49 protein-coding genes and 5 pseudogenes (1 of these 54 running past the window's edge) are annotated in these 57,671 nt (G+C 66.4%); 33 read left to right on the forward strand and 21 right to left on the reverse strand.

The window, feature by feature from the left end; genetic code table 11:
• Positions 1–124: 124 nt before the first annotated feature.
• The 3 genes from ACWEQQ_RS39615 to ACWEQQ_RS39625 all read left to right on the forward strand — a co-directional run bounded on the left by ACWEQQ_RS39615 (position 125) and on the right by ACWEQQ_RS39625 (position 1,752).
• On the forward strand, positions 125–571 hold the full coding sequence (locus ACWEQQ_RS39615) for a HoxN/HupN/NixA family nickel/cobalt transporter (RefSeq protein ID WP_452351787.1): 447 nt from the start codon (positions 125–127) through the stop codon (positions 569–571).
• Positions 568–936 (forward strand): hypothetical protein, encoded by a 369-nt coding sequence (locus ACWEQQ_RS39620; RefSeq protein ID WP_452351788.1) that lies wholly within the window; start codon positions 568–570, stop codon positions 934–936. Before ACWEQQ_RS39615 ends, ACWEQQ_RS39620 begins: the two co-directional genes overlap by 4 nt.
• Positions 937–1,341: 405 nt before the next feature.
• Positions 1,342–1,752 (forward strand): hypothetical protein, encoded by a 411-nt coding sequence (locus ACWEQQ_RS39625; protein ID WP_452351789.1) that lies wholly within the window; start codon positions 1,342–1,344, stop codon positions 1,750–1,752.
• Positions 1,753–2,502: 750 nt separating this feature from the next.
• Here ACWEQQ_RS39625 and ACWEQQ_RS39630 read toward each other — a convergent pair.
• Complete coding sequence (locus tag ACWEQQ_RS39630; RefSeq protein ID WP_452351790.1) at positions 2,503–3,159, reverse strand: TetR/AcrR family transcriptional regulator; 657 nt, start codon at positions 3,157–3,159, stop codon at positions 2,503–2,505.
• A gap of 20 nt (positions 3,160–3,179) precedes the next feature.
• On the reverse strand, positions 3,180–4,643 hold the full coding sequence (locus tag ACWEQQ_RS39635; RefSeq protein WP_452351791.1) for a WS/DGAT/MGAT family O-acyltransferase: 1,464 nt from the start codon (positions 4,641–4,643) through the stop codon (positions 3,180–3,182).
• Between the two features lie 592 nt (positions 4,644–5,235).
• Here ACWEQQ_RS39635 and ACWEQQ_RS39640 point away from each other — a divergent pair.
• Positions 5,236–5,544, forward strand: coding sequence for a hypothetical protein (locus tag ACWEQQ_RS39640; protein ID WP_452342785.1), 309 nt, complete (start codon positions 5,236–5,238; stop codon positions 5,542–5,544).
• A gap of 80 nt (positions 5,545–5,624) precedes the next feature.
• Here the strand turns inward: ACWEQQ_RS39640 and ACWEQQ_RS39645 are convergent.
• From ACWEQQ_RS39645 to ACWEQQ_RS39660, 4 genes and pseudogenes are all read right to left on the reverse strand, one after another.
• Positions 5,625–5,804 (reverse strand): annotated as a pseudogene (locus ACWEQQ_RS39645) (translation elongation factor Ts); the annotation flags it as partial.
• Between the two features lie 19 nt (positions 5,805–5,823).
• The gene (locus ACWEQQ_RS39650; protein WP_452351792.1) at positions 5,824–6,261 is read right to left on the reverse strand and encodes an SRPBCC family protein; all 438 of its coding nucleotides are present in this window, start codon (positions 6,259–6,261) and stop codon (positions 5,824–5,826) included.
• Complete coding sequence (adhE, locus tag ACWEQQ_RS39655) at positions 6,248–8,908, reverse strand: bifunctional acetaldehyde-CoA/alcohol dehydrogenase (RefSeq protein WP_452351793.1); 2,661 nt, start codon at positions 8,906–8,908, stop codon at positions 6,248–6,250. The genes ACWEQQ_RS39650 and adhE overlap by 14 nt, the downstream gene beginning before the upstream one ends.
• A 40-nt stretch (positions 8,909–8,948) precedes the next feature.
• Positions 8,949–9,215 (reverse strand): hypothetical protein, encoded by a 267-nt coding sequence (locus tag ACWEQQ_RS39660; protein ID WP_452351794.1) that lies wholly within the window; start codon positions 9,213–9,215, stop codon positions 8,949–8,951.
• A 521-nt stretch (positions 9,216–9,736) separates the two neighbouring features.
• Between ACWEQQ_RS39660 and ACWEQQ_RS39665 the strand changes: the two genes are divergently transcribed.
• The 3 genes from ACWEQQ_RS39665 (at position 9,737) to ACWEQQ_RS39675 (ending at position 11,573) form a co-directional block, all read left to right on the forward strand.
• Positions 9,737–10,159, forward strand: coding sequence for a nitroreductase family deazaflavin-dependent oxidoreductase (locus tag ACWEQQ_RS39665; protein ID WP_452351862.1), 423 nt, complete (start codon positions 9,737–9,739; stop codon positions 10,157–10,159).
• A 19-nt stretch (positions 10,160–10,178) separates the two neighbouring features.
• Complete coding sequence (locus ACWEQQ_RS39670; RefSeq protein WP_452351795.1) at positions 10,179–11,021, forward strand: neutral/alkaline non-lysosomal ceramidase N-terminal domain-containing protein; 843 nt, start codon at positions 10,179–10,181, stop codon at positions 11,019–11,021.
• A 69-nt stretch (positions 11,022–11,090) separates the two neighbouring features.
• Positions 11,091–11,573, forward strand: a complete 483-nt coding sequence (locus ACWEQQ_RS39675; RefSeq protein ID WP_452351863.1) for a neutral/alkaline non-lysosomal ceramidase C-terminal domain-containing protein — start codon at positions 11,091–11,093, stop codon at positions 11,571–11,573.
• A gap of 75 nt (positions 11,574–11,648) precedes the next feature.
• On the opposite strand, the gene ACWEQQ_RS39680 is transcribed toward ACWEQQ_RS39675, so the two are convergent.
• A complete protein-coding gene (locus ACWEQQ_RS39680) occupies positions 11,649–11,924 on the reverse strand; it encodes a trypco2 family protein (protein ID WP_452342790.1) in 276 nt (91 codons plus the stop codon).
• Between the two features lie 483 nt (positions 11,925–12,407).
• On the opposite strand from ACWEQQ_RS39680, the gene ACWEQQ_RS39685 reads away from it, so the two are divergent.
• From ACWEQQ_RS39685 to ACWEQQ_RS39695, 3 genes are read left to right on the forward strand one after another with little or no spacing between them, the layout of a single operon-like run.
• Complete coding sequence (locus ACWEQQ_RS39685; protein ID WP_452351796.1) at positions 12,408–14,048, forward strand: GMC family oxidoreductase; 1,641 nt, start codon at positions 12,408–12,410, stop codon at positions 14,046–14,048.
• Between the two features lie 10 nt (positions 14,049–14,058).
• Complete coding sequence (locus ACWEQQ_RS39690; protein WP_452351797.1) at positions 14,059–14,451, forward strand: hypothetical protein; 393 nt, start codon at positions 14,059–14,061, stop codon at positions 14,449–14,451.
• A gap of 58 nt (positions 14,452–14,509) precedes the next feature.
• Complete coding sequence (locus ACWEQQ_RS39695) at positions 14,510–15,940, forward strand: purine-cytosine permease family protein (RefSeq protein WP_452351798.1); 1,431 nt, start codon at positions 14,510–14,512, stop codon at positions 15,938–15,940.
• Between the two features lie 197 nt (positions 15,941–16,137).
• Here the strand turns inward: ACWEQQ_RS39695 and ACWEQQ_RS39700 are convergent, their stop codons facing one another.
• From ACWEQQ_RS39700 to ACWEQQ_RS39710, 3 genes are all read right to left on the reverse strand, one after another.
• On the reverse strand, positions 16,138–19,383 hold the full coding sequence (locus ACWEQQ_RS39700; RefSeq protein WP_452351799.1) for a protein kinase domain-containing protein: 3,246 nt from the start codon (positions 19,381–19,383) through the stop codon (positions 16,138–16,140).
• 451 nt (positions 19,384–19,834) lie between these two features.
• Positions 19,835–20,620: an SDR family oxidoreductase gene (locus tag ACWEQQ_RS39705; RefSeq protein WP_452351800.1), complete on the reverse strand. Its 786-nt coding sequence runs from the start codon at positions 20,618–20,620 to the stop codon at positions 19,835–19,837.
• 28 nt (positions 20,621–20,648) lie between these two features.
• Complete coding sequence (locus ACWEQQ_RS39710; protein WP_452351801.1) at positions 20,649–21,449, reverse strand: alpha/beta hydrolase; 801 nt, start codon at positions 21,447–21,449, stop codon at positions 20,649–20,651.
• A 206-nt stretch (positions 21,450–21,655) separates the two neighbouring features.
• Between ACWEQQ_RS39710 and ACWEQQ_RS39715 the strand changes: the two genes are divergently transcribed.
• The 5 genes and pseudogenes from ACWEQQ_RS39715 to ACWEQQ_RS39735 all read left to right on the forward strand — a co-directional run bounded on the left by ACWEQQ_RS39715 (position 21,656) and on the right by ACWEQQ_RS39735 (position 28,781).
• Positions 21,656–22,645, forward strand: coding sequence for a LysR family transcriptional regulator (locus ACWEQQ_RS39715; RefSeq protein WP_452351802.1), 990 nt, complete (start codon positions 21,656–21,658; stop codon positions 22,643–22,645).
• A 1,754-nt stretch (positions 22,646–24,399) separates the two neighbouring features.
• The gene (locus ACWEQQ_RS39720) at positions 24,400–26,418 is read left to right on the forward strand and encodes a phosphocholine-specific phospholipase C (RefSeq protein ID WP_452351803.1); all 2,019 of its coding nucleotides are present in this window, start codon (positions 24,400–24,402) and stop codon (positions 26,416–26,418) included.
• A gap of 63 nt (positions 26,419–26,481) precedes the next feature.
• Positions 26,482–26,859 (forward strand): annotated as a pseudogene (locus tag ACWEQQ_RS39725) (MMPL family transporter); the annotation flags it as partial.
• Positions 26,777–27,340, forward strand: a complete 564-nt coding sequence (locus ACWEQQ_RS39730; RefSeq protein ID WP_452351804.1) for a lipocalin family protein — start codon at positions 26,777–26,779, stop codon at positions 27,338–27,340. The pseudogene ACWEQQ_RS39725 and the gene ACWEQQ_RS39730, both read left to right, overlap by 83 nt.
• 115 nt (positions 27,341–27,455) lie before the next feature.
• On the forward strand, positions 27,456–28,781 hold the full coding sequence (locus ACWEQQ_RS39735) for a cryptochrome/photolyase family protein (protein WP_452351805.1): 1,326 nt from the start codon (positions 27,456–27,458) through the stop codon (positions 28,779–28,781).
• Between the two features lie 7 nt (positions 28,782–28,788).
• On the opposite strand, the gene ACWEQQ_RS39740 is transcribed toward ACWEQQ_RS39735, so the two are convergent.
• Entirely contained in the window at positions 28,789–29,748 is a 960-nt protein-coding gene (locus ACWEQQ_RS39740) for an SDR family NAD(P)-dependent oxidoreductase (RefSeq protein ID WP_452351864.1), read from the reverse strand.
• A gap of 281 nt (positions 29,749–30,029) precedes the next feature.
• Between ACWEQQ_RS39740 and ACWEQQ_RS39745 the strand changes: the two genes are divergently transcribed.
• Genes ACWEQQ_RS39745 through ACWEQQ_RS39755 form a run of 3 tightly spaced genes read left to right on the forward strand, consistent with a single transcriptional unit; the run spans position 30,030 to position 33,384 of the window.
• Positions 30,030–31,358 carry an NAD(P)/FAD-dependent oxidoreductase gene (locus ACWEQQ_RS39745; RefSeq protein WP_452351865.1) on the forward strand — a complete coding sequence of 443 codons (1,329 nt, stop codon included), beginning with the start codon at positions 30,030–30,032 and terminating at the stop codon, positions 31,356–31,358.
• Positions 31,355–32,080, forward strand: a complete 726-nt coding sequence (locus ACWEQQ_RS39750) for a DUF1365 domain-containing protein (protein ID WP_452351806.1) — start codon at positions 31,355–31,357, stop codon at positions 32,078–32,080. Before ACWEQQ_RS39745 ends, ACWEQQ_RS39750 begins: the two co-directional genes overlap by 4 nt.
• On the forward strand, positions 32,077–33,384 hold the full coding sequence (locus tag ACWEQQ_RS39755) for a class I SAM-dependent methyltransferase (protein WP_452351807.1): 1,308 nt from the start codon (positions 32,077–32,079) through the stop codon (positions 33,382–33,384). The genes ACWEQQ_RS39750 and ACWEQQ_RS39755 overlap by 4 nt, the downstream gene beginning before the upstream one ends.
• A 212-nt stretch (positions 33,385–33,596) precedes the next feature.
• Here the strand turns inward: ACWEQQ_RS39755 and ACWEQQ_RS39760 are convergent, their stop codons facing one another.
• A complete protein-coding gene (locus tag ACWEQQ_RS39760; RefSeq protein ID WP_452351808.1) occupies positions 33,597–34,457 on the reverse strand; it encodes a MerR family transcriptional regulator in 861 nt (286 codons plus the stop codon).
• Here ACWEQQ_RS39760 and ACWEQQ_RS39765 point away from each other — a divergent pair.
• The 7 genes and pseudogenes from ACWEQQ_RS39765 to ACWEQQ_RS39795 all read left to right on the forward strand — a co-directional run.
• On the forward strand, positions 34,456–35,979 hold the full coding sequence (locus tag ACWEQQ_RS39765) for an SDR family oxidoreductase (RefSeq protein WP_452351809.1): 1,524 nt from the start codon (positions 34,456–34,458) through the stop codon (positions 35,977–35,979). The genes ACWEQQ_RS39760 and ACWEQQ_RS39765 overlap by 2 nt on opposite strands.
• A 486-nt stretch (positions 35,980–36,465) precedes the next feature.
• Positions 36,466–38,361, forward strand: a complete 1,896-nt coding sequence (locus ACWEQQ_RS39770; RefSeq protein WP_452351810.1) for a glycoside hydrolase family 9 protein — start codon at positions 36,466–36,468, stop codon at positions 38,359–38,361.
• Positions 38,362–39,421: 1,060 nt separating this feature from the next.
• Entirely contained in the window at positions 39,422–40,945 is a 1,524-nt protein-coding gene (locus ACWEQQ_RS39775; protein WP_452351811.1) for an ABC transporter substrate-binding protein, read from the forward strand.
• Positions 40,946–40,974: 29 nt separating this feature from the next.
• On the forward strand, positions 40,975–41,928 hold the full coding sequence (locus ACWEQQ_RS39780; RefSeq protein WP_452351812.1) for an ABC transporter permease: 954 nt from the start codon (positions 40,975–40,977) through the stop codon (positions 41,926–41,928).
• On the forward strand, positions 41,925–42,737 hold the full coding sequence (locus tag ACWEQQ_RS39785; protein ID WP_452351813.1) for an ABC transporter permease subunit: 813 nt from the start codon (positions 41,925–41,927) through the stop codon (positions 42,735–42,737). The genes ACWEQQ_RS39780 and ACWEQQ_RS39785 overlap by 4 nt, the downstream gene beginning before the upstream one ends.
• Positions 42,734–43,234: pseudogene (locus ACWEQQ_RS39790) on the forward strand (ATP-binding cassette domain-containing protein); the annotation flags it as partial. The gene ACWEQQ_RS39785 and the pseudogene ACWEQQ_RS39790, both read left to right, overlap by 4 nt.
• A gap of 297 nt (positions 43,235–43,531) precedes the next feature.
• A pseudogene (locus tag ACWEQQ_RS39795) lies at positions 43,532–43,979 on the forward strand (ATP-binding cassette domain-containing protein); the annotation flags it as partial.
• A 391-nt stretch (positions 43,980–44,370) separates the two neighbouring features.
• Here the strand turns inward: ACWEQQ_RS39795 and ACWEQQ_RS39800 are convergent.
• The 4 genes and pseudogenes from ACWEQQ_RS39800 to ACWEQQ_RS39815 form a co-directional block, all read right to left on the reverse strand.
• Positions 44,371–44,649 carry a hypothetical protein gene (locus ACWEQQ_RS39800; protein ID WP_452351814.1) on the reverse strand — a complete coding sequence of 93 codons (279 nt, stop codon included), beginning with the start codon at positions 44,647–44,649 and terminating at the stop codon, positions 44,371–44,373.
• Between the two features lie 67 nt (positions 44,650–44,716).
• Positions 44,717–44,881, reverse strand: a pseudogene (locus tag ACWEQQ_RS39805) (undecaprenyl-diphosphate phosphatase); the annotation flags it as partial.
• Positions 44,882–44,888: 7 nt separating this feature from the next.
• Entirely contained in the window at positions 44,889–46,133 is a 1,245-nt protein-coding gene (locus tag ACWEQQ_RS39810; protein WP_452351866.1) for a COG4705 family protein, read from the reverse strand.
• A gap of 75 nt (positions 46,134–46,208) precedes the next feature.
• Entirely contained in the window at positions 46,209–46,826 is a 618-nt protein-coding gene (locus ACWEQQ_RS39815; RefSeq protein ID WP_452351815.1) for a DedA family protein, read from the reverse strand.
• A 120-nt stretch (positions 46,827–46,946) separates the two neighbouring features.
• On the opposite strand from ACWEQQ_RS39815, the gene ACWEQQ_RS39820 reads away from it, so the two are divergent.
• From ACWEQQ_RS39820 to ACWEQQ_RS39845, 6 genes are all read left to right on the forward strand, one after another.
• Entirely contained in the window at positions 46,947–47,414 is a 468-nt protein-coding gene (locus ACWEQQ_RS39820) for a sensor histidine kinase (protein ID WP_452351816.1), read from the forward strand.
• A gap of 245 nt (positions 47,415–47,659) precedes the next feature.
• Positions 47,660–48,022: a hypothetical protein gene (locus tag ACWEQQ_RS39825; RefSeq protein WP_452351817.1), complete on the forward strand. Its 363-nt coding sequence runs from the start codon at positions 47,660–47,662 to the stop codon at positions 48,020–48,022.
• A gap of 53 nt (positions 48,023–48,075) precedes the next feature.
• On the forward strand, positions 48,076–49,095 hold the full coding sequence (locus ACWEQQ_RS39830; RefSeq protein WP_452351818.1) for an extracellular solute-binding protein: 1,020 nt from the start codon (positions 48,076–48,078) through the stop codon (positions 49,093–49,095).
• On the forward strand, positions 49,092–50,666 hold the full coding sequence (locus ACWEQQ_RS39835; RefSeq protein WP_452351819.1) for an ABC transporter permease: 1,575 nt from the start codon (positions 49,092–49,094) through the stop codon (positions 50,664–50,666). The genes ACWEQQ_RS39830 and ACWEQQ_RS39835 overlap by 4 nt, the downstream gene beginning before the upstream one ends.
• Positions 50,663–51,682 (forward strand): ABC transporter ATP-binding protein, encoded by a 1,020-nt coding sequence (locus ACWEQQ_RS39840; protein WP_452351820.1) that lies wholly within the window; start codon positions 50,663–50,665, stop codon positions 51,680–51,682. Before ACWEQQ_RS39835 ends, ACWEQQ_RS39840 begins: the two co-directional genes overlap by 4 nt.
• A gap of 300 nt (positions 51,683–51,982) precedes the next feature.
• A complete protein-coding gene (locus ACWEQQ_RS39845; RefSeq protein WP_452351821.1) occupies positions 51,983–52,111 on the forward strand; it encodes a hypothetical protein in 129 nt (42 codons plus the stop codon).
• A gap of 50 nt (positions 52,112–52,161) precedes the next feature.
• Here ACWEQQ_RS39845 and ACWEQQ_RS39850 read toward each other — a convergent pair whose 3' ends face one another.
• Positions 52,162–53,382: a cytochrome P450 gene (locus tag ACWEQQ_RS39850; RefSeq protein WP_452351822.1), complete on the reverse strand. Its 1,221-nt coding sequence runs from the start codon at positions 53,380–53,382 to the stop codon at positions 52,162–52,164.
• A 312-nt stretch (positions 53,383–53,694) separates the two neighbouring features.
• A complete protein-coding gene (locus ACWEQQ_RS39855; protein ID WP_452351823.1) occupies positions 53,695–54,549 on the reverse strand; it encodes a hypothetical protein in 855 nt (284 codons plus the stop codon).
• Between ACWEQQ_RS39855 and ACWEQQ_RS39860 the strand changes: the two genes are divergently transcribed.
• Positions 54,544–54,753, forward strand: a complete 210-nt coding sequence (locus ACWEQQ_RS39860; protein ID WP_452351824.1) for a hypothetical protein — start codon at positions 54,544–54,546, stop codon at positions 54,751–54,753. The two genes, ACWEQQ_RS39855 and ACWEQQ_RS39860, sit on opposite strands and share 6 nt — an antisense overlap.
• A gap of 431 nt (positions 54,754–55,184) precedes the next feature.
• Here ACWEQQ_RS39860 and ACWEQQ_RS39865 read toward each other — a convergent pair whose 3' ends face one another.
• On the reverse strand, positions 55,185–55,826 hold the full coding sequence (locus ACWEQQ_RS39865; protein ID WP_452351825.1) for a nitroreductase family protein: 642 nt from the start codon (positions 55,824–55,826) through the stop codon (positions 55,185–55,187).
• A 69-nt stretch (positions 55,827–55,895) separates the two neighbouring features.
• On the opposite strand from ACWEQQ_RS39865, the gene ACWEQQ_RS39870 reads away from it, so the two are divergent.
• Entirely contained in the window at positions 55,896–56,309 is a 414-nt protein-coding gene (locus ACWEQQ_RS39870) for a winged helix-turn-helix transcriptional regulator (RefSeq protein ID WP_452351826.1), read from the forward strand.
• A gap of 289 nt (positions 56,310–56,598) precedes the next feature.
• On the opposite strand, the gene ACWEQQ_RS39875 is transcribed toward ACWEQQ_RS39870, so the two are convergent.
• Both ACWEQQ_RS39875 and ACWEQQ_RS39880 read right to left on the reverse strand, forming a co-directional pair.
• Positions 56,599–57,093 carry a hypothetical protein gene (locus tag ACWEQQ_RS39875; protein WP_452351827.1) on the reverse strand — a complete coding sequence of 165 codons (495 nt, stop codon included), beginning with the start codon at positions 57,091–57,093 and terminating at the stop codon, positions 56,599–56,601.
• A gap of 311 nt (positions 57,094–57,404) precedes the next feature.
• Positions 57,405–57,671 carry the 3' portion of a nitroreductase family deazaflavin-dependent oxidoreductase gene (locus ACWEQQ_RS39880; RefSeq protein ID WP_452351828.1) on the reverse strand. 162 nt of this gene lie beyond the right edge of the window, so 267 of the gene's 429 nt are visible here — the last part of the coding sequence; the start codon falls outside the window, past its right edge; it ends in the stop codon at positions 57,405–57,407.

The raw sequence follows: 57,671 nt of genomic DNA on the forward strand, positions 1-57,671 counted from the left end.
CTGGAAGGGGCCGTCGAGGGTGACCCACTCGGTGTCCTGGTTCCACTCGGGCCAGGTGGCCATGTCGGCCCACTTGGTGAAGAAGGCGGCGGGGGCGGCGGTCGAGGTGGCGGAGGCTTCAGCGATGAACGTCATGCAATTAGTATGCGCGCTTAGTACTTTCCCGTCAACCCCCGACCACTGGGCGTTCTCCGAACCGGTGCGCAAGGTGTACTACAACCTCACCATCACCGGCTTGTCGACTGCGGTCGCGTTCCTGATCGGCACCATCGAACTCGTCGGCATCCTGCGATCCGAAATGTTTGTTGTGTTCGGTTGTGTCGTCTTGTTCGGATCAAATTTTCGGATTATCCGTGCTCGGCGGTGCGGGTGCCATCGGGTCGTTCCTGGGTCGATGACGACCTCTGTGTCCATGCAGGGTCCTGTTCGATCGGCGAACCAGCGTGTCGGCGCGTCAGCGGGTGCGGGCGCGCGGGATCTTCTAGCGTCGGGTCAAGAAGGGGATGCGGCAGCGTGGGCAGCGGCCGCCTGGATGGGCTCGGTGTTTCGACAGCGAGGAGTGCAGGCTTGAACACGTTTTGGGATTACGCAGGCGGACCGCTATTAGGGATTGCCATCACGGTGGTCTTTTGGCTGATGGTCTGGATCGCGGTCTCGGTCGCTCGGGTCCGGTCGGGAGGGCGGTCCCGGTTGGGTCACGTCAACGTCTTCGATGCCACGCTAGGGAGATTGCCACAGCGGCGGGGCTGGAGGCGACAAGTACTCGGCCTGATGTTGCTCGTCTATGTCCCCATCGTGGTTTGTGGGGTGGTGTTGAAGGTTCTCGGAGTGATCCCCGAGTGGGGGTTGATCGCGATCGTCGTTGGTGGCGCCGGCGTGGCAGCGACCGTGTCCCGTGTGCGGTTCCTGGCGCGTGCGTCGACGCCCAATGGGTAGCGTCGCGTGGCGTCATCATGTAGGTGTTCGGGGGGCGTGAGATCAATCTGGGGCAGGACGTTGGTCCAACCCATGTACCACGCCCGCCTCCAACGGCCCCCCCACGCATCGGCCCGTGGGGTCCGCACGGGCCGCAGTCCGGCGCAGCGAGCCCTGAACCGAGCGGGTCCCAGCCCGTACCGCCGACCGCCACCGCCGAGTGTCGGCGGCTACCCGCGGGCCCAAGGCCGGAGATCGACTATCGCCGCTCGTACTGGATGGCTACATCGGTGAATGGCGACGCCGTTGATCGGTGAATCCGGGCGTGGCACGGCGACGGCGACGTTCCCCACCATCTGGCGAACACCGAGCTAGATTGCGCTGACGCCACTCGCCCGAGTGCTCTCGACGATTGAGGAGGAACCTATGCGTGTGCTCTGCATTGCCGTGGTGGTGGCCACGGCGGCCCTGATGGCCGGATGCTCGTCGAACAGCAACAGCAATTCCGCTCCGTCGAGCGTCACCCCCACACCGGCGAATCCTGCCGAGGTGAAGGACTGCCACTCGCAACCACAGACCCGCCCGTCGGCCATCATCATCACGTGCGCCGACGGCAACCATTCCGTCTCCGATATCACCTGGAGCAGCTGGACCGACAGCTCCGCCCGCGGCACCGGTACCGAACACCGCAACACTTGCACGCCGAGTTGCGCTGAAGGACAAAAAGAGTCGATGCCAGTGACGGTCGAGCTGACGACCCCGGTCAATGGCATCTTCACCCAGATGACCCTCGACTCCGGCAACGGCAAACCCGAGACCGAACCGCTTCCCCGGTAAAGGCATGTCCTGGACCGCATCGACTTTCGACAACCGTGCCGTCCTCAATGAAACCTGTGATCGCCCCCGGTCGGGTTCGAACCGACACCTGGCGGATTGAGGGTCTGTGAACAAATAATGCCACGTCGAGATAGGTTGCTGCGGTAGCCGGGTGTCCTGTGGTCTGGACGCTGGTTTTGGTGCTGCCGGTGCTGGCCTCGGTTCAGGGGTAGCCGTGGGTCGATCGCCCTCAATATTGCTGTCGGCCGGTCGCTTTAGGATGCCGCCATGCCGACACGTCCACCGCCGGAGGTCGGCTTCCACGCGAAACTCGCGGAAGACTCGAATCCGCTGATCCGCCATCTCACAGCGCGAGGATCGACGTACTGGTTGGTCGTGCGCTGCAACAAAACCGGCGATGATTACGATTTGGCCTGGCTGGGCCGCAGATTGGCGGCCTGCCTCGATGGCCGCCATCCTGACCACCTCGTATGAAGACCGTTGGGCTTCGCCGGATTCATCACGTGTCAGAAGTCTCCGCTGTCAGCGAAAAACGAATACAGCACAACAGAATACAACTGTCGTGCTAGTACTCCAGCATCACTGCGTGATGTAACGGTCTTCGCTGGTAGTAGTGCGCTTGTTTTGATTCGGACATGGTTGTGTCCAGAGTGGTTATGGGGTGCGGCTTTTCGGTTTCTGCGGCGCGTGGGTGCGTGCTCGCGCGGCGAGTTCGTCGTGCCCGCGGCATAGCGTTTTGCAGGTATGGGGTCATGCGGTCGATTGCAGTGGTACGGACGACAATCCGCCCCAGCACAGGGTGATCACCGCGGCGATGGCGTCGGCCTTCGGGACGGCACGGCCGGTGTCGAGCCAGTACTGTGCGGCGAATTGGCTGGCGCCGACCAGCCCGGCGGCGAGCATGCGAGATCGGTTCGGGCTCAATCCGGAATCGTGCGCCACGGCAGTGGAGACGGCTGTTACGCAGTCGTCTGTTGCGCGTCCGATTCGCCATCGTATCGAGGGCTCGCTCGGTACGTTGGAATCGAAGACCAGTCGAAACCCTTGCGTTTCATGGTCGACGAAGTCGAAGTAAGCTTGGATCGCGGCGCGGACCCGGTCCCGATTCGCGGTGGTCGAGTGCAGTGCCCGCTGCACCCCGTCGGTCAATGCGTCGATATGGTGCTCCAACACCGCCAGATAGAGCTCCAGCTTTCCCGAGAATTCCTTGTACAGAATCGGTTTGCTCCAGCCGGCGCGATGCGCGATCTCATCCATCGTGGCCGCGTGAAAGCCGCGTGCGACGAAGACCTCGGTCGCTGCTGTCAAGGTGCGCCGTCGCCGCAGCGCACGTCTGGCACGGACGACGAATTTGCCGGACTGCCGGGATAGTATTGTCGGTTCGTATTCGATGGGTTCGGCGGTCATTTCCTGCTCCGTTTGGTCGGTCAGGCCTGGAGTTCGGTCAGTGTGTCCTCGAGGTTGCGGGCGATTTGCCAGACGTCGGGAACGGTGTCGGGGCAGGCGAGGATTCCGAAGTCGAGGTGTCCGTCGTAGGACATGACGGTGATGTTCAGGCAGCCTGACAGCTCGGTGAGCACTGAGACGGGGTGGCTCGAGAGCACGCGAATTCCCGCGAGGTACAACGGTATCTGTGGCCCGGGCACGTTGGAGACGAGCAGGTTGACCAGGGGCAGAGTGGACGCAGCCGCCCGCATCACGACTCGGGTGGGCATGCCGTGCAGCAGTGGTGTTGCCAGTGTGGTGACTTCGTGCAGCAGGTGCGATGACTGGGTGTGGAATCGTTGTTTGGCGACGAGCAGGTTGTCGCGCAAGAGTTTCACTCGATGGCGAGGGTCGGTCTCGGAGATCGGCAATGTGGTGAGCATGAGTGAGAACTGGTTTCCCGCGGTGCCGAATTGCTCGGGCGTGCGCACCGATACGGGAATGGCGGCCAGCAGCGGTCGGTCGGTGGCGAAGCCCCGGTCGTGCATCCAGCTCCGCAATGCGGTGGTGCACAGGGCCATCACGACATCGTTGACCGTCCCGTCGACGCTGTTCTTGATGGTTTTCACCGCGTCGAGGGGTAGTGATGTGTAGGCGACGCTGCGGGCGCTGGTGAGGGGGCCGTTGAACGGTACGTCGGGGTGTTTGGTGTGTAGATCATCGGCGGAACGCAGCAGCGTCGGCACGGCGCGCAGGGCGGCGCGGAATCGGGTTGCGGGTCGGGTGAGCGCGTTCGGGAGGCTGCGGGCGAGCATTTCGACGGTTGACGGTGTCCGGCCGCGCCGTAGGTCCGGAGTGGACGGCGGTGTGGCGGAGGGTGTTTCGCAGATATCCATTATGGCGGCCATGATCTCGGCGGCGGAGACGCCGTCGATCACGGCGTGGTGCACCTTCGTGTAGACGGCCTGCCGCCCGCCCGAGAGTCCGGACACGAGGTGGCATTCCCACAGCGGACGCGACCTGTCGAGCGGCTGACCGTGGCGGCGCGCGACGTAGTCGGCGAGTTCGCGATCATCCGCGCCGTCGGGCAGTCGGATATCGCGGACGTGGTATTTCAGGTCGATCTCCGCACAGTCCTCCCAGTAGGGCAGGTCCAATCCGAACGGGACCGTGCGCACCCGGCGCCGTAGCGGCGCGACGAGGGGCAGCCGCTCTGCGAAAAGCTGTCGCAGTGCTTCGGAATCGAGCGGTCCGTTCGGCGCTGATGCGGAGTCGAGCAGCGTAATCGCGCCGATATGCAGTGGCGTAGTGGAAGTTTCGGTATCGAGCAGGTGCAGATCGAGCGAATCGAGCTGTCTCACAGGGCCGATGGCGCGTGCGGTCGAGATGGCGGCAGGGGTGTGCTGGTGGCCCACGGAGTCCTCCCGGGTCGTGTCGGTACCGGACGCGGCCGCCGGCAGGTGCATGCCGACAGCTCACAGCGTCGATCCCGGACGTCTGATGACTTCCGTGCATCGCGGCACGGAGCGCGACACCGTGCCGGCGCTGACACGCTCGAACGGTGAAACCCTCGAACTGGAGGGGTGAATGCGAGTGTAGTGTCAGCTGACACGTCACGGTCTTGACCGACCGTTACATCTCGTTAATTGTGTGCGAACAGTAAACACTGATCACACGTCCAAGAATTCTGGTCCGCAAGGTCGTACGCGGACTGCGGCCATCGTTCGGCTACCGGCGAGTAGTCGGAACCAGGGCTCCGTGGAAACGCACTGCGGCTAGCCTGACGGCACTCGAATGTGGATGGCTCCGAGTAGCCTGCGGCCGCGCATATGCCAGACTTTGGCTCCATCTCCGGTGCGTTGTAGTGCTTCCCATGCCTCGGTGATAAGGGCGCGCGCCATGTGGCCGCCCGTAGTTGGATTCGAAGACGACGCCGTCGGCGCCGAGCTGGTGGGCGAGCAGGCATCCTGTCTCGACAGGGCCCCGGGAAGCTCTGCCCGAGGAACAGGGGGCGCTCAATCCCGTTCCAAAAGAATCTGTTTCACGTATCTTCGGCGCGTGAACACCAAGAACCGCACGGTCCGAGCGGGATTCGCCGCTCTCGCCCTCACGGCGGGCCTTGTCGCCGTCGCGGGGCCGGCCGCAGCCGACATACCTCTCACACCCGCCACCGCGGATCCGATCTGGGGCGCGACCACCGGTCCCATTCCGACCGGTAGCGCCGTCGCCGCCGGTCAAGGCAGCTCCCAGGCCGGACTGCCGAACCTCGCCGGTCCGCTGCTCGCCGCGCCCGCCGACCTCCTCAACGTCCTGCTCGGCGGTGCGCGACCCTGCACCCTGTCCGCCACCTGCAACGGGATCGGATAGCACCTGCCCCCGCAACACGAGTAACGCCCTTTGCTCATCGGAATCCGATGAGCAAAGGGCCTTTTCGATGCTTCAGGCGATCATGCCCGGCCGACCTCGAAGCGGGTCACGGTGACACCGGGCGCCTCCAGCTGCTGTTTGACGGTCTTCTTGGGGTCGGTGACCGGCGGCCGCTCCAGTAGGACGACGACCTTGTAGAAGCCATTGAGGCGACCCTCGACGATCTTCGGCAGCGCGCCCTCCGGCTTGCCCTCTTCGCGCCCCGGCCGCCGGAACTGGTCAGGATTCGACCCTCTTCTGCAAACCGGTCAGCGTGCTGTCCACCAATCCTTTGATGACTCTGCTGCGGATGAAGCCGGGCAGCGGCAGGTTGTGACGAATGGTCAGCTGATAGGTGACGGAGGTGGTGTCCGGAGTGATTTCGTCGAGCTGATAACGGCCTTCCTGACCGGTCTGCAACCGCCCCTGCACCATCGACCAACTCATGCCGTCGTCGCGGTGACGGTATCTGAGGGTGTAGCTGTCGGTGCCGACCGGCGCGGATGCCGTGAACCGGGCGGTCACCGGCAATCCGGTCCGCTCATCGACCTCGAGTACCTCTGCTCGGCGGATCTCGGGGATCCATTCCGGCTGGCTGTTCAGGTCGCGGATCGTCGCGAGCACGGTCGCCCGCGGGGCCTGGACCCGCACGGTCCTGGTGGCGCTATCGGTCGGCATGGTCACCGTTTCCGTAGTAACCGAGTCGAAGCAGGGTGGTGATCTCACTGAGCAGCGGCATTCGCGGATTGGTGCGATTGCTCAGGTCCTGGAATGCGATCATCGCCAATTCCGGTAGGGCCGCGAGGAATTCGTCCTCGGGAATACCGATGTCCCGAAGTGTGCGCGGCATTTCGAGCCGGTCGAGCAGGTCTTGCACACCCTGGAAGAGCCGACGGCGGCTTTCTCCGGGTTCGTGCCCGCCGAAGACGATCCGCCCGAGTTCGGCGTACTTCTCGGGGGCGACATAGGCCGAGTAGCCGGGAGCGGGCATGAACTTCGTCGGCAGGTCGGCGTTGTAGCGCAGGGTGTGCGGCAGGAAGACGCCGTTCGCGCGGCCGTGGGCGATGCCGAACCGGGCGCCGACAGCGTGTGCGAGAGCATGATTGGTGCCGACAAAGGCATTGGAGAACGCCAGGCCGGCCAGCGTGGCGGCATTGGCCATATCTGTGCGGGCGAGCAGATCCCGGGGATCGTCGCAGGCTCGGGGAAGCGCCTCGAAGATCAGCCGCGCCGCCTGCACACAGAACGCATCGGTATAGGGCGAGGCGAAGACCGAAGTCAGGGCCTCGAGGGCGTGGGTGAGGGCGTCTATACCGGTGTCGGCGGTCAGAGTCCGCGGCATCGAGACGGTGAGCAGCGGATCCACGATCGCCATATCGGGCACCAGGGAATAGTCGACCAATGTTTCCTTACGGTCTTCCAAGGTCAGCACCGCCGCGGGAGAGACCTCCGAACCGGTGCCCGCGGTGGTCGGCACCGCCACCAGTCGCACCGTATGTGGATCCTGCGGGTAGTCGGCCATGCGCTTGCGCGGATCGAGGAAAGGCAGCGTGAGTTCGGACAGATCCTTCTCAGGGTGCTCGTAGAACAGGCGGATCGCCTTGGCCGCGTCGATCACCGATCCGCCGCCCACGGCGATGAGCACGTCGGGCTGGTATGCCTCGAGCAACTCGACGCCGCGCCGGACGGTGGCCTCGCCCGGCTCCGGCTCGACCTCGCCGAAAATCTTGATGTGCCGCGCGCGCAGTTTGCCGCGGAATTCGTCCACCACGCCGCGCTGTTCGCTCAGCGCGTCGGTGATGATGACGACGCTGTCGCACTCGACATCCAGCAGGTTCTCGAGCGCCCCCGCATTGAAGAACGTGTTCGACGGGACCCGGAACCACTGGGGCGGACTGCGCCGATACGAGACCGTCTTGATGTTGAGCAACTGCGTGTAGTTGACGTTCTCCGTGGTGCTCGAACCGCCCCACGTGCCGCAGCCGAGGGAGAAGGTCGGGGTGAGGTTGTTGTAGATCCCGCCGAGGGCCCCGACCGCCGTGGGCGCGTTGACCAGGATCCGCCCGGTGCGCACGGCCAGGCTGTAGGCGTCGACGACAGCCTTGTCGTTGGCGTAGATCGCGGAGGTGTGCCCGAGGCCCCCGTGCTCGGTGACGAGGACCGCGGCATCGATGGCGTGCTGGACATCGCGGGCGCGCACCAGCCCGAGGACCGGCATCAGCTTCTCGCGCACGAGCGGATGTGTGTCGAGCCGGTCGAGCTCGGCCGGCAGCGGCGCGAGGAGAATCTTGACCGACCGGTCCACGGCGAATCCGGCCCGGTCGGCCAGGTCGGGTGCCTGGCGGCCGAGAGCCTCGAGTTTGGCCGTGTCGCCGCAGCCGAACGCGAATTCCGCGAGGGCATCGGACTGCTCCTCGGTGAGCAGGTGCGCGCCCATCCGCTCGAATTCGGCGACGGTGGCGTCATAGATCGCATCGTCGACGATGCAGGTCTGCTCGGCAGGGCAGATCACCGATGCGTCGAAAGTCTTCGAGATCAAAATATCGACGACAGCGGCCTTGATGTCGGCCGTACGATGCAGGTAGATGGGCGCGTTGCCGGGACCGACACACAGCGCGGGCTTTCCGGCCGCGTTGGCCAGGGCGACGATCTTCCGACCACCGGTCACCCAGATGAAGTCGACCCCCGGATGCCCGAACAGATAGTGGGTCACCTCATGGGCGGCGTCGGGAATCACCTGCAACGCGCCTGCGGGTAAACCCACCGCCTCCCCGGCTCGCCGAAGGATCTCGACCGTGCGTTCACACGACCGCACGGCGACGGGCGACGGCCGGAAGAGGATCGCGTTGCGCGTCTTGGCGGCCACGATCGCCTTGTACAGCACGGTGGACGTCGGATTGGTGACCGGGGTGATCGCCAACACCACTCCGATCGGATCGGCGATGCGAACGATGCTGCGCTCGACGTCGTCCTCGATAACGCCCACGGATTTCTTGTCGCGCAGATAGTCGTAGAGGAACTCGGTGGCAACGTAGTTCTTGACGACCTTGTCCTCGAACACGCCGAAACCGGTCTCCTCGATAGCCACCCGCGCCAGTTCGGCCGCCGCCCTGATCCCGGCGCGGGCCATTGCCTCGACAATCGCATCGACCTGTTGTTGATCGAGTTCGCGAAACGCCTTCGCCGCGGCACTCGCCGTGTCGACCATTGCGTCCACCTGGGCGAACCGGGCCGGGCTGCGATCGGCCGCAGCGGTGTCGGCAGTGGCTGTGTCGCTGCTGCGATCGACGGCCCGCGCTTCGGTACCGGTCTGGATGTCGGTCATGACACCTTCTCGAATCGGAGATTCTCGGTTTCGAAGGCACTTATCGGTGACGGTACTCGCGCCGGCCGGCGGTGACCGAGGTCTTTGTGCCCTGCCATAGGCCCTGTTCGGGAACCAGGGTGGTGATCGGGCTGGCCTCGATGATCGGCGCCATCATCGCGGCATCGCCCGGCCGTGCGGGCCTCGCTGGGCGATGTGCTGTCGCCCACATTGGCAAGTACAGGCCGAAGCCGATCCACGGCATCGCGGCGGTAGCCCAGGATGGCCGCTGGAACTGCTGGCGATCCCTCGGCTGCGGCGTTCCCATGACGGCCAGTGGCCAAGGTGGTGCGCGAGACGCCCAGGACCAGCGTAAGTATCGATCCCAGGGCCGCGACTCAGCAGTTGCGCTGGGCAGCGCATGCAGTGCCGGGGCAGCTCGGCCCGGACGCCGTCTCCGCAGCGTCCGGGCCGTTGCACCACGGGTCTCCAACGCGAGGGCACCGCGAGTGGCGGATGGGAAGTATTCGAACCTGCGATATTCGCTGCAGTCGAGATGTCTTGCACTGCAAGCCATCTTGGTCCTGCCTGCGGGGGAAGCGGTCGTGCCCACCACCCAGGGCGGCGGCAGCCCCACGCCGGCCCGCCCCGTTCCGGGCCCTCGCCCGCCTGGTTCGGCCGCTATCGCACTCGGGTCTTGGCCGTGGCGATGCCCTCGCGCTGGCGCTCGAGGATCAGGGCGTGTTCGAATTCGGCGACCGCGGCCATCATGTTCAAACGTCCAAACTGCCTTGCCCTCGGGGGCGATCGGCTCTGGGCTGCGGACCTGCGCTGCGCGAAACTGACGGTATGGCCGACACACCGGCACCTTGGGCGGCATCGGCGCGTGATGCAGTGCGCGTGTTCAACAAGTACGTGACCAATCCGGTCATGATGCGGCTGGCCGGCCGCAGGCACTGGTATGCGTCGGTGATCCGGCACACCGGCCGACGGACCGGGAAGCCCTATGCCACTCCGGTCGTCGCCGAACCGGTCGCCGAGGGGTTCCTCATCCCGCTTCCCTACGGGACCCATGTGGACTGGCTGCGTAATCTGCAGTACTCCGGCACTGCAACGATCCAGTACCGTGGCCGCGTCTACGCCGTCGGTTCACCCGAGATTGTCGACGCCGCTGCGGCTGCGCAGCAGCTGTCGGCCCGGCGCCGGCGCCAGTTCCGTCGATTCGGCATCGGCCGGTTCGTCTGCGTGCAACGCGCCGACGGCGACTCATAAAGGCCTCCAGCAAGCTCGCGTGGCGCCCCGAGTGGGAGAAGGGCATCTTCGAGCGCATGCGCCGCGGCGACGAGCTCATGATCACCCGGCCGGTGCGTCGATCACCTACCTGGAACCAACGACCGCCGGCGATCGCTGGGAGCACGACGAGATGGGCGTCCGCTACTACGACGGGCAGCCGGGCTTTCTCGCGGCCTTCGCCCAAACCAACGCAGGGGACATGACCCCCCACCTCGGCCTGGGCAAATTCCACCCCAACGGCCCCACCGACGACAATCGCGTCAACTGCGCGATGATCGGCGAACGCCAATTCCTGGCCGGGCGTGCGGCTTTCGACGCCGCGGTGCCCATGGCCACCGGCGGGGTCGACGCCGTCCTGCGCTACATCGACCTCTCCGCCACCGATATCGACGGTGTCTATACCCCCGACGGGCGGCCCGCCCGCACCACACCGGCCATGATGGGCGCCTCGGCCATGGCCACCAGTTCGGAGGACAACTGGCGCAGTCAGCTCTCGTTCCTCTACGAGGGGCAGAAGAACCCGCTCGTGGAGGTGCTCGGCGGCGTCGACGCGCCGATCGAACAGTGGGCGCGGGATGCGCAGGCCCCCAAGCTGATCGGAGTCCCACTCGGCATCCTGGGTCCCCGGCCGTGGAACCCGCAGATCCTTGCCATCCAGATCATGCGCCTGGGCGAGCTGGTCCTGGCCTGCGGCCCAGCGGAATTCACGGTCGTGTCGGGTTTGCGCATCCGGCGTATCGTGGCGCGGGCGCTGGGTGTCCCCGTCGACAACGTGCTGCTGCAGGGCTACGCCAACGGCTACAGCGGATACGTCACCACCCCCGAGGAGTACGTCTCCTAGCAATACGAGGGCGGCGAGACACTCTACGGCCGCTGGACCCTGTCGGCCTACATACAGGAATTCGACGCACTGGCCAAGGCGCTGGCCGCCCGCGTAGCACTGGGCCGCGGCCCCGCCCCACTGGACTGGACCGCCGGAATCCAGCCGTCACTCCTCCCGCCGCTCCCGCCGGACGTCCCGGTGGCGGGCCACCGTTTCGGCGATATCCTCACCGCGCCGCAACCGTCCTATGCCTCCGGGCAGACCGCCGAAGTAGTTTTCGCGGGAGCTCACCCCAACAACGACTTCCACACCGGCGCGACCTATTTCGAGATCCAACAGGCACAGGGCGACTCCTGGTCCCGGGTCTTCGACGACAACGACTGGTGCACGGAACTGCACTGGTCCCGTCCCGACGGCCAACCCGCCGCCTCGATCGTCACCATCCGCTGGACCATCCCCGACACCACCGCACCCGGCCGCTACAGAATCCAATACAACGGCGACAGCCGAGATCTCAGCGGCGCCACCACCCCCTTCACCGCGCTTTCACCCGACTTCGGCATCACCTGAGCCGGTCCGGACCGCGTGGCAATTCATAACCGAATCCCAAACCCAGTCCCGGCGGCGAACCATCCGCCGCCGGCCTCACAGGTAATCCTCCAAATCGCCCTGGATGGCGGGCTTGAACTTCGCGTGGACCTTGTGCGTCTGCGCTGAGGAGATCCCGCCGCCGATAGTGACGACGTAGGCCTTGATGCCCGCCTTGCCTTCGTCTTTCACGGCGATGTTCAGCTCGATGGCGCATTCGTCGAGCGCCAGCTTGAATCCGTCACCCGAGTCCGCTTGGGCCGCGGTCAGCTCGGACTTGAGATAGCGGATCATGTCCGAAAGTTCGATCGCGCCATCGGCTGGAATGGTCATGCCGTGCTGCCTCTCGCTTGACGGTTCTTCTCGAGCCAGTTCCAGGGTCGAACGCAAGAATATTGGACCGTTGCCCCGACGTGCCTCGAGACGCGCCGGATCCCGGTCGGTTGCCCCACTACCCCCTATCCCGTCCAGTAGCAGATCGACGACGCGTCCCGCGCTGACCGAGTGGGCGCTGGCGCACGGAGAAGCACTCGTCGACTTCCAGGAATCGACGGCCACTAACAAGACGCACTAGGTCCCCGACGGCCCACACCTGGAATCGCAACGCGGACCTGGTCGTGGACTTCTTCGGGTCGCGTTATGTGCGCATTTCAGCTTCTTGTGCGTTTACACAACACAGGTTCGCCGGTTTGTTGCGGATCGATGCTGGCGGGCGAGGTGTGACCCACGCATCATTGCTCGTGACTCCCCGATTCGGGGAAGGACCCATGGGCGCGAGCGGCTTCGGCCGGCTCGAGCCTCCCCGGAGCACAGCCGATGACCACAGAGCACGTCGACTACGACACCGCCGGAGGAGTCGACGTCCTCATCGTGGGCGCCGGAGCATCTGGCGGGGTGGCAGCACTCGAGTTGGCCGGTAGCGGCCTCGAGGTCGTGTGTCTGGAGCAAGGAGACTGGAACCTGCCCGACGACTTCACCGGTGACAAACCGTCGTGGGAGCTCACCCGTCTGAAGCAGTGGAACTCCAGCCCGAATGTGCGTCAGAACCCGGCCGACTACCCGGTCGATGCCACCGAGAGCCCGGTCGAACCGCTGATGTTCAATGGGGTCGGCGGCAGCACGATCATGTTCTCCGGGCACTGGGTTCGCGCGATGCCGTCGGACTTCCGGGTCAAGACACTCGACGGTGTGGCCGAGGACTGGCCGTTCACCTATGAGGATCTGCGACCGTTCTACGACGAGGTCACCTACCAGATCGGCGCGTCCGGGCTCGAAGGCGACCCCGCCTATCCGGATCCACACACCTTTCCGCTGCCGCCGCTGCCGATCGGCAAGTACGGTGTCGTCGCGGCCAAAGGGATGGACAAGCTGGGCTGGCACTGGTGGCCGGCACCGAATGCCATCGCGTCGCGCAACTTCAGGAACCGCCCGGCCTGTCTGCGCTACGGCGCGTGTGAATCCGGATGTCCGACCGGAGCCAAGGCCAGCACCGACCTCACACACTGGCGGGACGCGATCGCGCTGGGTGCGGTGCTGATCACCGGTGCCCGGGTCAGCCGGCTCACCGTGAACGACCGCGGCCTTGTCACCGGCGCCGAGTACATCGACCGCGACGGGAACCTGCAGCACCTGGCGGCCCGGGTGACCGTGATGGCCGCGAACGGTGTGGGCACCCCGCGCCTGCTGCTGAACTCGACCTCGTCGCTTTTCCCCAACGGCCTCGCCAACTCCTCCGGGCTGGTGGGCAAGCGTTTGATGACACACCCGTACGCCTCGGTTTTCGGCGTCTACGACGAAGAGCTCGAAACCTGGCTCGGCCCGGCAGGACAGGCGCTGCAGTCGATGCAGTTCTACGAGACCGACACCGACCGCGGTTTCGTGCGGGGAGCGAAGTGGAACCTGATGCCGACCGGTGGCCCGCTCGCCCACACCCTGTGGGAGCGGGGCCAGGACTGGCGTGGGAGTTTCGGACCCGCCTTCCACAGCCACCTCGCGCGCACGTTCGGGCGCTACACCGAATGGGGGATCACCACCGAAGACCTGCCCGACGAGCACAACGCGGTCGTGCTCGCCCCGGACGTCACAGACTCCGACGGGATCCCGGCCGCGAAAATCCGCTACACCATCGGTGAGAACTGTGCGCGAATGCTCGAATTCAACGTGGAGCGGGCGATCGAGGCGCATCAGGCTGCCGGGGCTGTCGAAGTCCACCCGATCCCAGTGGTACGCCACAGCGCCTGGCATCTGCTCGGCACGGCCACCATGGGCACCGACCCCGCCACCTCCGTCGTCGATCAGTGGGGTCGGGCACACGACGTACCCAACCTGTTCATCATCGACGGCAGCGTCTTCGTCACGTCCACGGGCGTGAACCCGACCGCGACCATCATGGCGATTGCTCTGCGCTCGATGCGGCATCTCGCCGGAACCCGCCACAGCATCCAGACCGCGTTCTAAGGACAGCATGATGCTCGATTCCGACCAGCGCCGCACCTTCGCGCTTCTCGCCGACACATTGATTCCCGCGTCCGGCTCCATGCCCTCGGCGAGCGCCGCCGGAGTACCCGACGCGTTGCTCGACCAGGTTCTCGGCTACCGGCCTGATATCGCAGAGGCATTCGCCGCCGCCGTCGCCTCGTGCGCCAGCATGGATCCCGAAGCCGCTCTCGATGAGCTCGCCGCGCACCGGCCCGACCAGTTCGAGGCGCTGACGGTGCTGACGGCAGGGGCGTACTTCCTCAGTCCCGCCGTGAAGGCCGCCATGCCGTATGCCGCGGCGCCGCGTCCGGTCCGCGATGACATGGATTGCTACGTCGATCTGCTCGCCGACGTTGTCGAGCGCGGCTTCGTCATCCGCTGATCAAGCCCCGAGACCACCATCTCCCAACCTGCCCCGGGTCCTGCGAAAGGCAACGCCAGTGAGTGAAAATCACAGCGGGCGTGAAGAATCTGTCTCCACCATCGAATCGGCCACCATCCAACCGATCCCGGCCGACCAGCGTCACGGGCGCAACCGGGACATGTTCACGATCTGGTTCGGAACCAACATCATGATCCTGGCGGTCGTCACCGGGGCGTTGTCGACGACCCTCTTCGGGCAGCCCGCCTGGTCGGCCGCGCTGGCGGTCGTCGCGGGAAATCTCTTCGGTGCGATCTTCATGGCGCTGCACTCGGCTCAGGGGCCGCGGCTGGGTGTTCCGCAGATGGTGCAGACCAAGGGCCAATTCGGTTCGCTGGGATCGATTCTCATCGTCGGAGTCGTCGTCTGCATGTACCTCGGGTTCTTCATCTCGATTCTGGTCTTCGGCGGGCAGTCCCTCGCGTCGGCCATACCCTTCCTGAGCGGCAAGGCCGGCATCGTGGTGCTCGCGGCGATCAGTGTCTGCGCGGTCATCTGGGGTTACACCCTGATCCATGTCTACGCGCGCATCATGACGTGGGCGTCCGGGCTGGTTCTGCTGATGGCGTTCGTGTGGGCGTTCATCGTCCACTCGGTGCCCGCTCACTTCTTCAGCACGGGCACCGCGACGCCGGCCGGCTTCCTGAGCGCCTTCGGGGCGTGTGCGGTGTGGCAGATCGCCTATGCCCCATACGTTTCCGACTATTCGCGCTACCTGCCGGCAAAGACGGGCTCGAGGCCGGCATTCTGGATGAGCTACTTGGGCACCAGCATCGGCTCGATCCTGCCGATGTTCCTCGGGGCGGGCGTCGGATTGCTGCTCCCTCACACCGACCCGGTTGTCGCCCTGACCCAGGCCACCGCGGGGATCAGCGTCGTGGTGGTTGTGGTCTTCGGCATCGGAGTCGCCGCTACGAACGCGATGAACCTGTACTGCGGCACGCTGTGCACGATCACGATTGCGCAGACGGTCTTTCCGCGTCTCAATCCACGCGGCCGCGAACGTGCTCTGGTCGCCACCGGACTGTGCGTGCTGGCCTCGAGTATCGCGCTCACCGGGGGCAGCGACTTCGTCGCCACCTACAAGAACTTCCTGGTTCTGCTGCTGGGTTCGCTGGTCCCGTGGACCGCCGTGAATCTGGTGGACTACTACCTGGTCCGGCATGGGGACTATGTCGTCGAAGACTTCTACAAGCGCGACGGCGGTCGCTACGGCCGGGTCAACTGGCCTGCGATCAGCTGCTACCTCATCGGTGTCGCCGTACAACTCCCGTTCATGATCATCGGAACCGCCTTCATCGGACCGATCGCCAAAATGCTTGGCAACATAGACATCTCGTTCATCGTCGGATTGGCTGTCGTTTCACCGCTCTACTACTTCACAGCCACAGCTCTTGCCCGCCGCAGGAATCGTTCCGCCGCCCTTGTCGCCTCGGCGGTGCAGCAGTAGTGAACTCGGGCGATTCACCGTCCGCGTCCCTCTCCGGATCAGACCCCGGTCGCCCGCGAGCAGGAACCGTCCAGGATGAACCTCGACGGCCGCCTCCACGGCTGATCAACTACAACGCACGAGCCCTGGATACGGGGTGGGAAGTCAATGCGTCGCCGGCCGACGAGACGCTGCGCCCGAACATCGATCATGTGAACTCAGGGTGGTCCTGCGGCTGCTGCAACCCACCTCGCGATCTGAGCCCGCGAGGTGAAACCCAGCTTCGTCAGGATGTGCTCGACGTGTCCCTCCGCGGTGCGCCGTGAGATCGTCAATCGGCCGGCGATTGCGTTGTTGGTGAGACCTTCGGCTACTAGTTCGGCGATTTGCCGCTCACGTTTGGTGAGGATCGACGCCGCCCGGTCGGCGGGCGATGGGAGGTCTTCTCCGAGGCCGAAGGCAACGGCCACGGCGAAACTCATCGCACTGCCCTTCTTCTGGGCTTTTCCGAATTCTCGCGCTCCAAGAGTCTCCTGTGCGCGGCGCTCGCATGCTTCGTGATGGGTGGCCAGGTTGGGGAACAGGATGGCGGAGCTACCTGCGGCCCGGCCCAGTGCTCCAGCAGCACCCATCAACACAGCGGCGCGGCGGACATCGTCGCGATCCGAAGCGATCCATGCGAGAGCTTCCAAACTGGTCGCGGCGATGAGCGGATCATCTACCGAGCGAGCACGACGAAGGCTCTCCTTCAACAGGTCCGTGGCTCGGTCGAGCGCACCCTGCCTCCAGAAAGCCGTACCCATCGCCCACAACAGCCAGGAGCGAAAGGACGTCTCTCCGCCGCGAGAGTCCGCGAATGCCAGCGCCTGCTCGTGACAGGCGACCGCACGCCGGAGATCCCCGCTGAGTTGGTATGCCCATCCGAGCGACAGGGAAGTGTCCATTCGCAATACGGGATCACTACAGCCTGTGACCAGTTCTCTGGCCTCTTCCAGGCGGGCGACCGCACGGCCGAGATCATCGCTGACAAGCGCAGTGAAACCGTCCGCAACTGCCACCCAAGTGGCGATCTCCGGACCTGTCATCTGCGTGGCCAGCCCCTCGAGTTCTGCCACCCGCGCTGTCGCCGCGGCCAGGTCGCCCTGACTCGCGGCAAGCATCCCGGCCGAGTAGAGCGCCTTGGCGCGATCTCGACCTTGTCCAACGACCGAGCGGGCCAGAGTTCGGTCGAGCCAGCTGCGGCCCTCGGTGATTCGGCCACCCATGTACCAGAACGAAAACAGAGCTGCTGCGATCCTCATTCCGCCGGCACTGGCCTCGGACAGGTCGAACTCCATTGCCTTGCGCAGATTCGGCAGTTCTTGCTTCAGGCGAGAATCCCACTCGAGTTGGCGGGGACTGACCCACTCGGCCTCCGAGTCGAGCGCCAACCGCTCGTACCAATCCCGATGCCGGCGACCGATCTCCGAGTCCTCACCTGCCTCCTCGAGCTTTCTCCTGCCGTAGTTCTGCACGGTGTCGAGCATCCGAAACCGGACCGCGCCACCGAATTCCTCCCGGATCAGGATCGACTTGTCCACCAACGCGAACAATGCGTCGAGCAGGTCGGGGTCGGGTGTGGCGGTGCCGCACACCGCTTCCGCTGCGTCGAGTTCGAAGCTGGGGGCGAAGATCGACAGTCGCGACCACAGCTGCTGTTCGCGTGGTGTGCACAGGTCGTAACTCCAGCCGATGCACCACCACAGAGTCTGCTGGCGAGTCGGGACATCGCGATTGCCGGCTGTGAGCAGGGTGTACCGGTCGTCGAGCCGTCGGAGGATCTGATCGACGGACAGCACGCGCAGCCGGGCCGTGGCCAGCTCGATCGCCAATGGCAACCCGTCCAGCCGGGCACAAATCCGGGCTACGGCAAGCTGGTTGTCTCGAGTCAGCTCGAACCCGGGCAACGCCGCCGCCGCTCGTTCGACGAACAATTCCACCGCATCGTATCGGGACGCTTCTCCCAGCGTGGGCACGCTGGACGGATCCGGAAAGCTCAGTGGCGTCACGGGGAACACGGATTCGCCGCCGATTCCGAGAACCTCGCGGCTGGTGGCCAAGATCGACAGGTCCACGCAGCCACGCAGTAGCGACTCCGCGAGGTAAGCGACCGCCTCCACCAGGTGCTCGCAGTTGTCGAGCACCAGCAAAAGATTCCGTGTCGACAGGAACTCGACCAATACCTCCCTAGCCGGTCTGCCGGCCAGGTTCCGCACGCCCACGGAAGTAGCCACGATGTCGTCCACCAACTCTGGCTCGTGAATGTCGCCGAACTCGACCAGTTTCACCCCGTCTGCGTAACTGTCGCGCAACTTGCTCGCCGCCCGCGCCGCCAGCCGCGTCTTGCCGACCCCACCGATGCCGGTCAGCGTAACCAGGCGCGATTCCGACAGCGCCTTCTTGACCTCGGATAGTTGTGCCCTCCGACCGACAAAGCTGGTCAGTTCCAACGGAAGGGCACCCGTATCCCGCTTGCGACGCTGCCGCCCCGGCGCCGGTGCGTGCACTTCCTGCACGTTGTCGGGTTCGCCGCGGATGGTCATCTCCTCGACGGAGTAACCATGGTCGCGCTGGATCCGTTGCAGCTGCTTACCGAGTGCGATGGCGGAGGGGCGCTGCGATGGATCTCGGTCCATCGCGGTCTCGATTGCCGCGCACACGTCGTCGGGGATCCCGCCCGTGCGCAGATCCGGCACCGGGTCGGTGGTGATCCGGAGAAACTGCGCAACGACCTGTTCCCCACTCCGGCGTTCGAAAGCGGCATGTCCGGTGAGGGCACAGAACAACGTGCTTCCCAGTCCGTACACGTCCGACGCCAGACTGGGCGGATCGCCGTCGAGAACCTCGGGAGCAGCAAAAGCCGGCGACGCCATGACCGCTCCAGCCGCGGTCTCGAATCCGCCGGCGATGCGGGCAATGCCGAAATCGCACAACGCCGGCTCCCCGTATTCGGTGAACAGGATATTCGCCGGTTTGACGTCACGATGTACGATACCGAGCCGGTGCGCCGTCTCGAGCGCCCCGGCCACCTTGATCCCGAGCCGCAGCACCTCGTCCACAGGAAGCGGACCGTCCCTGCGGATCCGGTCCTCGAGGGATCCGCGCGCGTGGCACTGCATCACCAAATATGGTCTCCCAGACGAGATCTCGCCGATCTGCAGGACCCCGACGATGTTCGGATGGCCGGTCAGTCGCCCCATCGCGCGTTGCTCCCGCAGAAATCGCGCTCTGTTTTCCTCGTCCGGTTCAGCGGTGAGCACCTTCACCGCGACGACGCGATCCAACCCGCGCTGGGTGCATCGGTAGACCACGCCGAACCCGCCCCGCCCGATCTCCTCGGCATCCTCGAACCCCACCGAACTCAGCTCCGCGACTGGCGGAGCCACCACATCCCGGTGCGTTCTGAGGGGGTCGTCCTCGACCATGTGGGTCACCTGCGATTCACACCCCCCCGGAAATTCCTATGTTAGCCCGCTGTGCTGGGGAGGACCCGATCACCTGGAGCGCTCAGGCGCGTTGTGTGCAGCGGTGAGATGAATACCCGGCGCTTGTCCGCTCCCGCACCGTCCTGCGATTGGTTGCTCATGCTGTGGTGAGTCCGGCCGCGATACCCCTGACCGGGTGGTCGCCCGCATGGCTGACGTTGCGCATGGCAGCTGGGATCGCCAGCGCCCGGCCTGCTGATGGTGGCGCTCGTCGTGCACGCGGATCGGTATCGCGCTGCCGCGCTGGTAGCGGGCGTGTTCCCTGCGCCGCGCCCCTGTTCGGGGCGAACACGCCGGCGTCGGCGGTGCGCGGCGGTCGTCACGTCCCGACCGCCACGTCAACCGGGTTCCACGCCCCCCTGATCGCGAAATACGCAGCTGCGCAGAAGCTTCAGGTGGTCGTGAGCAGTCCGCCGTCGATGACGAAATCCGAGCCGGTGATGTTCGCGGCGCGGCGGCTGGCCAGGAAGACGACCAGGTCGGCGATTTCGTCGGGTCGGGTGAATCGGCCGGTGACCGATTCGGCCGCGACGGACTGCGCGACGGCGTCGGCGTTGCCGCCGGTGGCGTGGGCGATCGTGTGGGCGACGCCGGTGTCGCCCAGCCACAGGTCGGTGGCGACGGGTCCGGGACTGATCGTGTTGACCCGAATACCCTGGGGGCCCAGCTGTTTCGAGAGTGACTTCGCAACGTTGGTGAGTGCGGCCTTCGCGGCGCTGTAGTCGATGACCGCCGGATCAGCGAGTGTGGAATTGACCGAGCTGATCATGACGATGCTGCCCTGGCCCGCGCCGAGCATGGCCGGAAGCACTGCGCGGGTCGTGCGGATCGCGGCGAGCAGATCCAGCGTGAGCGTGCCCAGCCAATCGTCGTCGGTGACATCGAGGAACCCGGTCAGTCTGGGCGTGACCCTGCCGACATTGTTGACGAGAATTCGTGTGTCACCGAACTTCTCTGCGGCGGTGGCCAATTCGATCGCACCGTCCGGGGTGGACAGATCGACCTCGACCGGATGCACCCGGCCACTGTCGGCGAGGGCACGCAACTCGTCACCGGTGTGGCGTGCGCCGGCAACCACGATCGCGCCTTCGTCGACGAGGGTTCGGGTGATGGCCAGACCGATGCCCCGGCTCGCGCCGGTGACTACGGCGAGGACGTCGGTGAGTCCGAGATCCATGCGGTAGCTCCTCTGTCCGTACGGTCGGTTACAGGCCCTGGTCTGCCAACCAGGCGAGCACGGCGTCCGCGACGTCTTTCCAGCCGCTGTCCACGGTGAGCGAATGGCCGCGGCCCTCGAATTGCCGCAGCTCGGTAACCGCGGTGGAGTCGCGGTACTGCTTCAGTGTGGACCGCGTGACCACATCGGGCACGGTATGGTCCTCGAGTCCCGAGATGAGCAGCAGCGGACCACGATCCGCATTGCCGGTGTCCACCTTCGCTTGGGAATGCAGCACAAAGTTGGCGACGGCGGCCTGGAAAAGCGGGCGGGCCGGTGAGGGAATGGTCCATCGGTCGAACAACTCGTCGGACTCCTGCTCCGACAGCGCATTCCCGAATCCGAACCGAAATTCCTTGCTGGTCAAGGAGACCGCTTTATGCAGGTTGGCCGGGTTGCCCAGCGCCGGCAGGCCCGCGCGCAACTGCGCGAGTGGTAGCGGCAGCACCCCCTTGATCTGCGCGGGATCGATCGCCACGCCGGCGACGCCGCGTCCCTCGCCCATGAGCTTCTCGGTGATCAGGCCGCCGAACGAGTGGCCGATGATGATGGGCTTGGCAGGCAGACCGTCGATGAGCTTCGCGAAATGTGCTGCGGCATCGTCGATCCCGATATCGGCGACGGCTTCCGGGTGCTCGCGAGCGGAAACGACCGTATCGGGTTCGCCCGGCCAGCCGGGCGCAATCGGCGCGTATCCGGCGGCGCGGAAGTGATCGACCCACGGGCCCCAACTTGTGGCATGCAGCCACAAACCGTGAATGAACACCACCGGGGTAGGCGTCTGTGGCATCTCGATCCCTCTCTGCGAAAACCTGGACACGGCGGGACAAGCGGTTCGACCGCGAATCGGCCGGTGCGCACAGCCCCCGTTCACCTCAACACCGCGCAGGTGTGGGCGTCCAAGGCATATCCGGCCCGGATCGATAACCGGAAAGGCATACTTGCAGGCGAAGATTCGTATGGCAGACCGCTGAGGCAGGAAAGCGAGGGGGGATCGTGGACTTGGACCTGCGCCTGCTGCGTTACTTCGTCACCGTCGCCGAGGAACTGCACTTCGGCCGCGCCGCCGCCAGGCTCTACATCAGCCAGCCCGCGCTGTCGAAGCAGATTCGCAAGCTCGAGGATCAGCTCGGCGGCCGGTTGCTCGAACGCGACAGCCGCCACGTAACGCTGACAGCCCGTGGACACCGTGTGCTCTCCGACGCCCGGGACATGATCGCCCTGGCCACGCGAATCAGCGAACAGACCACCGAGTCCGGAGCCGTGCGCATAGCGCACATCTTCGAGTTGCAGACCAGCCGGATCGTCGCGGACGCCTTCGCCGCAGCCTATCCGGACGTTCAACTCATCGAGCGTTCGCTGGACAGCCTCCGGCAGTTGGACGCGCTGCTGGACAAACGGCTCGACGTCGCAATACTGCGCGTCACGGCCCCGATGGCCGCCCGGTATCCGACGGGCTGGCGATTCCATCGCCTGCGTCTCGAACCGATGTATCTGGTCGGCCGCCCGGGTGATCCGCCGAAGGCTGCGGCCTCCTTGTTCGAGCGTCCCGTGGAGGTCTTCGCGGACAGTCCCGCATCCGGGCTTTACAACGCGCACGGCGACTACCTCACGGCCTTCGAACGACACACCGGAATGTCGATGCGATGGCTCGGTAACCCGGGATCCTTCGGGCATTGCCTGGCCGCCGTGCATCGTGCCACCGACCCGGCCTATGTTCTCGAATTCGAAAGCTACGCAGCACGATACGGTGATGCCGGAATCCCGATGCACCACCCTGCCGAGCTACAGCCGTACTACCCCTGGTGCATCGCCTGGCGTGACGAACCGCTCAGCGCGACCGTCGCGAACTTCCTGCGGGTCGCGGAACACACCGCCCGACAGCACAACTGGCACCTCCCACCCCACCACTCGGCCCTTCCCTGGGTTCCCGACGACCCGACCGATTCGACCCAGGCCGCCCTGTCGACCAGCTCGCCCCGGTAGATCCACATTCCCCTCGAGCATCGTTTCAGCCGGTTGGGCGGGTCTGTCCCGAACCGGTGTCGGTCGAGTCGTGACACCACGCCCCGGGCGGTATGAGACCACCATGGCCATCGGCCTTACCACTGCTCGCGGATCCGGACTGACCGGAGTTGTCGGTATTTGCGTCGATCGGCTGTACGGACGGGGTCCTGGTGTCGGTTGCGATCGGCGGGAGCGCTCGAGCGTCTGCGGCGGCGGGCAGTGTCAACGCGGTGGCCGCGAGTGCGCCGGTGATGATCCCACGAACAATGTTGACCTCGGCCACCAAGTCGAACCCCTTCTCTGCATGCAGAATTCGTCGCTGTGATCTCGGCTGGCGAGATCGAGCCCTGAAGCGAGCAGCTGCGGTCGATGGCGGTGACGCATCGACTTCTCAGTTGTCGCTCCGGACATTCAATAGACGGCATGACAGTGCAGGGCGTCGGTGGCACACGCAACTCCATGCTTCCGCTTCCCGTCGGTTCAGAAACGCCCGGTAAAAAGTCGGCAATCCTCACCGTCGTCGAGTCGATTGGTCTTCTCGCGCAACAGGCCTGGGCTGTCACGATGCTGCGGAGCCGCCAGGGTGGGTCTGGCGGGCCACCGACCTTCCTTGCGGGCTCATTGCGCAATAGTCTGGCGAACTCGGGATAATTGGAACATTGTGACACGGGCGGCCGGGCCGTCTCGGAAGGCGAAACGCGCAGGTAACAAGCACGTTTGGATGAATTGGATCGAGTCACGATCCGCAGCAAACCAAAAGGAAAGTGACACAAAATGTCTCACCAGACCTTGCCGGCCACCGACATTTGGCGAGGCGGGCGCACCTGCCCCCTTTAAGTGAACAGTCGATATCGCCGAGATGGCCGGACATAATCCAGTTCGTATATCGTGAACCGCCGGACTCCATGCATCTGCCGGTAAGCAGGGCGGATATGTGAATGGCTAGTGTTTGTGACGTTTGTTACAGCGCGCAAACCCGGGTGGCCGTGTAATCGTTTCTCAGCCCAGTTAATTCGTGTCGCGAAAAGTTTCGTCCAGGGAGCCATCTCCGTGTCAGCAGCCCCGTCCCCGCAAGAACCCACACCTTTGTACGCCCGACCGCACGGCGGCGTGCGTCGGCTCATCTGTCGTGGGTCCATGGCGATCCCGAGGTCGGGCTGTATTGGTAAGTCGGTCGACGCAACCCGAGCGCCGGAGGCCTGATCGCCTTCTTGTACCTGCCAACTCATCCACGCCGCAGTCGGCAAGCCTCGCCGAGTAGGTCATGACCAAACCCATCGGTCAGTGTAATGCGTTGACGCAGAATCTAATTTGATGTTTCGACCTCGACCGTCCTGACACCCGCATCTGCGGCGATCGGCTTCAGCTGATAGCGCCTCCGCCGAGGGCGATCACGACGGACTTGTAGTTCGCATAGATGAGTTCGAACTCGACGCTCAGCGCCGCGGAATAGCGCCGTGGCGCGATTCGGCGCTGCCCGAACAACTTTCGAAGAGACAGGACAGAGCCGCCGCGATAACGCATCCAGTACGACCGAACATCATGCTACACAGCCGATTTCAACACTGGCGAGATCGAATCACATTCACATGAGACATGGTCTCGCTTAATCGACGCTATATCTGAAGCGTTTTATGAACAATATTTCGGCCAATGCCGGTCCGGGCGCCGGACGCGCCGCGGTGCAACCGTTTTGGCCGATATTCGTCGAAGGGAACGACATCTTGTCACCATTGAATCGCCGCCGTTTTCTCTACGCATCGGCCGCCGCCGCGGCCGGTGTGGCAGCCAACGGAGCGCTCGAACCGGCGATCGCCAACGCGACCGGTACCCTCGCCGACATCAAGCACGTCGTAATCTTGATGCAGGAAAACCGTTCGTTCGACCACTACTTCGGCACCCTCAAGGGCGTGCGCGGCTTCTCCGACCGCGCGACGATCCTGCTTTCCGGCGGCAACAGCGTGTTCAACCAGCCCAATGGCGCTGGGCGGAAATCCCCCTGGGCCCTCAGCGGAGCCGGCGGCTCGACCGCGCAGACCGAAGCCCAATGCAACGGCGACCTCCCGCACGCCTGGGCCGACCAGCACGCCGCGTGGAACAACGGACACCTCGACGGCTGGATCGCAGCCAAGGGCAACGTGCGCACCATGGGATACCTCAAACGCCAGGACATTCCGTTCCACTACGCGCTGGCCGATAACTGGACGATCTGCGACTCCTACTTCAGTTCGGTACTCAGCGCTACCGGCCCCAACCGCACCTACCACTGGAGTGGCTGGATCGATCCGGCCGGTACCGCCGGTGGACCCGCCTATGACGGTGGCGACGAATCCGGGCTGGGGTGGCAGACCTACGCCGAGGCGCTGCAGAACGCGGGCATCGGCTGGAAGGTCTACCAGAACGCCGCGGATAACTTCGGCGACAACGCACTTGCCTACTTCAAGCAGTTCGCGAACGCCGCCCCCGGCAGCCCACTCGCTGTCAATGGCATGAATTCGGTGCCGGCGACCACCGGCAAAACCCCTGACGACATCGTGGCCGCGATCAAGGCCGACGTCGTTGCCGGCAAACTGCCACAGGTGTCGTGGATCGTGCCCGACCAGGCGTCTTCCGAACACCCCTACGCCCCGCCCAACGATGGCGCCCACTTCGTCCACAACGTGATCAACGCGCTCAACGCCGATCCCAGTGTCTTCAATTCGACGGTGCTGATCCTGAACTACGACGAGAACGACGGATTGTTCGACCACGTGCCGCCGCCGGTGGCACCGGGCGGCACCGCGGACGAATTCCTCAATGGAGTTCCCATCGGCCTCGGCTTCCGGGTGCCGCTGATCGTCATCTCGCCGTGGACACGCGGCGGCTGGGTGAGTTCCGAAGTGTTCGACCATACTTCGGTGCTGCGCTTTCTGGAGGCCTGGACCGCCGCGCTCGGCAAAAAGGCCACCTGTCCGAACATCAGTGCCTGGCGGCGCTCGGTCTGCGGGGACCTGACCGGGCTGTTCAACTTCTCTTCTCCCGTTACCGGCCTGCCGACCCTGCCCGACACCTCTGCGGTGATCGGGCTCGCCACGTGCGCCCCCCAACCCAACCCGGCACCTACATCCAATTCCCAACCCGCACAGGAATCCGGAACCCGCCCAGCCCGTGCTCTGCCCTATCAACCCAACGCCTACCTGGACCATTTCACGTACGGAGCCAATGGCGAAGCCCGTGCCTGGATCACCTTCGCCAATGTCGGCGCGCCCGCGACTCGCGCGGCGCATTTCTCCGCCTACGCCAACGCTTTTCGCTCCGGTGGGCCGTGGCAGTACACGGTCGGGGCGGGTGGCAATGCCAGCGATTTCTACGAGGTCGGCACGGGTTCCGGTAATGGCGCCTACGACCTGACGGTCATCGGCCCCAATCGATTCCTGCGCCGCTTCCAAGGCGACACCACCAAGGCCGGAAAGACCGCATCGGTGGCCAGCTCCTACTCCAACGCACCCAACACCGGAAAGCTCGCCGTCTGGTTCGCCATGACCAACACCGGCACCGCCACGGTTACCTTCACCATCAAAGCCAACCAGTACCGCACAGACGGGCCCTGGACGTACTCGGTCGCGGCCGGCAAGACCGTCAGTGACTATTTCAACGCCGTCGCCTACAACAACGGTTGGTACGACTTCACCGTCACGGTCAATTCCGACACCGGTTGGTCGCAACGCTTCACGGGGCACCTCGAAACGGGAACCGCCTCCGTCAGCGGTTGAAATGCACGGCCGGCTATCCGACTGGCCGAAAGGTGTTCTGGCCCTTTGTTCCTCAGGTGGATGGTTGCGGTGACCGGCCCGGTGGTCACCACTGCCGGGGTGGTGCCGGCGGCGGTGTTCTGCGTATCTGGGGTGTTGCCGCCGGTCACGCTCATTCGGCTGGGTATCGTGGCCGGCATCGGTATCCTGCGCTACACCTTCGTTGTGCGCACGCTCGTGGTCCCAGCTGTGTTCGCCGTTCTCGGCGACCGTGCATTGATCGAACCATCGAAATCGACGGACGAGTACACCGCCAGGAAGGACAGGCATCATGAATCCGAACCGACTGCGCCGGCTTTCGTCGGCTATCGGTGTGGCCGTGGCCTGCTCGATCCCGGTCGCCGGAATCGGTCTGTCGGCGTCCGCGCACGCCGACCCACCGGCACCGGTCGCCGGACTTGATTTGGGCCGGTATCTCGGCACCTGGTACCAATTGGCCGCGATACCACAGTATTTCAACCTCATCTGTGCCAGGGACACGCGTGCGGACTATGCACTGGACGCATACGGAGATGTGTCGGTGCACAACTCGTGCACGACGTGGTCCGGCAGCGTGAGCGAGATCCGCGGCACGGCCACGGTCACCGATCCGGTGACGGACGCGCAACTGCACGTCAGTTTCCCCGGCGTGCCAACGCAGGACGGACTGTACGGCCCGACCAACTACATCGTCACCGCACTCGGCGACGACTACTCATGGGCACTGGTCACCGATCCCAACCGTCTGTCGGGATTCGTCCTGTCGCGCACCACAATGCTGGACACCGCCCAGTGGAACGGTGTCAGCGCCGCGATCACGGCGGCGGGGGAGAACACCTGCTGGTATCTGACAACTCCGACTACGGGCGGACTGGACCGCTTCACGCCATTGTGCGTGGAATGACCGATAGCGCAGTTCGTGGCGTGGGTGCCCACACGACAAGCCCGGGTCCGTGAACCGCAGACTGGTCGCGTTGTATGCATCGATAATGAATCGAATTGCGTCTAGGGTTACCGGCATGACGGCATCGATCGCGCTGTTCACCCGAGACCTGCGTGTGCACGACAATCCCGCGCTGGATGCGGCATGCCGTGCGGGGGAGAGAGTGGTGCCGCTGTTCGTTCTCGACGTCGATCTGCTCGCCCAGGTGTCCGACGCGCCCAATCGGATGTGCTTCCTCACCGCCGCGCTCACTGAGCTCGACGCCGAGCTCCGTGCGCGCGGCGGGCGATTGGTGGTGCGGCGCGGCCATGCCGTCGAGGAGGTCGCGGCTGTCGCGGCGGAATCGAACGCGCGCAGCGTGCACGTCGCCGCGGACGTCACCGGCTACAGCGCCCGGCGGGAGGCCGCCCTGCGCGACCGGCTGTCCCGCATCGGCTGCACCCTGCGTGTTCATCCGGCGTCGATCACCGCCGTGGATGCTCGCGCACTGCGGCCCGACACCGGCCGGAGCCACTACGCGGTGTTCACGCCGTACTTTCGGCGCTGGCTGGACACACCGATGCGGCACCCGCTGGGCGCACCGGCCGCGGTGGCGGTGCCGCCGATCGCGAGCGAGGCGATTCCCGACCCGGCCGCGCTGGGTGCCGGCTCCGGGTCGCCGGAACTGTCCGTGGGCGGGGAGACGACCGGCCGTAGGCTGCTCGCGCACTGGCTGTCCGGTCCGGTGCGCGAGTACGCGCAGGTCAAGGATGTGCCTGCCGTCGATGGGACCTCGGGGCTGTCTGCCTACCTGCACTTCGGTTGCCTGTCCGCAGCCGAGATCGTCTTCCGTGCCGACCTCTCCGACCCCGGTGGGTATGCCTTCGTCCGGCAATTGGCCTGGCGCGACTTCTACCATCAGGTGCTGGCGGACCGTCCCGAGGTCGCCACTGCCGACTACCGCGAGGGGGGCCCGTCGTGGCGCAACGATGCGCACGCGGTGGCCGCGTGGCGCGCCGGCCTGACCGGGTACCCGATGGTCGATGCGGGGATGCGGCAGCTCACCGCGCAGGGCCGGATGTCGGGCCGGGCCCGGCTGATCACCGCCAGTTTCCTGGTCAAGACGCTACGGGTGGATTGGCGCGTGGGCGCACGGCATTTCGAGCGCTGGCTGGTCGACGCCGATGTGGCCAACAATCGGATGAACTGGCAGTGGATGGCCGGAACGGGCACCGACACCCGCTCGGGTCGCGTGCTCAACCCGTTGCGTCAAGCCGAGCGGTTCGACCCCGACGGCGACTATGCGCGTCGCTGGCTGCCCGAACTGGCACAACTGTCCGGCGCGGAGATCCACCGGCCCTGGCGGGCGGGTGTGCCGGCGGCGCGATATCCGGCGCCGATCGTCGAATTCAATGGCATGTGACCGGGATTCATGCGGCCGAGAGGCCGGCCGCGGCCGCGCAGTACTGCCACACGCGCTCGGCTGCGGCAGCGGATTCGGTGGTCCGGTGCAGATAGTGCTCGGGTCTGGCGCGCCGGTCGTGCCAGAACCGTCCGGAGACGACATCGGTCGCGGCCAGCCAGACGGCGGTGTCCGCGCCCTGGGCCGGTGTGCGCAGCAGCGGCCGCGTCAGCGCGCGAAACCTCGGCAGTGCGGTGGCCACTCCGGGGGTGTCCACCCATCCCGGATGCATGCAGTGCACCGAGATACCTGCTGTCGCATAATGATCGGACAATATCGGCGTCAGGGCGACCTGCATGCGCTTGGTTCGGGCGTAGGCGATCGCGCCGTGATATTCGCCCGTCCGGTACTCGAAGTCGCTGTCGGGCAGGGCCTGGGTGTACATCCCGCCCGACGACACCAGGATCACCCGTCCGCTCGCCGCGCGCGTCATCGCCGGTGCGAGCTGCTCGGTGATCAGCAATGGACCCAGAACGTGTGTGGCCAGGCAGATCTCGTGGCCCTGGGGGCTTTCACCGCGCGCCGCCGGTAGCACGCCGGCGTTGTGGACCAGGACATCCAGTCGCTCGGTGCGCTGGGCGAAGCCGGTCGCGAACCGCCGGATGTCGGCGAGGTCGGAGACGTCGCATCGTTCGACCTCGGGCGCGACGCCCGCCGTCACCGCGGCGATCTGCGCGGCGGCTGCGGCGCCGCGCGACTCGTCCCTGACCAGCAGGGTGACCACGGCGCCGAGCCCGGTCAAGCCGGCCGCGATGGCCTTGCCGATGCCGGAGCTCGCGCCGGTGACCACGGCGGTCCTGCCGCGCAGCGCGTCCGGCGGCAGCGGCGACCATGAGCGGTGACGCAGCCGGAATCCGGTGCGGCCGTAACCGAGTACCACGGTGCGGTCGAGTGCGTCGTCGAGCGGTGCTGGGAGGTGCAGGGCCATGATCGCCTCCTCTGCGGCCGCACGGGGGAGGGCCCGCCGGCGGTGGTCGCCGAAATCCAACCAGCTGATGCATCGATTATGCATCGATTCGATGGTAGCGTCGACGTTGCGAACCGGACAGCTCTTCGGTTCGCCCGAGCGGCGGAGGACCTCATGGCCACGACCCGACATCGCAGGCGCGCACGGCTCACCGCGGCGCTCACCTCGCCCGTCCCTGCTCGGCGACCGTCCGACCGGCAGTACGCCCGTGTCGTCGTCTCGATGGGACCGCTGTGCGCGCGTTGAGCGGCCGGCGCCGCCGGGTCGCGGTGATCGGCAGCGGCGTGGCCGGCCTCACCGCGGCGTGGGTTCTGGCCAAGGACTGCGAAGTGGTGCTCTACGAAGCCGATTCGCGGCTGGGCGGCCATGCGCACACCCATCGGATCGCTGCACGGGCCGATGGCACCGGGCAGCTGCTCGGGGTCGATTCCGGGTTCATCGTGCACAACGATCGCACCTACCCCACTCTGCTTCGACTGTTCGGTGAATTGGGTGTGCGCACACAGGAATCGGATATGTCGATGTCGATCCGCTGTGACGGCTGCGGACTCGAATACGCCGGGGGCAAGGGCGCCCGTGGACTGATCCCGAATCCGGGAGTTCTGGGCAGTGCGCCCTATCTGCGCATGCTCGGCGAAATCATCGGTTTCCATCGCCTGGCACGCGAAGAGCTCGCCGATTTTGGCGACGACCTGCTCACCCTGGGCGATTTCCTTCGAGTGGGCGGCTTCTCGGCCTATTTCACGGCGCATTTCATGGTTCCGCTGGTGGCCGCGGTCTGGTCCTGCCCGCCGGAGCTGGCGCTGCGGTATCCGGCCCGCTCCCTGTTCACCTTCCTCGATCACCACGGCATGCTGACCGTGTTCGGGTCACCGACCTGGAGGACGGTGACCGGAGGCTCCGCGACCTACGTCGACACCGTCGCGGCGGGCCTGCACGAAGTACGGGCCGGTGTGCCCGTCCGCAAGATCCACCGCGCCGCGCGGACGGTCGCGGTGCGCGACGACGCCGACACGGTGGACTTCTTCGACGCCGCGGTGATCGCCACCCATCCCGACCAGGCCCTGCGGTTGCTGGCCGCGCCGACCCCGGCTGAAACCGCTGTCCTTGCGGCACTGCCCTATTCGACCAGCCACACCGTGCTGCACACCGACGAATCGGTGCTGCCGCGCCGTAGCGGCGCCCGCGCCTCGTGGAACTACCGCCTGCCGCACTGCACCGCCACCCCGGACCGTGTCCTCGTCAGCTATGACCTGACCCGGCTGCAACGCCTACCGGCGAACGCCGGCCGCCGATTCCTGGTCACACTCGGCGACCAGGAGCGGGTCGCACGCGACACCGTCCTGGCCACCATGACCTACGAGCACCCGCAGTACACCCCGTCGGCCGTGGCGGCGCGCCGACGTCTGTCCGAAATCGGCGACCACACCGTCGCTTTCGCTGGCGCATACCACGGGTGGGGCTTTCATGAGGACGGCGCATTGTCGGGGCTGCGCGCCGCCGAACGCGTCGGCGGGCGCTGGAGCGGGGGCCCGCCGCTGTCGATCGCCACCGCGCAGGAGGTGCCATGACCCGGCCACGCCTGGTGCGCACCGTGATCCGCCACGACCGCCGCGAACCGATCCGGCACGGATTCGCCTACCGCAGCTACAGCTGGCTGGTGGACCTCGACGAGGTTCCCGTGCCGCCGCGGCCACTGCGCGCGCTGATGGGCTTCCACGCGCGCGATCATCTCGGTGATCCCGCTGCCACCCTGCGCGACAACGTCATCGGGTATCTCGCCGAGCAGGGCATCGATTGTCGCGGCGGGCAGATCCTCATGCTCGCCAATGCCCGGATGCTCGGATACGTCTTCAATCCCCTCACCGTGTATTGGTGCCACGACCGCGCGGGCGCGCTGCGCTGCGTGATCACCGAGGTGCACAACACCTACGGTGAGCGACACCGCTATCTGGTACCACCCGATCCGCAAGTCGTTGTCGGCAAACAGTTCTACGTCTCGCCGTTCAATCCGGTGACCGGACGCTACCGGCTGCGCGCACCGGTTCCCGGCAGCCGACTGCACCTGACGATAGCGCTGGAGGACGTCGACGGCCGAACCCGCTTCGAGGCCACCGTGCGCGGTCGGGTCCTGCCCGCGAACCGGCGCACGGTGACCCGTACGGTGCTCGCGCATCCGCTCGAGACCTGGCGCATCGCCGCCCGCATCCGTGCCCAGGGGCTACGCCTGTGGGCGCGAGGCCTGCCGGTCATCCCGCACACACCGCATCGGTCCCAGGAGGCACTGCCGTGACCATCTCGCCATGCCCGGCCCAACCCGCCTCCGCCGCACCGGTCGGTGACCGGTGGCCGGACCTGCCGAGGGTGCCGCGCGGTGTGCGTGTCGTCGTCGGCCGTCCGGTGGTCATGGCCTTGTTCGGGCATGCGGTGCGGCGTCTTGCGCTGCGGGTCGAACTGCCCGAGGGCCGACTGCTCGGCGGCGCGGCGCACCACCCGCAGGCGCCCCGCTTGATATTGCACGATCCGCACGCGTTCGCGGCCCGGATCGCCGCGACCGGACTCATCGGATTCGGCGAGGCCTACATGGCCGGTGACTGGTCCGCGCCCGACCCGGCCGCGGTATTGACCGTCCTGGCCGCGCAGATCGACCGGCTGGTACCCGTGCCGCTGCAAGCGCTGCGGTCGCTGGTGCTGCCGGGGCGACCGGAGCGGACCCGTGCCGGCCGTGCCGGTGCGCGCAGCAACGCCGCTCATCATTACGACCTGTCCAACGACTTCTTCGCACTGTTCCTCGACGAGACCATCACCTACTCGTCGGCCTTGTTCGAGGCGCTCGAACCCGCACCGGTGTGGGCGGACCTGGCCGGGGCCCAGGCCCGCAAGATCGACCGGCTCCTGGACGCCGCCGCGGTCGGGCCGGGCAGTTCGGTGCTCGAAATCGGCACCGGCTGGGGCGAACTCGCGATTCGGGCGGCACGCCGCGGCGCCACTGTCCGGTCCATCACCCTGTCGGCGGAGCAACAGCAACTGGCACGCCGACGGGTCGCCGAGGCGGGGCTCGCCGATCGGGTGTCGATCGAGTTGCTCGACTACCGCGACATCGACGGGCACTACGACGCGGTGATCTCGGTCGAGATGATCGAGGCCGTGGGCTACGACTACCTGCCCGGCTATCTCACCACCCTCGAACGCACCCTCGCACCGTCGGGCCGCATCGCTCTGCAGGTGATCACCATGCCGCACGATCGCATGCAGGCGAGCCGCAGGACCCATACCTGGATACAGAAGTACATCTTCCCCGGTGGCTTCCTGCCCTCGGAAGAACTACTGGCACATCTGCTTTCGGCGCATACCCGGCTCGAGATCGTCGATCGGCAGTCGCTGGGACAGCATTACGCCCATACGCTGCGACTCTGGGATGCCCGGTTCCTCGCGGCCGCCGACCGGGTCGGCGCGCTCGGCTTCGACGAGGTCTTCCGGCGCATGTGGCGACTGTATCTCGCCTACTCCGAGGCAGGGTTTCGATCCAGGTACCTGGACACGTGGCAGATGGTCCTGCGCCACCGCGAAACTCGGGGCGCGGCGGTGTCGCGATGAACCCCTCGTCACACTGCAGGAGGCAGTCGATGTGCTGGCCGGCCATTCTGATCGAGCAGCAACAGATCTCGCCGATGAGAGCGTCGCGAACGGTCTCCGTGCGCCGGCCCGGGATTCATCGTCTACGCATCGATCATGTCGAGACCCCCTGTGGCGCGCGAGAGCGGACCGGAGTCGCGCACACCGCGATTCGTGCGGCTCGGCGGTACTTCTCAGCCCACGACCGGCACGCGCAGCTGCGCGAGCGCTTCGGTGAGGCTGGACAGGCGTCGGGCTGGACCCGGCAGGATGAGGGTGTCCCAACCCGGTCCGCCGACGTACACCGTCGCGCCGGCGCCGTCGCACGCCCGAATCGCGGAGGTCAGTGCCGTGGCTTCCTGCTGAGACCACAGCACGACGGTGGCGGGCGCGGAAAGACGGCCCAGGGTGTCGGTCAAGGCGGTGGTCGGCACGTCCGGGCCGAGCATGCGGGCTCCCACACCGTGTTCGGCGAGCCCGGCGCGCAGGACTTCCAGTGGCAGCGAGTGGGTTTCGCCGCCGGTGCAGGCCAGGACCAGTGGCGCGGACTCCGCGGTGAGGACCGGCGCGACCGCGCGGTGCAGCGCCGCGACCATGCACCACGACAGCAGATGCTCGACGTCCACGCAGCCTTCGCCCGCGAGCTGACGGCCGATGATCTGCGCGAACACCGGGCGGCACAGGCGATCCCAGGTGTCGACGACGCCGAAGCTGCGCAGATGGTTCTCCAGCAGCTCGCACACCGTGCTGGACTCGAGTGCGAAGGCTGCCGACAACAGGGTCGCCTCGTCGCCCAAGGGCAGGACTGCTCCCTGCGCGGCCGCCGCCGCCCCGGCGGGGGTGGATCCCGCGCGAACGAGCTCGACCATCCGCGACAGCGTCGCGATATCGGTTTCGGTGTAGAGGCGATGCCGTCCGGGCCGGTCCTGGCGCGGGCCGATTCCGTATCGCCGATTCCAGCTGCGCAGCGTCGCGGTAGGCAGGCCCAGCCGTTCGGCCACCGCACGCACCGACAGCCCGGTCTGTTCGGGCGCGGACACAGGGCGGTGCGACATGTCTCGATTGTGCCTGTTCGTCATCGGAAGAGGTGATCACGTGCGGTGTGTGGTGTTCGGCGCCACGGGTTACATCGGTGGCCGGTTGGTGCCGGAGTTGCTGGCAGCCGGTCATTCGGTCCGGGTGCTGGCCCGGGACCCGGGCAAACTCGACGATGCGGCCTGGCGCGACCGCGTGAGTGTGCTGCGTGGTGACGTCACCCGCGCCGAGGACGTGCGGGCCGCGCTGGTGGGTCGAGAGGTGCTCTACTACCTGGTCCATTCGCTGACCCGCGCCGATTTCGCGCGTATCGATCGCGACGCCGCGGGGGTGGTCGCCGCCGAAGCCGATCGTGCCGGACTGGCCCGGGTCGTGTACCTGGGCGGGATCACTCCCTCCGGGCAGGCGCTGTCGCGTCATCTGGCCTCGCGCGCCGAGGTTGGCGAGATCCTGTTGCGCTCGGCAACACCGACCGCGGTGTTGCGGGCCGCGGTCATCATCGGTTCGGGCTCGGCCAGTTTCGAGATGCTGCGCTATCTCACCGAACGGCTGCCGGTGATGGTGACGCCGCGGTGGGTGCGCAACCGCATCCAGCCCATCGCGGTGCGCGACGTCGTCTATTACTTGACCGGTGCCGCCGGACTACCCGACACGGTCAACGAAGCCTTCGACATCGGCGGGCCCGACGTGCTCACCTATCTGGGCATGATGCGCGGGTACGCCGAGGTCGCCGAGTTGCCAGACCGCCTGATCGTGCCGGTCCCCGTGCTCACGCCGTGGTTGTCGGCACAGTGGGTGAACCTGGTGACCCCGGTGCCCCGCGCGATCGCGGTACCGCTGATGGAGTCGCTGGCCAACGATGTGGTGTGCGCTGAACACCGTGTCGCCCAATACATTCCCGACCCACGGTGCGGGCTCACCCCGTATCGGCGCGCAGTGGGCTTGGCCTTGCAGCGCGTCAGGACCTTGGACGTCCCGACCCGATGGTCGGATGCCAGTCCGTCCGACGCCCCGTCGGATCCGCTGCCCACCGATCCGGACTGGTCCGGTGGTTCGGCGTATTCCGATGTGCGAGAACGGAATACCAGCGCAGATCCAACGACCCTCTGGTCGGTGCTGGAGTCGATCGGCGGCACCAATGGCTGGTATTCCTTTCCGCTGGCCTGGGCGCTGCGTGGGTGGCTCGACCGCCTACTCGGCGGTGCCGGCCTACGCCGGGGACGCCGACATCCGAACCGACTGCGGGAGGGCGAAGCCCTGGACTGGTGGCGAGTCGAACGACTCGAACGTGACCAGCGCATCCTGTTGCGCGCGGAGATGCGGGTTCCCGGGCGAGCCTGGCTGGAACTGACCGTCACCCCACTCGCAGACGGCGGAGCACGCTACCGCCAGCGTGCCCTGTTCGACCCACACGGTCTGGCAGGACACCTCTATTGGCACGCCATCGCCCCGTTCCACGCCGCGATCTTCGGCGGCATGGTCCGCAACATCACCAGCGCCGCCGAGCGGGCCGCAGTGAGTCCCGCGCCGCAGAGCTGCTGATGCTCGATATCCCAGATCTGGACATTCCCAACCGTGCGGGCGCGGCGACCCAGAAGGGCGGTGCGAGCGATGTCGTGGCCTGGCAGACCGGCGGTGCCCGGCTGCTGCCGAGAATGCCGGCCGGCACATGTCCATTCAGGAGTTGCCGCGATCGACAGTCGGGGTCTCTGTGAGTGCGGTGTCCGCGATGGTGAATGTCGTTGCGGCGCTGACCTCTACTAGATCGACGGAGATCAGGAACGAGGTGACGCCAATGGGTGAGTGTGGTGTGCCGGATCCAGTGTGCGCTGACCTGTAGGGCGGCTGTCGGTGTTCGTGGACAAGCTGATCGACCTCGCTTGTCGTCGGGAAGGGGACGGTCGGCCCAGGCCGTTTCGACGATTCGCCAGTAGGGTGCGTAGTTGCGAATGGTCGTCTCCAGCAGTGCTGCCCTCGTCCAGGGCCCCTCATCTAAATCTCATGGAGCACCGGGCAGGGTGGTGCCCCATGTCCGCCCTTTCACTTCGCGTCGCGTGGAGCTTGCATGCCACCGCGCTCGTCGTCACCCTCGCGCTCGCAGCATGCGCCCTGCCCACCGATGCGGCGACTCGAGCCGGCCCGCCCGCGATCCGGGTCGATCAGGTCGGCTACATCGTCGGGCAGGCAAAACAGGTGTTCGTCATGGGTTCGGAAACCGAACTGAGCCGAGCCGGTTACCGGTTGGTGGACGACCGGGGCACCATCGTGGCCATCGGCCAGGTCGGCGAGCGCACCGGCACCTGGAACAGCAGGTATCCGGCCGTCCACACCGTGGACCTGTCGGCTGTCGACACCCCGGGACGCTACCGACTCGAGCTCACCGGCACGGCCTCCGGGCGCTCCCCACAGTTCCGCATTGCGCCCGCCAAGGACTTGCTCACCCCGCTCGTGGAGAACAACGTGCGCTTCTTCCAAACTCAGCGCGACGGTGCGGATGTCGTGCCCAATGTCCTGCATCGCAAGCCCTCACATCTGGCCGACCGCCACGCAACGGTCTACGCCACCCCGCGGTACAACGAGGACGGCACCGAACTGCTCGACGCGAAGCTGACCCCGGTGGGTGGTCCAGTCGATGTCTCGGGCGGCTGGTCCGACGCTGGTGACTTCCTCAAGTTCACCCACACCGCCGCCTACAGCACCGCCGATCTGCTGCTGGCGCTACGTGCCGCTCCGCACACCGCGGGCCTGGCCGAGGAGGTCGAGCAAGGATTGACCTGGCTGGACAAGATGTGGGACGGCAAGAGTGGCACTCTCTACGCCCAAGTCGGTATCGGTGCCGGCAACGACCAGATCCGCACCGACCACGATGTGTGGCGGCTGCCCGAGACCGATGACGAACTGGACGTGCAACCGGGTGACCCGGACTACCTGATCAAGAACCGGCCGGTCTTCCGGGCCAACGAGCCCGGCGCGCCGATCAGTCCCAACCTGGCCGGCCGGATGGCAGCGGTCTTCGCGCTCGCGGCGCAGCACAGCGCCAACAGCGATCGGGCCGCTGCCAAGTCCTGGCTGGACAAGGCCGCCGCCGTCTACACCCGGGCCGACACCTCGCCCGAGGGCGAACTGATCACTGCGTTCCCCCACACCTTCTACCCCGAGGACTCCTGGCAGGACGACATGGAGTTCGGGGCCACCGAAATGAGTTTGGCCGCCAAGGCATTGGGCGACCCGCGAGCCGGCGACTGGCAGCACCAGGGCATCCACTGGGCGAAGCAGTACATCGACTCCGACACCAAGGGCACCCTCGGCGTCGCCGACGTCAGCGCACTCGCCCACGCGGACCTGCTCACTATCGTGAAGGCGGACAGCGAGAACGGCGCAGAACTACAAGCTGACCTGCGCCGGCAGTTGGACGACGGGGTGCGCCGGGCCGCCGAGGACCCCTTCGCGGCAGGTGCGGTCTACACCGACTTCGACTCGGTACCACACACTTTCGGCCTGGTCGCCACCGCACAGTTGTATGGGAAGGTCACCGGCGACCACCGCTACGACGGGTTCGGCGCGCAACAGCGTGGCTGGGCACTGGGCGCCAACTCCTGGGGCAGCACCTTCATGATCGGCGCAGGCGAGGTCTACCCGCACTGCCCGGAACACCAAGTGGCCAACCTCGGCGGCAGCCTCGACGGCACGGGCGCGATCCTGCGAGGCGCTGTGGTCAACGGGCCGAACGCCGCAGAAAAACTCGACGAACTCAATACTTTCCCGACGATGAAGCGCTGCTCCTCGAATCCCGGTACGGCCTGGACCGACTTCGACGGGGGCAAGGCCCGCTTCCTCGACGACGTGGGCGCCTGGCAGACCGTGGAACCCTCGACCGACTTCACCTCCACCGCAATGCTGGCCTTCGCCTTGTCCCAGGGGTGAACCGAACCGTCATCGACGGCACACCACCCACAAGCGCGTCGATGACCGGTCCGGACGGCTCAATGGTGTTGGCCCCATACGCCTCGGCGACCTCGCCAGCGGTCACCGGATCGGCCAGCCACCGGTAGTAGGGCTGGCGCGCGAGCTGCAGCACCCGGCACGTCAGCGCTACGGGGATCCCTTCGGCGGCAAGCTCTTTCACGAGCGGGCAGAGCCATTTCCCGGTATCTGTGCCTGGGACGGACAGGCGGCCGCGCGCCGCAGGACCCCGTTCTCCTGCTCGAGCAACCGGATACGGGCTTGGGCACTGCGACATCCTCTCGAGCCTGCCTCACAGCAAGCCATCTCGATTGTCATCGACCCGTGCAGCAGCCCCATTTGGATGCCAAGCATGTCGAGTCGACCGATGCATTGCTTGAAATTCGCAGGCTGCTCCGAGCCTCGGGCTCACCATCAGCCAGCGGGCTGGATGCGCGCATGGAGGAAATGCAGCTCATGCGAAACCCTGGTGCTGTCACTACCTGTCGTTGGGTTGTCCGTCCCCAACCGCACGCACCGGGTCGGCGAGGCCGCGCAGCCGCGTCAGCACGACGTCCGCGACGGCACCTGCTCGATAGGTGCTGCCCCCGACCAACGCCGACCAGCGCGAGCAGCCCAGAGCACCTCGTCGACCGCGTCCAGTCTAGGCGCAGGATCGTATGCCGACCGCACCGCGCGCAGCACCTCGGCCGCGACAACCATTGTGTCCGGCTCGGTTCGGGCCGGCCGGGCGCTGGGCTCGCTGGTCGAGGTGGGCTCGGCGGTGGCGCTCGGCGGGGCGGGTGCGGTACTGCTGGCGCGTCGCGGCGACCGAACCACCCCTCATCGTGGTTCGGTCGCCGCGAGCCTGCCTCAACCTAACCGGAAATTAGGTTGCCCTAATTTCGATTCCGAGGTTGGCATCCACGGCAGTCGACGAGGACGCACGCGGTCTACGTGCCCGTACGTCATTGTCGACGCGAGGATCATACGTTAGGTTAGGCATTCCAAACTTTGACCGTCTCGAGCCGAAGGTGTGTTCGTGCAGTTCTCTCGTCGGCAGTTCATCGCGGTCACCGGACTCGGCGCGGCTGGGATCCTCGCGGCCACAGCGTGTCGATCCTCCGACCGATCGGACGGCGTTCCGGGAAGCGGCGGAACCCTGCGGGTCGGCGCGCTCGGGAAGGCATCGAAGATCGAACGCGATCCGCACAGGACGCTGAGCAACGACAGCGACTTCCTGATCGCTTCTCTGGTGTTCGACCCGTTGACGGTGCCCGCGGCCAACCCGAATGTCGCACCGCGCTTGGCCTCGGCGTGGAAACAGCTCGATGATCCGCGCAGCTGGCGGTTCACCATCGCGCCGGGCGCGACATTTCACGACGGAACGCCGGTCCGATCCTGGGATGTGGTGTGGTCACTGCGCCGTCTTCACGAAATCGCCGGGGCGACAAAGGTTCCGGTTGCTTCGCCCGATTCCATAGCGGGTGACGGGCCGGATTCGGTCATCATCACAACCGCCGCCCCCAATCGGGATCTCCCGATGTTGTTGCGTCTGATGACCTTCGTCGTCAGGGACGGCGCCACCGATTTCACTGCTCCCGTCGGCACCGGGCCGTTCCGGTTGGAGTCCTACCACGACGGCAACGCCCGTCTGGTCCGCAATGACGCCTGGCACGGCGGTGCGCCGAAACTGGATGCCATCGAGATCCGCCGATTCGAAAGCGCCACGGCGCTTTCCAACGCCATCCTGGCCGGGCAGATCGACCTCGCCTCCAATGTGGGCGCGGTCGCGGGCCGGACCGCCGCAGGGCGGAGCGATCTAGCGGTGGTGAGGCGGGCCAACGACGTCGTCATCCCGATCGTGATGCGCACCGCCGACGGGCCGTTCGCCGACGCCCGGGTCCGGACAGCGTTGCGGCTGGCGGTGGATCGCGACGCCATGGTCAAACAGATCACCTCCGGATACGGCACACCCGCCAACGACGTACTCGGCACCGCAGACCCGACCTACGACACCGCGCTGCCCAAGCGTGGCCGTGACATCGCGCGGGCCAAGGCGCTGCTGGCCGAGGCCGGATTCGATACCGGCCGTACCTACCCGCTGGTCACCAAGGACGAAGCGGTCGGCGAGGTGGATACGGCACGATTGTTCGCGACCCAGGTCGCCGAGGCCGGAGTGAAGATCGACGTCGTAGTCCAGGACGCGAACGTCTTCTACGACGAAACCTGGTTGAGGGCACCGCTGTACACCGCGAACTGGGGCACCAACGATTCGGTGATCTTCTTCGCCAGCAAGACCATGATCTCGACCACCAAATGGAACGAGGCCGGAACCCACGATCCGGAGCTTGACGCGGCCTACCTGCGCGCGCTGTCGGCCACCGACGACGCGAGCTACCGCACGGCCAGCCACGATATCCAGCGCATCCAGTACGACCGGGGCGGCTATCTGGTCTGGGGCATCGCCGACGGCGTCGATGTGGCGTCGGCGAAGGTTCGGGACCTGCCGACTCTCGCCGGATACGGGCGAATGCAACTCGAACGGGCGTGGCTGACTCGGTGAGGAAGCCCGGCTCGATCCGACGAATTCCCATGTCCCGGACGGGGTTCACGGGTGCCGGGGCCCGCTGGGCGCGAATGCTCGCCTTGCGGACAGCCGGTCTGTTCTGCGTACTGATACTTGTTTATGCGGCGGTGGCACTACTGCCGGGCGCAAGCGCCGCCGCGGTCCTGGGCCGTGACGCCGGCCCGGCGCAGGTGTCGGCCTACGAATCCGCGATGGGACTCGATCGTCCACTGCCCGTGCGATTCTGGTCCTGGCTGACCGGATTGCTGCACGGTGACCTAGGAACCAGCCTGCGAGGCGCGTCGATCGACAACATGCTCGCGGCGAAGTACCCCAACACCCTGCTCCTGGCGGGATCGGCGCTGGTACTCACCGCGATCGCCGCCATCGTGATCGGCGCATGGTGGTTCCTGCACCCGCGCGGACCCGCCCGGCTGCTCGGGCCGGGCACCACTGCCGCCGTCGCAGTCCCGGAGTTCGTGGTCGCGATCATGCTGGTCTCGATTTTCGCGCTGGGGCTGCGCTGGCTGCCCGCGGTGACCGTCACCGATCCCGCGGGCGCGCCCGCCGATGCCGCCTCGCTGGTGCTGCCGGTACTCGCCTTGGCGATTCCACAGTCGGCGTGGAACATTCGCGTCACCCGTGCCGCGCTCGAGGAAGCCGCGCGCCTGCCGCACGTCGACGCCGCACGACTCGACGGATACACCGATCGCCGCATCTTGGCCCGGCATGTGCTGCCGGTCGCCGCACCTACCGTCGCGGCATCGCTGGCCACGTCGGTCGGCATGCTGCTCGGCGGCGCCGTGGTGGTGGAGGCGGTCTTCAACTACCCCGGGATCGGATCGGTGCTGGCGGGGTCGATGAGCGATCGCGACAGCGCGGTGGCGGCGGCCGTCGTGGCGTTGACCGGGACGGCGATCACGGCCGTGTTGATCCTGGCCGATCTGGTCCGCGACTGGTCCCTGCGGGGACAGCGATGACGGCGCCCGCCGACGCCCAGCGTCGCCGCGTTGTGCTGGCCGTGGCTCCGGCCGCGGCCCTCGTCGTCGTGCTCGTCGGCGCAGCGGTGATGGCCCCGGGGCGACGGACCGACGGCGTGGGCATTCCCTTCGCGCGCCCTTCGCGGGCTTCCTTGCTGGGCACGGATCATCTCGGGCAGGACGTCCTCGCCCACCTGTGCTCGGGAGGATGGGGATTGCTGGCGGTCGCGGCGGTGATCGCGGTGGCGGTGACCGCGTGCGCGGCCGTGCTCGGCGTGACCGCCGCCCTGCGCCCGCGATTGGGGATCCTCCTGGAACGGATCACCGATGTCTCGATGCTCGTGCCGCCGATTCTGGCGATCCTGCTGGTGATGCTGTCGTGTCCGGACTCCGGAACCCTGGGTCTTGTCGTTGTCGCGGTCGCGATCGGAACCCCGTATTCGGCAAGGGTTTTCGCTGCTGCGGCGGCGTCGATCGCCGCGAGCGGGTACGTGGAGGTGGCGGTGGCCAGCGGGGAATCGTTGCCGTATCTGCTGGGCCGGGAGGTGCTGCCGAATCTGCGCCCCACCATTCTGACGCAGCTGGGGCTGCGCTTCGTCGAGGCGATCTACCTGGTCAGTACCGCCGCATTCCTCCAACTGCCCGCGACGCTGGGCGACTCCAACTGGGCGATCATGGTGCGCGACAACAGCTCCGGCATCATGCTCAACCCGTGGGCCGTCGTCGCGCCCGCGACCGCCATCGCGGTGCTCTCGGTCAGTGTGGCCGTCGCCATCCACACCATCGGCACCCAGGAGCCGTCTCGATGAGCCACCCATCCGTCAACGTCGAGGAACTGACGCTGCTCGATCGACGAAACCGTCTGCCGATCCTGCACGCCGTATCGATGACCCTGCACGCCGGGACCGTCACCGGTCTCACCGGCGGATCCGGATCCGGCAAGACAACGCTCATGCGGGCGCTGCTCGGTGCACTGCCTGCCACGACGCGCCACACCGCCGGATCCATTCATGTTGCGGGCCAGGAGGTGCTGCGGCTCGACCCCGGATCCCTGCGCCGCTTCCGCCGCGCCGAGGTGAGTTTCGTCGGCCAGGATCCGGGTTCGGCGCTCAACCCGGCGATGCGGGTGCACACCATACTGGCCGAAGCGACAACCGATCCCGATTCCATCGAGCAGGCTCTGTCACAGGTCGGGCTGCCCCAGGCACTGCTGCGGCGCCGGCGCGGCGAGCTGTCCGGCGGCCAGCAGCGGCGGGTCGCTCTCGTCCGAGCCCTGTTGCGTGGCACACCGATCCTGATCGTCGACGAGCCGTTCGCCGGCCTGGACGTCCACGCTCGCCGCATCGTGGCCGGCCTGCTGCACGAACTCGCCCGTGACGACGGAAGGACAGTACTCGTCTCCGGTCATGACCACGCCACCCTCGACGCTCTGGCCGACCAGCGGATACACCTGGGCGCTCATCCCCGCGCGGTATCGAAGGCGGCCGGGGCCACTCGAAAAGCCGATGTCGGCCGAAGTTGTTTCACCGCAACGGGAATAGGGCTGCGGCGGGCCGGGCGAACCGTACTGAAGGATGTCGCTATCGACGCCCCGTTCGGTGACGTGACAGCCATATTCGGCGAATCCGGTGCGGGCAAAACCACCCTCGCACGCATCCTGTCGGGCCTCGAGCCCGCTGCGACCGGACAGCTGCTTCTGCGCGACCACGAGATCCCGGTGGCCGGGCATCGCCGCGACAAGCGAACCCGTACCCGGGTCCAGCTGGTGCCGCAGAACCCGTTGTCGGCCTTGAATCCGCAACGCACCGTCGGCCAGATCCTCGACCGCCCGCTGGTGCGGCGCGGCATCCAAGACCACGCGACCCGCGCCGCCGCCATCCGAACCGCCCTCGAAGCAGTCGACCTGCGACCGGAATTCGCCGACCGGCGGCCCCACGAGCTGTCCGGCGGCCAGCGCCAACGCGTATCCATCGCTCGCGCACTGGCTTTCGACCCGGATGTGCTGATCTGCGACGAGGCCACCTCCGCACTGGACCCCGCGACCGCCGATGCCATCATGACGCTGCTCGGCGCAACGGCTGCCCGCGACGACATCGCGGTCATCGTCATCGGCCACGACCTCGACCTGCTCACCCGTCACTGCACGGCAGGCATCGTCATCCACGAAGGAGCGCTCCTGGCAGCAGGACCGGTACCCGAGCTGCTGGCCGATCCGGGGTCATGGATGCCCTCCCCGAGATAACCACCGACCGTTCTGAGACGACTTCCGTTCGGCCTTCGACGGATCAGCATGCGTCCTGCACGCTAGCGGGAACGCGGTACCGGTGTGGACGACCCGACGCGATGGCACGAATGCCTTCACACGAAGCAGATTCCGGCTTCAAGCCATTGACGAGGTAACAGCTCGGCTCGGTGCCCAGCGCAGTCTCGGGAACGAGGCCGTCAGATGCTGCGATCCGCGCGGTCGTGAGGCATATGCGCGGGGGTACGAGACTGGCGCTCCGCAAGGTCTTCGTGGTCCGAGGTACCGGGTCGGAGGGGTTGTTGGACATCGGATTTGGTGATGGCGAGGTAGATGACGAGGGCGAGGATCAGTACGCCGAGGATGGCTACAACGGGGGCATCGCCGAGGCCGAGGCCGCTGTCGTGGGCGGGTTTGGCCAGCCAGTCGGCGATCGAGGCGCCGAGGGGCGGGTGATGACGTAGGCGGTCCAGAAGCACAGGATCGGGTTCCAGCCCAGCCAGCGGTTACCGGTGGCGGGGATCAAGATCAGGATCGCGAAGAATGCGCCAGGTACGGCGAATCAGTGGCGGACATGTCGAGGTCGCGGCCCCATTGCCCGCCGATCCAGGCGGGCAGCAAGATGCTGTGCCCGAGGCTGGACACCGGGAAGAGCTCGCTCACCCCTTGCAGTGCCCCGACGACGATGGATTCCAGATAGGTGATGGCCATGACGGACTCACCCGAGCGAGGTGAGCAGCGTGGTCAGGGCTTGGGACTCGGTCGCGGGGTCCGGCTTGGCGGAGCGTATCGCGTGCAGCACGGTGTCGATCTGGTGGTCGAGGGTGTTCCAGGCGGATTTGTCCATCGGCTGCAGGGTGTCCTGGTCCTTGTCCCACGCGGTTTCGAGGTCCTTGATCCGCGTCTTCGCGTCGGCTTGTTGTCCGGCTTGGACTTTGGCGAGGGTGTCCTGGGTGATGGTGCGGTAGTTCGTGATATCGGCTTTGGGGAAATGCGCGGTCACCGAGCCGGACGCCACCGCCGTGGTGGACGGACCGCCCGTGTTCTCGTCGTCTCCGGCCGCGCTGGAGTGCGGTTGCCCGGCGGCCCATACCAGCAGCGCTCCGGCCAGCACCGCGATGACCGCGTAGTAACCGAGCAGGAGCCGCTCACGTGCCGGGTTCGCGACGGGAACCGTTGTCGCGGTGTTTGTTTGGTTGTCGATAACGTCTGCGCGGGTGCGGGTGAGGTGGACGACAGTGGCCAGGATGGCGGCGAGGAACACAACGCTGGTGGCCGCGGTGCCCAAGCCGAGGCCGTGGTCGGCACGCGCCGAGGCGAACCAGTCGCCGAGGTTGGCCCCCAGCGGACGGGTGAGGATGTAGGCGAGCCAGAAGGACAGCACCGCATTGGCTCCCAGCCGCCATCCGAGCGTGATCGCGGCGATCAGCCCGGCGGGCAGCAGCACCGAGACGCCCGGCACCCATCCGGTCAGCTGCAGCGTCCAGTCTCCGGCCGCCGTGCCGAGGGCGAAGGTGACCAGAACCGCCAGCCAGTAGAACAATTCGCGGGGCAGGGTGACGATGCTGTGGATGGACAGGGTCCGCTCGCGGGCGAACCAGATCCCGAAGACCAGGGCCAGCGCCGCGGCGAAGACGCTGGTGCTCGCCGCGAGTGGCACATTCAGATTGTCGGTGAGGATGTCGGTGTAGAGGGTGCCGGTCACACTGAGCACGACCACCGTCAGCCAGTACACGAACGGCACGTATCGGTCCAGCCGCAACTGCCAGGCCAACACGGCGACGAGTACGACCGTGAACAGCAGCGCCGTGAGGGTCAAGCCCACCCCGAGCGAACTGTTGATCCAATCGGCGAAACTCTCACCCACCGTGGTGCACAGGATCTTGATGATCCAGAACCACACCGTGACCTCGGGCACCTTGCTCAGCAAGCGCCCGGGCGAATCAACCCTGGAATTCGTCATCTCCGTCACGGCGGGAACCGTAGTGATCAATGACTGTGACGACGCTGAGAAGCGGCGGCTTGCCGTTTCGCCACGTCACGGCTCATCTGCAGCGGCGGCGACTCGATGGCGTCGCCGCACGACCACGACGACCGCGACGGCGATCGCCAACGCCACCAGACCCGCGACGACGTAGCTGGGGCCGCGCAGGGTGTCCTCGAGGTGATGCCAGTTGGCTCCGACTCCGTAACCGGCTACCGCCAGAACCGCAGTCCACGGCAGACAGCCCGCGAGGGTGTAGAGACCGAACCGGACGGCAGGCATACCGGCGATGCCTGCGGGCAATGAGATGAAGGTGCGGATACCGGGCAGCAGGCGGGCCCAGAACACCGAGGACGCACCGCGGCGGACGAACCAGTCCTGGGCTCGGTCGATGTCGTCGGCGCGCAGGAAGATGTAGCGGCCCCAGCGGTGCAGCAGAGGGCGGCCGCCGTAGCGGCCTGCCAGCCAGGCCAGGTAGCTGCCGAGCACATTGCCGGCGGTGCCGGCGGCGATCACGGCGATCAGATTGGGGTGCGGGCCGCTGACCGCACCCGCCGCCAAGGCTCCGCCCAACAACATGGTGATTTCGGACGGGATGGGGATGCATGCCGATTCGGCGGCCATGAGCAGCAGGATCGCGGTGAGACCGTAGGTGAGGATCAGGTGCTGCACGGCACCGCCTCGTTCGGACCCGGAGAGTTCGATAGCACCGCGCCACGGTGACAAAGCGGCACTGAGAACACGCTGAGACCGCGCCCGAGATCCGACCCGGCGTGGTCGAGAATGCCAGGCATGCCCCTCCTCGACATCGTGTACGCCCCGTCCCGGTGGGGTCTGCGGGTGCGCTCGGCGCAGGTCGGAGTGCCCGCCGACGGACAGTTCGGTCACCGCGTCGGTCGCCGGTCACGACACGGCTGCAGCCTGTCCGGCGATCCGCAAGCGCTCACCCGCGCCGTCCGCAACCTGATCGATAACGCTGTCACCCATGCCCGATCGACTGTCACCCTCACGATCTCGGCAACTGATGACACAGCAGATCTGATCATCGACGACGGGCCGGGAATGCCCCCAGCGGATCGTTCCCGAATATTCGACCGGTTCGTCCGCCTCGAAGACGACCGCGCACGCAGCAGCGGCGGCACCGGGCTCGGACTCGCCATCGTCACCGAAATCGTTGCCGCACACCACGGTAGCGTCCAGGTCGGCGAATCATCGCTCGGCGGAGCACGATTCAGCGTCTCCCTGCCACTACGCGCATAGAAGAATTCCGGACGAAGGTGCGCCCGTGCTCGCAGTGGGCGCTTCTCGGCGGCCGAGAGTCTTCACGCGTCGGCGTGGCGACGGCGTAACAGAGATCGGGTGTCTCGATCGGATCAAGACGCAAGCAGCTGATGGGCCGTGTGTTAGGTAACACTATCCATGGATTGTTAGGTAATGCTACCCTCCGCCGTGCGGTGATTGAGGCTGCATGGTTGATGAGGAATGAGCAGGTCAAATGACCAAATATGGATTCACAGGTCGGGCGCGCATCGCGGGGTGCGCGCTGGCGTGGACATCGACGTGCTGCTGGCCGCGCGGGTGAACAACAACGGCGCGGTGATGCTGCGTCGCGCGTTTTCGACAACAACGGCACCGCACCGTTCACCGAACGGTGGCCACCGTGGCGGCTGACCCTGGCCTACGACGCCGGGCTGCTGTTCCTTACCTACCAGAAGGATCCACGCACCAGCTTCATCCCGGTGAACCGGAAACCCGCGTTCACCGACGCGATGAGCCAGTTCATCAGCCACACCGCCACGGGCATCTTCGCGATCCCGCCGGGCGCCCGCGGCGAGGGCGACTGGATCGGCGCCCCGCTGTTCGCCTGAACGGCACACCACCTCGATTCACAGTCGAACGTCATCAGTTTTCGGAGGTTTTCATGAAGAAGTCGATCGTCGCGATCGCGTCGGTATCGGCGGCTGCCCTGCTGCTGGCGGGATGTAGCGGCAATTCGTCCAAGGACGACGGGAATTCGTTCACCCTCTACAGCGGCCAGCACGAGCAGACCGTGCAGGCGCTGGTGAAGGACTTCCAGCAGCGCACCGGCGTCACGGTCAACGTCCGCTCCGGTGATGAGGCGGAGCTGGCCAATCAGATCCTCGAGGAGGGCGACGCCTCGCCCGCCGACGCGTACTTCGCCGAGAACCCGCCCGCGCTGAATCTGCTGGAGGGCAAGGACAAACTGGCCAAGGTCGACGGACCGACCCTGGCCGCGGTCCCGGCGACGGTCAGCTCGACCAAGGGCGACTGGGTCGGCGTGTCCGCACGCTCGGCCGCATTCGTCTACAACACCGGCAAGCTGCAGGCCGCGCAGGCTCCGGCCGCGGTGAAGGACCTGGCCACCACGGCGTGGAAGGGCCGGCTCGGGATCGCGCCCAGTGAAACCGATTTCGCGCCGATCGTGTCGCGCATGATCGCGCAGTCCGGTGTGGACGCCACCAAGGCGTGGCTGCAGGCCCTCAAGGACAATGGCAAGGTCTACGGCAGCAATGAGGATCTGATCGCGGCCGTGGATCGCGGTGAGGTCGACGGCGGCGTGATCGACCACTACTACTGGTACCGGATGCAGGAGGAGAAGGGCGCGGGCAACATCCACAGCGCACTGTCCTACTTCGTCCAAGGCGACCCGGGCGCGCTGGTCGACGTCTCCGGCGCGGCGGTGCTGGCCTCGGGCAAGCATCAGGCCGCGGCCCAGAAGTGGCTGGCCTACCTGGTGAGCCAGCCCGCCCAGCAGATCATCGCCACCTCCGAGAGCTACGAGTACCCGCTGCTGGCGGGCGTCAGCGACACCCGGCTGACCCGCTCGCTCGCCGATTCCGGCCCGATCGCCTCCGCCGGCGAACTCGGTGACGGCAGCCAGGCCGTCCAGCTGATGCAGAGCGTCGGCCTGCTGTCGTGAGCATCGAAGCAGTCGAGCGCGCCCGCCCATCCCGATTCCGGGGATGGGCGGGCGGCCCGCTGCCCGGGCTCGGCTTGCTCGCCGGGCTGATCAGCCTGATCGTCACCTGCCCGCTGCTGTTCGTGGCCCTGCAGGCGTATCACTCCGGATGGCCCGCCGCGCACCGGCTGCTGGGCCGGCCGCTCATGGCCACCCTGCTGTGGCACACTCTCGCGCTCACCGTCACCGTCACCACCATCACCACGGTGGTCGGGTTCGGTGCGGCGTGGCTGGTCTCACGCACCGACCTGCCCGGAAAACGCTGGTGGACAGTCATTTTGACGATGCCGCTGGCGGTGCCGGAGTTCGTGCACGGCTACTGCTGGGTGTCGCTGTTCCCGTCGGTGCACGGTTTCTGGGGTGCGGTGCTGGTCGAATCCGCGCTCTACCCTTTGGTTTTCCTGCCGGTGACCGCCGTGCTGCGGCGCGGGGACGGCACCGCCGAGGAGATCGCGCGCAGCCTCGGCCATGGGCCGCTCGCCACGCTGTGGCGGGTGACCGTGCCGCTGGCCCGACCCGCGTTGGCCGGTGGCGCGCTGCTGGTGGCGCTGTATCTGCTCGGCGAATACGGCGCATTCGCGATGGTCCGGTTCACCACCTTCGCCACCGCCATCTATACCCAGTACGCCACGGCTTTCGACACCGCCTCCGCGAGCATGCTCAGCCTGGTCCTCATCGCGCTCGCAGTGCTGGTGGTGACCGCCGAATCCCGCGTCGGCAGACGCGGCCGCATCGTCGCGGACAATGCGACCGGCCGCCGCTGCGCACCGGTCGCGCTGGGTCACGCCCGCATACCCGCCCTGGCAGTGCTCACCGCGATTGTCGCTGTGACGCTGGGGGTTCCGATGTACGCGCTCGGATATTGGCTGGTGCAGGGCAACTCCAGCACGCTGCCCTCGGCGTCGATCTGGGCGCAGACGATCGCCACCGTCGGGTACGCGCTCGCGGCCGCCACGACCGCGACGCTGGCGGCGATCCCGGTGGCGCTGTACGCCTGGAGACGCGACAACCGGCTCGCCCGCTGCATCGAACGGGTCGCCTACCTGACCCGCGCCCTGCCCGGCATCGCCGTCGCGCTCGCGGTGGTCTACTTTGGCATCCGCTACGCCCAGCCGCTGTATCAGCAGCCGCCGATGCTCGTCGCAGGGTATGTGGTGCTGTTCTTCCCGCTCGCGCTCACCGCGGTGCGGGCCTCGCTGGCCCAGGTACCGCCCGGCGTGGAGGAAGTGGCCCGATCCCTGGGCACCCGCTGGTGGGGTGTACTGGGACGAGTCACCCTGCCGCTGATCGTCCCCGGTCTCGGGGCCGCGTTCGCCATGGTGGCGCTCACCGCCTCCACCGAATTGACCGCCACACTCCTGTTACGGCCCACCGGAACCCAGACCCTCGCCACCCAATTCTGGGTCTACACCACCGGATTGGCGTGGGGCGCGGCCGCACCGTACGCGGCGGTGATGACCGCCCTGTCGATCCCGGCCGTGATGATGGTGGCCGCACGAACCCTACGACCGGTACAGGAGAGTCCCCGATGACCGGTGTGAAGATCACCAACCTGACCGCCGCGCACGGCAGGCACGAGGTCCTGCACGGAGTCGACCTTGCCGTCGACGACGGCGCACTGGCCTGCGTGCTCGGCCCGTCCGGGTGCGGCAAATCCACACTGCTGCGGACCATCGCTGGATTCCACCGTGCGACAGGCGGAACCGTCACCGTCGGCGGACGCGTCCTCGACGACGGACGCACCCACGTCCCCGCCGAGCAACGGCGCATAGGCTACGTGCCACAGCACGGCGCGCTGTTCCCGCACCTGAGCGCCGCCGCCAATATCGGGTTCGGGCTGCCGCGCGCCCAACGGCGCGGCCGAGTCGCCGACATGCTGGACCTGGTGGGGCTCACCGGCCTCGGCGACCGCCACCCCCACCAGCTCTCCGGCGGCCAGCAACAACGTGTCGCACTCGCCCGCGCCCTCGCACCTCGCCCGGACCTGCTGCTACTCGACGAACCCTTCTCCGCTCTCGACGCCGCGCTGCGCACCGATATCCGTGCAGAAGTCGCCGACCTGCTGCATCGCGCCCACGCCACCGCCATCCTGGTCACCCACGACGTCGACGAAGCTCTCGCCTTCGCCGACCTCATCGCCGTGATGCGCGACGGCCGCATCACCCAGACAGGCGAACCACACGAACTGTTCCACCGCCCCACCGACAGCGACGTCGCACGCACACTCGGAGAAGCCAACCTCATCCCGGTAGACGCCACCGGCACAACGGTTTTCGGATTGCCCCAAAGCGGCACGGACGGCAGCCTCATCCTGGTGCGCCCACACCAGCTGCGCCTGCACACCGAGCCCGCACCCGGCTCAATGCCCTGCCGAGTCGTGCGCACCCACTTCCGCGGCCATGACCACCGCATCGAACTCGCCCCCGAGCCCGGCACCACTCTGCCGGACCCGCTCATCGTCTACACCCCCGCCGACTCGACTCCGCCACCGCCGGACATCACCGTTCACGTCACCGTCGAGGGTGCGGCACATCCGCTGCGCACCTGAGCGCGAGGAGGTCGCTGATCTCCACGCCGAGTCCGTCAAGCGCATCGTCGTTGTCACTCGGCAGGCCGGGCCCCATACGAGGGACCGGGCCTGCCTGCCATACATCCAACCGAGCCTGCGGCGACAGGGCGGTTTCTACCGGTTGTCGCAACACATCCCGTAGGTTCTGGAGGTTGTGTTGTCGTCGTCTCGTCGGGTGAAGAAAGGGCCGGGGCATCGTCCGCAGTCGGCCAAACGTCAACGGTTCATGGAGCTTCGTGGTCGTGGCTGGAGCATTCTCCGCGCGGCCCGCGAGGTCGGGTGTCCCGGACCGCGGGCAACAACCGGTCGCGCGGCTACAAGACCTACTGCAATGGCGCGGTCGTCGGGTTCGTGTCGGCCTTGGACCGCGCCAACTCGATGCTCGAACACAGCGCACCGGGTCGGTGATACCGGCCCTGAGTCGTTGTGCAGGAAGGGATTTGGTCCTGCCGAGATGATCAGCAGGTCGGTAAGGGCGGTGCAGGCTCGAATACGACCGGCAGTTCGACCAGGGCACGTTGCATAGGCCCCGGCCGCCAACGGAGTTCGGTGTCGGCGACGGCAAGCCGGAGTTCGGGGAGGGCCTCGAGCAGCTGGTCGACGGCGCATTGCGCGATCAGATATGCGAGCGGCTGCGCGGGGCACGCGTGCGGGCCGGCGCTCCACGCGAGGTGGGCGCGGTTGCCGCTGCGTCGATCGCCGGTGATCTCGGGATCGTTGTTGCAGGCGGCCACGCTGACGACCACGGGTTGGTGAGCGGGCAGCCGAACTCCGTCGAGCAGAGTCGGACGCACGGGATAGCGGACGCAGTTGTTGGGCAGGGGCGGGTCGGTGAACAGCACGTGTTCCAATGCGTCGGTAGTGGATACGGCGCCACTGATGATGTCGTCGCTGAACGGCTCATCGATGAGCAGCAGGCGCAGTGTGTTGGTGATCAGTGACTGAAGGGGATCCATTCCGATGCCGTAGAACAACAGGAGCTGTTGAAGGATTTCGTCGTCGCCGAGTGCGGCGCCATGGTGCAGGAGACGACTGGCCATATCGGTCGCCGGTGTGGCTTGCTTGAACTGCATCAGCTCGAACAGCGAAGCGTCGAGCTCGCGGCCGGCCTTCTGCACGTCTACGCCATCTGCGATGGCGGCAAGTTGTGCGGCCGCTTTCCGGCCGATGGCGGGTGGACAGCCCAGTAGGTCGGTGATCACCGCGAAGACGAGTGGCGAAGCGTAGTCGGCGACCAGATCCGCGGTCCCCGTAGTGCAGAAAGCGTTGATCAGGGGTACGGCGGTGCGCTCGACAGCTCGCCGCACGGCATGCAGGTCGACGTCCCCGAGTGCCGCAATGACCACCGACCGGAGCCGGGTGTGCGCGTGACCTGTATTGCGCATCGGGATAGGCCGCCAGCCCAGCACCGGAAGCGCCGGACAGTTTTCCTCGACCGTCTGCTGCCAGTCTCGCGGATCGGCGGTGAAGCGGTCGGGATCGTTGAGGATCGCCAGGCCGGCTCGGTAGCCGATGACGAGCGTCGCGGGCACTCCCGGTGCGAGTTCCACCGGTACGTACGAGCCGAAAAGTGCTCGCATCCTTCGATATTCGAGATGCGGGTCGGCGCTGAACTCGGCGGAATACAGCGAAATACGCTGTGCGTCAGCCTCGGCGGGGTGTGATGGCGGTACGGTCACCGTTCTCCGGACACGTGGGGTAATCGGGAAATGAACGGCCGGACAAAGGGTTCTCCCGTTTGCCGGGCTTCGCCACCATGCTCACACCCCGACCCCGGACTCGAATACCCGCCATGTGCACCAGAAGTGAGGCGAAATCACCGCCAAACGCGCGCCACCGCCCTGAATTCGACGGTCGGCGAATCGTGTTCCCCATCGCCCCAACAGCTCCCATCCGTTGGGAGCCGCCCGACCGGCAGCAACAACAGGCCACGAAGTCCATCCAGCTCGAAGCACCGGGATCGGTCATCGCCCTCTGGTGGTGTCGCAGTCTCAGTACCATGGCCCGGTGTAGGCGCCGTTGGTGTCACGTATCAGCTGGCCGCGCTCGAAGCACAGAAATGTCGTATCGGTGCCGAAACAGTCGGTGTAGTCGTTGGTGACGTGGCCCTTGGAAACCAGCGTCCACTGCCCGCCGATGGTGTCAAGGGGGCGCAGTCTCCACTTGGACGACACTTTCGCCATGGTGGTCAGGTCGATCACGGGGCTGTCGTCGGTATTTTCGATGTAGAGGTAGCTCCCGGCGATATAGACATGGGAAAGGTGCAGTCCGGCAGCATCATCGCCCGACTTCTGCAGAATGAAGGCCTTCTTGCTGTAGTCGTAGACCTTCAGATAGTTCCATGCGGGATCGGTTCCCCTGCCCCAGACGAGCAGGAGATTTCCGCTTCGCTGGAAACCGGCCGGCGAGGTTGTCGACAACGGGCCGACCAGCGAGGCGGATGCCGCGTCGAAATAGGACAGGCCGTAGTCGGGGCGACCGCTGTGCTGTGTGAAGAACCCACCGCCGTCTGCGGTGTCGCCGCGTTCTTCTTCGGCGAAATCTCTCATGAACTGTGTGTCAGGGAACCGCCCGAGTTCGGAGCCGTCGCGTGCACTGTTGACGACCAGCAGTTGCCCCGCCGAGTTCCCCAGCTCCCGTGCGAACGAGGTGCCGGTGAAGAGAGTGTCGTAGATCTGGCCGTCGTCACGGTCCCAGGTCGGTACGAGAGTATTCAGGTCGAACCCGACCATCCGTGAACCCTCCAGCCTGACAGTGAACCCGAAGTTGTCGGCCCATATGTCATTGATGGCGACGGAAAGTGTTGCAGGCCAAGTCGTTTGGGTGGGCGACTTGGAATCGTGCACCCCGCCACCGCGGATCCGATCTGGGGCGCGACCACCGGTCCCATTCCGACCGGTAGCGCCGTCGCCGCCAGCCAAGGCAGCTCCCAGGCCGGACTGCCGAACCTCGCCGGTCCGCTGCTCGCCGCGCCCGCCGACCTCCTCAACGTCCTGCTCGGCGGTGCGCGACCCTGCACCCTGTCCGTCACCTGCAACGGGATCGGATAGCACCTCCGCACCGCAAGACGAGACAGGCCCTTCGCTCATCGGAATCCGGTGGGCGAAGGGCCTTTCGATGCTTGAGGCGATCAGGGCCGACCGGCTCGAAGACTCTTCGGAGCGATGGCCCCGGCGATCTCGCGCTCCTTGGCGACGAGCGCGGCCGGGACATTCTCGCGGGTCAGGTACTTGGCCTCGAGGGCCGCAATCGGTCATGGTGCCGGAACCGCTCGGGCTGCGCGAATCCCGCATCAGTACGCCATTTTGCGCACTTATCAGTGGTAGGTCCTTAGTGCCGGATCTCCGGCCACTGTTCAAGCAAACTCGAACGACCGTGTCCAGCAACGTATCTCGACGCTGGAGTAGGATCTGGGGGCGAATGCACTACTACCCCCTGGCCGACCGAGGATCTGATTCGTGGACGCTCGGCGGTGACGAGGCTAGGTGGCGTAGCGCTCGGTGAACACGACCTGTTCCAGCGGGCGCCTACCTGGGTGCGGTGGGGTGGTGGCGGAGTGTCCGATCGTCACGATGACGGCGATGGCCAGATCATCGCGGTCCTCGATACCGATCGCCTTCTTCACCAGATCGGGATCCCAGCCGTTCATCGGAGCCGACGCCAGCCCCAGCGCGGTGGCCGCGAGCATGGCGTAGGTGGCGGCGATCATGGCGTTCTTCACCGCGTTCTCCCGCAAAAGTCCGCGGTTGTGCAGGTCGTGGAATTCCGCCCGGCTGTCGAACAGGGCGGTGAACTCCGCGTTCCAGGCGCCGCTACGCCCGGCCGAGTCGGCGATGTCGGTGTTCGACGCCTTCCATGCCGCACTGTCGGCCACGAAGACCAGCGCCACCGGGGCCTCCCGGGGCTGTGGCTGCCCGAAAGCCGCCTCCGAGAGCCGGGCTCGCCCGGCCTCACTGGTCACTACCACGATCGATCGGTCCTGCATGTTCCAGGCGCTGGGGGCCTGCATGGTGAGCTCCAGCAGCTCGGTCAGCACGTCCGGGTCGATCGGATCAGGGAGGTAGTGGCGGACGGTGCGGCGCCGGTGGATCACTTCCGGGACGGACAAGGTATCGGCTTTCATGAAACTCACTATCGGAGAGTGGCAAACTTTTTGAAAGAAGGCACCTTTCGGTTCGTTACAATCGCCGGGGTGCGCACGCATATCGAATCCTCGGGCCTGCCGGCCGATGTCTTCTCCGCTCGCTGCCCCACTCGTCAGGTGCTGGACCGGATCGCCGGCAAATGGACAGTCCTGATCATCGACGCGCTCGCCGGCGGGACCATGCGCTACACCGATCTGCAGCGCCGCATAGAGGGCATCTCCCAGAAGATGCTCACCCAGACCCTGCGCGAACTGGAGACCGACGGTTTCGTCATCCGCACCGTCCATCCCACCGTCCCGCCGAAGGTCGAATACACCCTCACCCCACTGGGTTACAGCCTGCGAGGCCCGATCACCGCGCTGCGCGAATGGATCGAGGCCAACATCAACGACATCGAAGCCGCTCGAGCGAGTTCGCGGCAACACCGTGACTCGGCTGACCGACAGTCGACGAGTTCCTGACCGCCCCGACTTCTCGAGCCCTGCATTCGGTCTGGCCGTCGACCGGGCTACGCGGCAAGCGATTCGAGCGACTGGGGACAGCCAGCAGCCGTGCAACTTCTAGCCCACAGCTACGACATCGGGTTCTACTGGGGTGCAGGGGTTTTCGTGATCGCGGCGATCGTGGTCGCGATCGCGATCCGGGTCCCGGAAGCCGGACCCGATGATCGATCCGGACAGATCGGCGACGATCCCGGTCCGACCGCGCCCCGCCCCTCGGCGAACGGGTTTCGCCGAGGGGCAGCGTCGGTCAGTTGTAATCGGAGACGAAGCCGAAGTTGAAGTGGTGGCCCTTGGAGGTGCAGGAGACCACGCCCCGGAAGCCGCTGCCGGTGCAGGTCGCGCCGCCGTAGGTGAGGCTGGCGTCGGGGCCGTAGGGGGAGTTGGAGCCGGGGACCGGGCCGCCGCCGGTCAGCTGGGGGCTGCCGGGGCGGCCGTGGAGGCCGAGGGGACCCAGGGCGGGGTGCGCCGGGAGGAACGGGACGTCGATGGAGATGTTCGAGATCGGCAGGCCGTACCAGCGCATGTCGTAGTTGGTGATGTCGCATCCGACGTCGCCGTTGGGGCGGATGGCGCAGCTGGCCAGATTGCTGTAAGTGAAGTACACCGTGTCGCCCACCAGGTAGTCGGCCGGGTTGGCGACCACGGTCTCGGCGTTCGCGACCGCCGATCCGGAGATCGATGCGGCGGCTACCGCCAAGGCGGCTGCGGCGAGGGCGGTGTTGATGCGAACCGGTGATGCCATGGCTCTCCTTCGGTGATGATCGTGCTCGGATTGCGGACGTGTTGCCATCGGGCACACCGGATTTCGTGTCACGTCCGGCGGCGCCACGCTAGTGGGTCTCGCTGGCAATTCACTGTCAGGGCGTCCGCAGTGCTCGCGTGCGCAGGTGATGGCTCAGATCGCCCACCAGTCCGAGGCGCCCGAGCCGCGCTCCAGCTGCACGGGTTGGCGTCTCGAGCTTGCGAACCTGGCCTACTCGGTCGGGCCAGGCCTCACCCTTTGGAACGAACTGCGGCCGGCGCTCGGTGCTGTGCGGAGGTCCGGTGCTTTCCTCACGCCGACACGATTTCGAAAACCGGGTGGGTGCGGGCGTTGTCGAGGAATTGCTGCGGTGATGAGTCCACATCCACATCCAGGTAGGGCAGCACGAAGAACCGTCGATACACCACCACAATGGGTTTGGGAACGTGTGGGGGTCCCGTGACCAGCGATGCGCGCAACACCTCGGCCGCTTGATCGGTGGGCAACTCGACGGCTGTCACGGACTCGAGGTGTCTGCCCTGGCGCAGCGTCGCCTTTCCTTGCGCCGCTCGCAGGTT

The sequence above is a fragment of the Nocardia sp. NPDC004123 genome, from assembly GCF_053603795.1.

Excerpts from the sequence above, each read along its gene's own strand:
- ACWEQQ_RS39785 (WP_452351813.1), top strand. The coding sequence starts at position 41,925 with ATGACGGCGCCCGCCGACGCCCAGCGTCGCCGCGTTGTGCTGGCCGTG.
- ACWEQQ_RS39660 (WP_452351794.1), bottom strand. The coding sequence starts at position 9,215 with ATGGGAACGCCGCAGCCGAGGGATCGCCAGCAGTTCCAGCGGCCATCC.
- ACWEQQ_RS39865 (WP_452351825.1), bottom strand. The coding sequence starts at position 55,826 with ATGAAAGCCGATACCTTGTCCGTCCCGGAAGTGATCCACCGGCGCCGC.
- ACWEQQ_RS39705 (WP_452351800.1), bottom strand. The coding sequence starts at position 20,620 with ATGGATCTCGGACTCACCGACGTCCTCGCCGTAGTCACCGGCGCGAGC.
- ACWEQQ_RS39690 (WP_452351797.1), top strand. The coding sequence starts at position 14,059 with ATGCTCGATTCCGACCAGCGCCGCACCTTCGCGCTTCTCGCCGACACA.
- ACWEQQ_RS39875 (WP_452351827.1), bottom strand. The coding sequence starts at position 57,093 with ATGGCATCACCGGTTCGCATCAACACCGCCCTCGCCGCAGCCGCCTTG.
- ACWEQQ_RS39635 (WP_452351791.1), bottom strand. The coding sequence starts at position 4,643 with ATGCACCTGCCGGCGGCCGCGTCCGGTACCGACACGACCCGGGAGGAC.
- ACWEQQ_RS39825 (WP_452351817.1), top strand. The coding sequence starts at position 47,660 with ATGGATTCACAGGTCGGGCGCGCATCGCGGGGTGCGCGCTGGCGTGGA.
- ACWEQQ_RS39665 (WP_452351862.1), top strand. The coding sequence starts at position 9,737 with ATGGCCGACACACCGGCACCTTGGGCGGCATCGGCGCGTGATGCAGTG.
- ACWEQQ_RS39685 (WP_452351796.1), top strand. The coding sequence starts at position 12,408 with ATGACCACAGAGCACGTCGACTACGACACCGCCGGAGGAGTCGACGTC.
- ACWEQQ_RS39650 (WP_452351792.1), bottom strand. The coding sequence starts at position 6,261 with ATGCCGACCGATAGCGCCACCAGGACCGTGCGGGTCCAGGCCCCGCGG.
- ACWEQQ_RS39710 (WP_452351801.1), bottom strand. The coding sequence starts at position 21,449 with ATGCCACAGACGCCTACCCCGGTGGTGTTCATTCACGGTTTGTGGCTG.
- ACWEQQ_RS39840 (WP_452351820.1), top strand. The coding sequence starts at position 50,663 with ATGACCGGTGTGAAGATCACCAACCTGACCGCCGCGCACGGCAGGCAC.
- ACWEQQ_RS39735 (WP_452351805.1), top strand. The coding sequence starts at position 27,456 with ATGACGGCATCGATCGCGCTGTTCACCCGAGACCTGCGTGTGCACGAC.
- ACWEQQ_RS39625 (WP_452351789.1), top strand. The coding sequence starts at position 1,342 with ATGCGTGTGCTCTGCATTGCCGTGGTGGTGGCCACGGCGGCCCTGATG.
- ACWEQQ_RS39630 (WP_452351790.1), bottom strand. The coding sequence starts at position 3,159 with ATGACCGCCGAACCCATCGAATACGAACCGACAATACTATCCCGGCAG.
- ACWEQQ_RS39810 (WP_452351866.1), bottom strand. The coding sequence starts at position 46,133 with ATGACGAATTCCAGGGTTGATTCGCCCGGGCGCTTGCTGAGCAAGGTG.
- ACWEQQ_RS39765 (WP_452351809.1), top strand. The coding sequence starts at position 34,456 with ATGTCTCGATTGTGCCTGTTCGTCATCGGAAGAGGTGATCACGTGCGG.
- ACWEQQ_RS39820 (WP_452351816.1), top strand. The coding sequence starts at position 46,947 with ATGCCCCTCCTCGACATCGTGTACGCCCCGTCCCGGTGGGGTCTGCGG.
- ACWEQQ_RS39830 (WP_452351818.1), top strand. The coding sequence starts at position 48,076 with ATGAAGAAGTCGATCGTCGCGATCGCGTCGGTATCGGCGGCTGCCCTG.
- ACWEQQ_RS39760 (WP_452351808.1), bottom strand. The coding sequence starts at position 34,457 with ATGTCGCACCGCCCTGTGTCCGCGCCCGAACAGACCGGGCTGTCGGTG.
- ACWEQQ_RS39700 (WP_452351799.1), bottom strand. The coding sequence starts at position 19,383 with ATGGTCGAGGACGACCCCCTCAGAACGCACCGGGATGTGGTGGCTCCG.
- ACWEQQ_RS39770 (WP_452351810.1), top strand. The coding sequence starts at position 36,466 with ATGTCCGCCCTTTCACTTCGCGTCGCGTGGAGCTTGCATGCCACCGCG.
- ACWEQQ_RS39615 (WP_452351787.1), top strand. The coding sequence starts at position 125 with ATGAACGTCATGCAATTAGTATGCGCGCTTAGTACTTTCCCGTCAACC.
- adhE (WP_452351793.1), bottom strand. The coding sequence starts at position 8,908 with ATGACCGACATCCAGACCGGTACCGAAGCGCGGGCCGTCGATCGCAGC.
- ACWEQQ_RS39750 (WP_452351806.1), top strand. The coding sequence starts at position 31,355 with ATGACCCGGCCACGCCTGGTGCGCACCGTGATCCGCCACGACCGCCGC.
- ACWEQQ_RS39780 (WP_452351812.1), top strand. The coding sequence starts at position 40,975 with ATGTCCCGGACGGGGTTCACGGGTGCCGGGGCCCGCTGGGCGCGAATG.
- ACWEQQ_RS39680 (WP_452342790.1), bottom strand. The coding sequence starts at position 11,924 with ATGACCATTCCAGCCGATGGCGCGATCGAACTTTCGGACATGATCCGC.
- ACWEQQ_RS39740 (WP_452351864.1), bottom strand. The coding sequence starts at position 29,748 with ATGGCCCTGCACCTCCCAGCACCGCTCGACGACGCACTCGACCGCACC.